Raw genomic sequence first — 57,125 nt, 5'->3', positions numbered from 1 at the left:
GCTTGCGCCGGAACCGGCTCACGATCGGAATCGTCTGCTGCAGGGTCAGTACGTTGTCCGCTTCGGCCGTGCCGCAGGGCGGCGGCGGGCCCTCGTCCCCGGCATAAGCGCAGGACCGGCGCGGGTTGGACAGCGTCTGCATCGGCCGGGTCGTGCTGGAGGCCGCCAGAGCGGTGTGGAACGTGGCGCCCACATAGTCGAACGAATACGGATAGGCGCCGTACTCGACGCTGCCGCCGGCGCTGGCGGTCGCCAGGTCGTGCTGAGCGCCGAGGTTGTGGGCGATCTGGTGCAGGAAATACATGTCCGAGCAACCCGAAGCGTTCTTGACCACCGAGTAGCCGTAGGCCGCGTCGCCGGCCTCGATGCCCTTGAGGTTGGCGCCCAGCAACCAGGAGGCGCCGCAGCCCGGGGTAGCGACGCCGACCATGTCGCGCACCAGCACCGCCAGGTCGCCGCCGAACTGCTCGCGCGTAGCGCGCAGACCGGCGAAGGCCGGATCCGGCGCGACCGTCGGGCTGCCGGTCAGTTTCCGCAACGTGATCTGATCGTTGGCGTCGTTGACGTAGTAATCGACGTAAGTGGCATTGACCATGCGCAGACGCGCCTTGACGCCGCTGCTGCGCAGTATCGAATTGGCGAAGCTCATCATGTCGTTGAGGTGGGTCATGACCACCGAACGCGGCCCCTGCTCTGTGTAGCCCACCACCAGATCGACCAGGCGCATCGCCGGGTCGGTATTGGCCGCGGCCGGCGCATCGGGAAGCTTGTCCGCAGCGACCGTCGGCGGGATCAGATAGTCCGGCGCGGCCGCGGCCGCGGCGGCGGCAGCGGGTTGGGCCGCGGCGGGGTCGGCTTCCACTGCCCAGGCGGCGCCGTCGCGCGTGATCAGGCGCAAGGCGCTCTGGCCGGGTACGGCGAAGGTGCCGAACACTGCGTCGGCGCCGAAGGTGACGGTCGCGCGCTCGCCGGCGTTGCCGTTGGCGGCGCGGCCGACCCAGGTCCAATCGCCGTTGTCGTGCCGGACCTGTTCCTCGTACGCGTAGTCCAGAAGCTGCCCGGAAGGCGTGGTCAGGCGCAGGCGGCCGCCGGCCGTCGCGGCACGCGCATGCGCCTGGCTGATCCCGCCGACCCGATGCCAGACGAATCCGCTTTCGCGTCGCGCCGGCGTGGCGCGCGAGTACGACAGCAGTTCGCCGCGGTCGGCCAGCCCGGCCAAGCGGCTTCGCGCATCGGCGTACGCCGGTGGCGGCACCGATGCGGCCGTAGCGGCAGGCGCGGCGACCAACGACGCGCCTGCCGGCCGAGCCGCCGCGACGGGCGGGTTGGGCGCGGTGCAGGCGCCCGCCGCAAGCCCGAGCAACAGGGCGGCACCCAATTGGATTTTGCTGCGCATTGCTTGCTCCATTTCGTTGTCGCTCGATTGCGGCTGCGCTGGTCGCCGTACGGCGGCAAATTGTCTCAGCGCGGTTCCCAGCCGGACGGGAACGGCAAGCTATGGGTCGCGCCCGGCAAGTACGGGGCGTCAACCACGGTGATCTTCAAATTCGGCGACGACTCGGCGTTGTAGGCCGGCTCCAGCCAGATCAGCTCGGCGGACGGATTGCCACCGACGTGGCGCGCGGCGATGAAGCGCCGATCCGGATAGGTGGTCAGCGACGGGTTGCCGAGAATGCGGGCGCCGTCCATGGTCCAGTAGCTGACCGCGGTACGGGCGCCGTTCTGCCAGATCAGGTCGTCGCGCCTGTCGTTGTTGAGATCGCCGCTGCCCAGGAAGGTCCAGCCTTGCGGCCGTGCGGAGATCCGTTGGCCGGCAAAACCAGCGCCGTTGTTGAGATACAGATTGACCTCGTTCGAATCGGCATAGATCGCGTCGCTGTACCCGTCGCCGTTGTAGTCGCCGATGCTCAGCACCTGGTACCACTGCGGCATCGCGGCGACGAACTGCGAACGGATCTGCGCGCCGTTCATGGTCCAGACCTTGAGCAACTCGGCGCCGTAGCTGCGCCACATCAGGTCCTGCTTCTCGTCGCCGTCGAAGTCGCCGATGCCGACGAAGCTCATGCCCGGCTCAAAGCCGCCGATGCCGCGCTGCTCGTAGCCGTTGTCCTTGGCCACCCACAGCACCAGGTACTTGTAGGCATCGCTCTTCCACAGCACGTCGCTGCGGCCGTCGCCGGTGAAGTCGCCGATGCCCGCCACCTCGTACTCGGCCTGCATGTAGAAGCCGGCAGAGCGTTGACTCGCTATAGGATCGAGCCAGTAGGCGAATTCCTGCGTCCCGGGATTGCGCCAGTAAACATCGCCGGTGCCGCCGGCGTCGAAATCGCCGCTCACCACACCGCCGAGCACCTTGCGCGGACGGAAACTGGCGACGACCGGGATGGTCTGGCGCGCGGTACGCACGTTGTCGGCCTCGTTCGCCACCCCGAGCACGCAGGGCGAGGCGGGGTGACAGGTGATGTCCGGGGTCGAGTAGGTATACGAATAGCTGGCATCGACCTGGAACGGATACGCCATCGCGGTGCGGGTCTGGCCGTAACCCGGGTTGCCATGGACGTAGCCGAACGCGTACGGCGTCGCACCGTATTCCAACACCCCGCGCGGGCTCGCGCTGGCGCGGTCGTGCTGCAGGCCGAAGCTGTGCCCGATCACGTGCGGTGCGGCGAACGGGTGGCAGTAAGGCATCGACTGCGCGCCGGTGTAGTTCCACACCAGATAGCCCAGGCCGGCATCGGAAGCGTCGATGCCTTTCAGGTTGCCGCCGATCAGCCACGACGCGCCGCAGGCCCGATCGGTCTGCAGGCCCTGGTTGCGCACCAGCAGAACCAGGTCGCCGCCGTAAGTGTCGCGCGCCTGGCGCAGCGCCGAGAACGCCGGCGCCACGGCCACGCCGTCGGCGCCGGTCATTTCGCGCAGGACCTGGAAATTGGCGTTGCTGTCCGGATACTCGACCTGCATCGCGTGCACGATGCGCACGCGGGCGTTGATCGTGCTGACGTACAAGGCGTTGTTGATCGTGGCCTGCAGGTTGTACAGGTCCGATTCCGCGCGGGCGCGGTCCTCGAACACGCTCGCGTAGCCCGGGGTGTAGCCGATCACCAGATCGACGATGGCCTGTTGGTCCGCGGGCCCGCCGGCCGCTGTATCGGCCGGCCGGTCGACCGGCGGCATCAAATAGTCGGTTTCGAAGCTGACCGCGTCCGCGAGCGTTGCTGCGGGGCCGAGGGCCTGCGCGCGCCCGACCCAAGTGCGCCCCTCGAACGTGGCCAGTTGCCATGCCGAGCCGTCCGCTTCCGCGACGGTGCCTGTCGCGCCGTAGGGGCCGAACACCAACAGCGCGCGCGCATCCGCCGGACCGCTTTCGGCGTGCCCGATCCAGCTCCAATGATCGCCGTCGCTGCGCTGATGCTCGAAGCGGAACGGCAGGCTGCGCCCGTCCGGCGTCGGCACGCTCAGCCGTCCTTGGGTCTGCGCGGCAGCCAGCGCATGGCGTCGGCTCAGCGTCACCGCATGCCACTGCATGGCCCCGACCCGGCGCGGGGCAACGCTGCGGTCGTAGGCCCACAACTGCCCTTCCGGTACGGCCCGCGACGCGGCCGGCACGGTCGCTACCGCGGTCCTGCCTGCGCGCTCGCCTTCGCGCTCCTGCCCTGCGCGCTGAGCCTGCGGGGGCTGGCACGCTGCCAGCAAGACCACGGACGCCCACATCCACTGTTTCATTTGCTTTCCCCCAAGGTGTCGGTTGGCGCGACCGGCGACGGTCGGCGCGGCGCTTATCTGATTTCCCAGCCGCGCGGATAACTCGCGTAGCGCGAGTCGTCGTTGACCGGCGAATGCATGCGCAGGTAACGCGGCCCCGAGGGCGCGTCCTCGGCCGCATCGTCCCAAAGCAACTCCATCCCGGAGCGACCGAAGAGGTGGCGCATCCCGGCCAGACGTTCGTAGGATTCGGTGCGCAGGCTGGGATTGCCGACGATGCGCGCTCCGTCGAGGCGCCAATAGCTCAGCGTGCCCAGCGCCGGATTGATCCAGGACATGTCGTCGCGACCGTCGGAGTCCAGATCGCCGCTGCCGGCATACGTCCAGCTCCCGGGCCGACCGGCCACTCTGGCGCCCGAGAACGAGACGCCGTCGTTCATGTACAGGTTCACGCTCGCCGAATCGGCATAGACGATATCGCTGCGGCCGTCGCCGGCGAAATCGCCGATGCCGAGGATCTCGTACCAGCCGGGCATCGTCGCGTTGCGCGTGGATGCGATCTGCTCGCCGCGCATCAGCCACAGTTTGAGCTCGCCGGTGGCATGGCTGCGCCAAGCGATGTCGTAACGCTCGTCGCCGTCGAAGTCGCCGACGCCGACGAAGCTCATGCCCGGCTCGAAGCCGCCGATCGCGCGCTGCTCGTACCCATCGCCCTGGGCCGCCCACAGCACCAGGTAATGATCCGGATCGCTCTTCCACAGCACATCGCTGCGGCCGTCGCCGGTGAAGTCGGCCACGGCGGCCACGTCGTAGGGCGCGACCATGAAGAATCCGCGGCCGGCGCTGGGTTCGGCGTACGGCCAGATGGCGAATTCCTGGCTGGCCAGATTGCGCCAGTACAGTTCGGCGCCGCCGCTCATGTCGAAATCGCCGACCACGCTGCCGCCCGGCACGCGCTTGGGACGGAAGCTGCTCAGCACCGGAAAGGTTTGCCGCGCCGCGCGGCGGTTGTCGGCCTGGTCCTGCACGCCGCACACCTGCCCGTAGCATTTACGCTCGGGCGTCGAAAGCATGCTTCGGTGCTGGGGCGTTTCGACCGGATACGCCATGACCGTGCGGATCGCGTTCGGATCGGTCGCCGGCCCGGAAACGTAGCCGAAGGCGTACGGGAAAGCGCCGTATTCCAACGTGCCGTTCGGGCTGGCGCTGACACGGTCGTGCTGCAGCCCCAAGGCATGGCCGAACTGGTGCGCGGCGCTGTATTCGGTACAGAAATAGCGGCCCAGGTCCCAGTCGAACACCGCGTAACCCAACCCCGAGGACGCACGCGCGTACGGCGTCAGCCCGCCGCCGATCATCCAGGACGCGCCGCAACGGCCGCCCTGTGGGCCGTCGTATTTGCGCACCAGGTAGACCATGTCGCCGCCGTAGGCGTCGCGCGCGCGGCGCACCTCGGCGAAGGCCGGGTGCGCCGGCACGCCGTCGGCACCGGTCAGCTCGCGCAGGGCCTGCAGGTCGTCGGTGTCGTCGGGATAATCGACCTGGACCGCATGAACGATGCGCACCCTTGCGTTAATGCCCATGGACAGCGCCGCGTTGATGCCGCCGAACAAGGTGTCCAGGCGCAGGGCCAGACCATAGTCCCCACCGCCGCCGGGCTGATCGAAACGCGCCCGGAAGCCCTTGGTGTAGGCGACCACGATGTCCGCACCGGCGCGCTCGTCCTGCTCGGAGCCAACGCCGGGATCGGCCGGCAGCGCGGCCGGCGGCATCAGGTAGTCGACCTGCGACTGCGCCGCCGAGGTGGCCGCTGCCGCGGCCCGCGGCGGGTCGGGCTCGATCAGCCAGGTGCCGTCGCGTTCGGTCGCCAGGTGCAGGGTCGTGCCGCCGGGACGGTCGACACTGCCGGAGATGCGGCTGCCGTCGAAGGACACCACCGCCCGCCCCGGCTGCCGACCGTCGCTGCGCCCGGTCCAGATCCGCGCCCCGGACAGATCGCCGGTCCATGCGCCGGTGGAGCGGAACGCCAGGACCTCGCCGTCGGGCGTGCGCAGCCGCAGACGGCCCTGCGGCCGGGCCGCGATCGTCAATTGGGCCGAATCCAGGCGAACCGGCCACCAGGTGGCGGCGCCGCGCCGCTGCGGCTTCGCCCCTGGCTCGATCCGGATCGGCTCGGCCTCGGCAGCCGTCAGCGGTACGGGGATCGGCGGCTGTGCCTGCGACGCGACCGCCATCGGCATATCCGCACGAGCACTATAGGAAAAGCCAGCGTCCGAGCTTGGCGGCACGGTCTGCGTGCACGCCGAGGCCAGGGCAGCGGCCCCGACCAATATCCATTTGCGCATGTGCGGCCCCCCTGGGTGCACCAATGGTGCCATGCGTCACGGATTGACTTCAATCTGTGCCAGGTTGCACATAAACAAAATACGAAGGCCGCCCTGCGGCGGCCTTCGAGAACCCTGTTGCGCTTGCGGGCGGGCTCAGCGCCGCATCTGCCAACCGGCCGGATAAGCATTGCTGTAGCGCTGACTGCTCCCGGTCAAATCGATATTGACCTTGAGCTGCGCCGCCGCATTCCAGATCAGGTCGGCGCGCCCATCTCCGTTGACGTCGCGCGCGGCGAAGAAGGTTTCGCCAGCCCGCCCTGCCACAGCGGGATTAGCGACGATCGACGCTCCGTTCATGACCCAATAGCTCAGCACGTTCTGTCCTGGATTGAGCCAGACCATATCGTCGCGACCGTCGCCGTTGATGTCCGCGCTGTCGACATAGCTCCAACCCGCAGGACGTCCGCCGACGCTCTGACCGGCGAAGTAATTGCCTCTGCTGAAGTACAGGCTGGTCTGCGCATCGTCGGCATAGACCACATCGGAGCGGCCGTCTCCATCGAAGTCGCCGACGCCCAGGATCTGGAACCACGACGGCATGGGCGCGTCCCATTTCGACGCGACCTGATTGGCCTGCATCAGCCAAACCCGCAGGCGGCTGCCGGCGAGCGAGCGCCAAATCAGATCGTGCCGTCCATCGCCGTTGACGTCGCCGCTTCCGACCAGCGTCATATCCGGCTCGAACCCGCCGACCACTTGTTGCGTGTAGCCACCGCCCGAACTGAGCCAGAGTACGAGGAACCGCTCAGCCTCGTTCTTCCACAGCACATCGCCGCGGCCGTCGCCGTTGAAGTCGCCGACGGCCCCGACATCGTAGGTAGAGACCATGTCGAAGCCGGCCGCGCTCGCGAAGCCTTGCAAAGCATCGGACGAACCGGCCAGCCAATGCGCGAACTGATGCGCGGAAGCATTGCGCCACAGCAAGTCGGCCCAGCCATCCCCGTTGACGTCGCCGCGGACCACCCGCTGCGGCACGGCGGTCGCCCGGAACGTCGCGATGATCGGCATGGTCTGATTGAGGGTCTGCGCCGTATCGGCCTGGCCGCCGACGCCGCACGCGAAACCGCCGCAGCTGGTGATGCGCGGATTCGAGAAGACCCGATAGGAGGTCTGGCCCGCATCGCCATACGCCATGATGTCGTAGAAATTGCCGCTGCCGGCGCCGGCCTTGTAGCCGAACGAATATGCGTAAGCGCCGTACTGCAGGCTGCCGCCCGAGGAGGCCGTCGCGCGATCGTGCTGCGCGCCCATGTTGTGGCCCAACTCGTGCGCGAAGGTTTCGTCGCGGCAGAAATAGGTCGTGCCGCCATCGTTCTGGCGCCCGTCGCTGACGACCGAATAGCCGTTGGGCGCCGATGAGGTGGTGATCGGCTGCTGGCCGCCGCCGAGCAGCCAGGCGATGCCGCAACCGTCCTGCGCAGTGCGGTCGTACTTGCGCACGAACGAGACCAGATCGGCGCCGTACTGGTCGCGCGCCGCACGCAATGCATTGAAGGCCGGATCGACCGGCGTCGTGCGCGTGCCGGTCAATTTTTCCAGTGCGCTGCCGTTGTCGGAACTGTCCGCATAGTTGACTTGCATGGCATGGACCATGCGGATACGCGCGGTGATCTGGCTGTTGACGTAGGCCTGATTGGTGACTTCGACCAGATAGTTGAGCCGGGTGACGGCCTGGGACGCGCCGCCCAAACCGTTGGCGAACCCGTTGCTGTAGCCGACCAGGACATCGACCAGGACCTGGCCGTCGGCCGCGGTCTCGGCGGCGCCGATAGAAGCGCTGGCCGGCGCGACGCTCGAAGCGTTCGCCGCCGCGCTCGGTATCAGATAGTCGTCGGCATGATCGGGGCCGATCGAATTTTCGAGCAGCGCCAGCTTCGCCGGATCGGTCTCGATCAACCAGGACTTGCCGTCGCGCAAGGTCAACTTCAGCGCGGGCTTGCCGGGCTGGGCGATGCTGCCGAACACGGCGCGTTCGCCAAAAGTGATGATGGCCTCCTGCGCGAGGCCGCCGCGATCGATGCGCCCGACCCAGGTCCAGTCGCCGCTCGGATGTTCGACATGGCGCTCGTAACGGAAGTCGAGTTTTTCGCCCGAGGGCGCGGTGATGCGCAGATGACCGCGGACGGTCGCGGCGAGCGCGTGTTGTTCACTCAGTTCGACGCGATGCCAGGTATAGGCGCCTTCGGAGATGGCGGTTTGCCTGGACGGATAAGCGGCCAGGTCACCGCGATCGGGCAGGCGCGCGAATCCGGCGGCGGCGATGCGACGCGTCGCAAGCCGCACCGATAACGGATCTGCGAATGGAGTCGGCGCCGAACGCATTGCCGGAGCGGACATCGCCGCTCCGCTCGCAAGCCTTTGAGCCACTGAGGAAGAACCGGAGTCGGATGACGTGCAGCCGACCGCAAGCAGGACCAGCATCCCCAGAAAAGCCAAATTGCGCATAGCGACCAGCCAAGTAAAAGCAGCGCCGCATCCTGCATCCGCGGCGCAGATACTTCAATGGCCGCAAAAAACACATGCACCATAAATTGAGAAACACGTCTCAATTTTCCGGAGAGCTTGCTTTTGCCAGCGCTCGCGACGCCGCAGTTACGCTATTCAGGCGCTCAGCAAAGGCACGCCGGTCTTGCTGCGCAGTTCGTCTTCGTTCACGCCCGGCGCGGTCTCGACCAGCACCAGACCGCGCTCGGTGACGTCCATCACCGCAAGCTCGGTGATGATCCGATTGACCACGCCCAGGCCGGTCAGCGGCAGCGTGCATTCGGACAGGATCTTGTGCTCGCCGTTCTTGGCGCTGTGCTCCATCAGCACGACCACGCGCTTGACGCCGGCGACCAGATCCATCGCGCCGCCCATGCCCTTGACCATCTTGCCGGGCACCATCCAGTTGGCCAGGTCGCCCTTGTCGGTGACCTGCATCGCGCCGAGGATCGCCAGATCGATATGACCGCCGCGGATCATCGCGAAGCTGTCGTGGCTGCCGAAATAGCTCGCGCCCTGGCGCGCGGTCACGGTCTGCTTGCCGGCGTTGATGAGGTCGGCGTCGATCTCGCTTTCGGTCGGGAACGGACCGATGCCGAGCAGGCCGTTCTCGGACTGCAGCCACACGTCCATGCCGGCGGGAATGAAGTTGGCGACCAGCGTCGGCAGGCCGATGCCGAGGTTGACGTAGGCGCCATCGGTGAGTTCCTGCGCGGCGCGCTGCGCCATTTCATCGCGGGACCAAGACATTGGTAATTCTTCCTGTATAGGTGGACGCAATTGAAGTGCCGACGGAGAAAGTCGGTTTACGACGACAGGCTCCGGAAGCTTTTCCCGTATAGCTGGATGTATCGAATCGACTACGGAGAAAATCGGTCTGCGACGATCGGCTCCGAGAGTTTTTTCCTTTTAGCTGGACGCATCGAAATCGACGAAGCAGAAAACCGGCGACGCCGATCCGCTCCGACTCGAGAAAACCGGCGTGCGAGCCGCAGCGACCGCTCCAACCTAAGCGCATCGATCGCAAGGATGCGCATAAGATCAGGACGGCCCGCCCACTCACCCAGCCCGCACCGTCCGCTGCTCGATGCGCTTCTCCGGGGTCGCATTGACGACGATCCGGTCGACGTAGATACCCGGCAGGTGCACGTGATCGGGATCGATCGCGCCGACTTCGACCAGTTCCTCGACTTCGGCGATGCAGACCTTGCCGGCCATCGCGCAGGCCGGGTTGAAGTTGCGCGCGGTCTTGCGGAACACCAGGTTGCCGGCCTTGTCGGCCTTCCACGCCTTGACCAGCGACACGTCGGCCTTGAGTGCGGTTTCCATGACGTAATGGTGGCCGTCGAACTCGCGCGTCTCCTTGCCGTCGGCCACCACGGTGCCGTAGCCGGTGCGGGTGAAGAAGGCCGGGATGCCGGCGCCGCCGGCACGCAGGCGCTCGGCCAGGGTGCCCTGCGGATTGAATTCGAGTTCGAGTTCGCCGGACAGGAACTGGCGCTCGAATTCCTTGTTCTCGCCGACGTAGGACGAGATCATTTTCTTGATCTGACGCGTTTCGAGCAGCAGGCCGAGGCCGAAACCGTCGACGCCGGCGTTGTTGGAGATCGCGGTAATGCCCTTGACCCCGCTGTCGCGCAGCGCGCCGATCAGGGCCTCGGGAATGCCGCACAGGCCGAAGCCGCCGACGGCCAGGGTCTGCCCGTCCGCCACCACGTCCTGCAGGGCTTGTTTCGCACTGGGGTACAGCTTGCTCTTCGCGGCGCCGACGGGCGTCGCGGCGATGGCCTCGGCCATGGGACAACTCCTTTGCGGGATGGGCGCAGTTTAGCCTGCGGCCGGGTCCGGACGTAGCGGACTTTCGGGCAATACCGCGACAATGCTCCGATCGTGTGCCGACGCTAGACTTGCGACATGAGCCGACTCGCCCTGGTCACCGCCATCGCCGCCGCCGGGCAGGACGACGACCTGTCGCCCCTGCTTCAGGCCTGCACCGCACGCGGCATCGCCGCCGAGATCCGCGCCTGGGACGACCCCAGCGTGGCCTGGGCACGATACGACGCCGTACTGCTGCGCTCGCCCTGGGACTACACCGAACGCCTCGATGAATTCCTGGCCTGGTGCGAACGCGTCGACGCCCACACGCGCCTGCTCAATCCCTGGCCGGTGGTGCGCTGGAATACCGACAAGCATTATCTGGCCGACCTGGCCGCGCGCGGCGTGCCGGTGGTGCCGAGCGCGTTCGTCGAACCCGACATGGATGCGCTGCCGGCCCTTCAGGAGTTTCTCGCCGCCCATCCGGACGCCGACGAATTCGTGGTCAAGCCCGCGATCAGCGCCGGCTCGCGCGACACCCAGCGTTATGCGCGCGCGCAGGAATTCGCCGCGGCCAATCACCTCGCGCGCCTGCTCGACGAGGGCCGCAGCGCGATGCTGCAGCCCTATCTGGTCTCGGTCGATCGCGACGGCGAGACCGCACTGATGCATTTCAACGGCGTGTTCAGTCATGCCATCCGCAAAGGCGCGATGCTGCAACGCGAGGATGCCTTGAACCTGCGCGCGGTGGAACGCATCGCCGCGCGCGAGGCCGGCGACGACGAACGCAGGGTCGCCCTGCATGCACTGACCGCGATGACGGCGCGGCTCGATCTCGAAGAGCCCTTGCCGTACGCCCGCGTCGACCTGATCCGCGACGGCGAAGGCAAGCCGCAGTTGCTGGAGCTGGAGTTGTGCGAACCCTCGCTGTTTTTCGCTCACGCCGAAGGCAGCGCCGAGCGTTTCGCCGAAGTGCTGGCCGAGCTGCTGGCGACGATGCAGGTCGATTGAGCCGCTCGCGCCCTCACAGGCGGGCGTCGGCACGCCCTCGCCTCGGCGGGGCCATAAAGAAAAAACCGGCCTCGCGGCCGGTTTTTCGTGCGCGGACGCGACGGACCGCTTACGAACGCCCGTACACGTCCTCGAGACGGACGATGTCGTCTTCGCCCAGATACGCGCCCGACTGCACCTCGATCAACTCGACCGGCTCGGTGCCGTTGTTGCGCAGGCGATGGACGCTACCCAGCGGGATGTAGGTGCTCTGGTTCTCGTGCAAGTCGAATACCTTGTCGTCGCAGGTCACTTCGGCCACGCCGGACACCACGATCCAGTGCTCGGCACGCTTGCGGTGCTTCTGCAGGCTCAGGGCCGCGCCCGGCTTGACCACGATGCGCTTGACCTGGAAACGCGGCCCCACATCGATCGAATCGTAATAACCCCAAGGCCGGTAGACCTTGCGATGAAACAGATGCTCCTGGCGCCCGGCCTTTTTAAGGCGATCGACGATGGTCTTGACGTCCTGAACCCGGTCCTTGCGCGCGACCAGGGTCGCGTCGGGCGTATCCACGATGACCAGGTCCTCGACCCCGATCGTGGCGATCAGGCGCCGTTCCGAGGCACGCACCAGGCTGTCGCGCGTATCCAGGGAGATCACGTCGCCTTCGTAACGGTTGCCGTCTTCGTCGCGCTCGGCCACCGACCACAACGACGACCAGGAACCGATGTCGCTCCAGCCGCAACTGACCGGCACCACCGCGGCGCGATCGGTCTTCTCCATGACCGCGTAGTCGATCGAATCGCTGGGGCTGGCGGCGAACTCGTCCTTGCCGACGCGGATGAAATCCAGATCGCTTTGCGCCGCCGCATGAGCCGCGGTCGCGGCGGCATGGATCTGCGGCGCATAACGCGCGAGTTCCTGGAGATAGCGCTCGGCCTTAAACAGGAACATGCCCGAGTTCCACGAATACGTGCCCTCGGCCAGATAAGTTTGCGCCGTCGCCAGGGCCGGCTTCTCGACGAAGCGGGCGACTCGGTAGCCGTCCTCGCCGAGGGCCTCGCCGCGGGCGATGTAGCCGTAGCCGGTTTCCGGATAGTCCGGCTGGATACCGAAGGTGACCAGCCAGCCCTGCTCGGCCAGCACGGCCGCACGCTCCACCGCGGCCCGGAAGGCCGATTCGTCCTCGATCAGGTGATCGGCTGGCAGCACCAGCATCACTGCGTCGGGGTACTGGGCGAGCAAATGCAAGGCGGCCAACGCGATCGCCGGCGCGGTGTTGCGGGCGCTGGGTTCGAGCAGGATGCCGCCGCTGCCCACACCGATCCCCTGCAATTGCTCGCCGACCATGAAGCGATGCCCCTCGGCGCAGACGGTCACCGGCAGACCCGCTTGCGGCAGGGCGCAAGCGCGCAGCACCGTTTCCTGGAACAGCGAACGATCGCCGATCAGCGACAGGAATTGCTTAGGCTGGTTCTCGCGCGACAATGGCCACAGGCGCGAACCACTGCCGCCGCTCAATACGACAGGATGCAGCATCCCGGCTCCGAAAGACTGGGGATGGGCAAGAATAGCCCGGCCGGGCAGTTGGGGGCTTCATGTATCGTGACTGCATGGCCAGTCGGCACGCCGGGCCACGGCTTTAGAATCCTCCCAAACGGCATGCGGGACACGCCGTCGGCGCGCCGACGACGGGCCCCAACCCAACCAAGGACAGGCTCGTGGCTTCCGACTCGAACGGCACCGCCCCCAACGCCCTTCGCCTCCAGGCGCCGGGAGGAGGCGAAATCCAGGCCACCGCGTTCGGTGCCCATGCCCTGTCCTGGCACTGCCGTGGACAGGAACGCCTCTACCTGAGCCCGCGCGCGAGCTTCGGTGCCGGCAAGGCGATCCGCGGCGGCGTCCCGGTGATCTTTCCGCAATTCGGCGAACGCGGCGATGGACCGCGCCACGGCTTCGTGCGAACGTTGGACTGGCAAGTGCTGGATACCACCGGCTCGAAACTGCCGCGACTGGCGTTTCGCCTGAGCGACAGCGAACAGACCCGAATTCGCTGGCCGCATCGCTTTGAAGCCGTGTTGTCGCTGGAACCGGGCGAGAACCGGCTGCGAATCGCCCTGAATGTGCACAATTCGGACAGCACCGCCTTCCAATTCACCGCCGCGCTGCATACCTACCTGCGTGTGGCCGATGTAGCCGGAACGCTCGTGCACGGACTCGAACGGTCGCCGTTCCTGGATTGCGTGCGCGGCAACGAGCCTCAGCCGGCCGCCGACGCGCCGGTACGCTTCGAAGGCGAAGTCGACCGTATCTACGCCGGCACCGTCGGCACCGTGCGCGTCACCGATGGCGTGGATCTGTTGCGCATAGAAGCCGAAGGCTTCGCCGACACGGTGATATGGAATCCCGGGGCAGAACTGGCCGCCGGCATGGGCGACCTGGGTGCCGGCGAGTACGGCCGCTTCGTCTGCATCGAAGCGGCGCAGGTACTCAAACCCGTCCACCTGGACCCGGGCGCCAGTTGGAGCGGCGCCCAGATTCTGACCGTCGAAGATCCGGTGACGTAGCCGGAAAGCAGCGAATTCCCCCTAAGGCGCGCCTCGAACTCAGCTTCGGCGATAGCCCCCAGGTCGCGGTTGGCACTGCAGTGCCGCGGCACATTCATACCTGCAACGCCCTCAGATCGGCACCCGTCGCGATGGCGCCTGATCGAACCTTACGGCTGCAAGCCCCTAAAGCCCGGCGTCCAGCCGGATACGTCGCAAATCCCACCATACGGGATGGCGCTGGCGCTGCAGGTCGTGGAGGGTTCAGATGCCAGGCCGAGCTGGCCCCGACCTGCGTACGTGGGCCGTCTCAGCTAGAATTGGGGGCTCTCGGCCGCTCCTGGCTCAGCACCCCACAAGGAATCCCCGCACGATGAAGATCCTCGTCGGCTACAAGCGCGTGGTGGACTACAACGTCCGCATTCAGGTCAAGCCGGATGGCTCCGGCGTGGTCACCGACGGCGTCAAGCTGTCGGCCAATCCCTTCGACGAAATCGCCCTGGAAGAAGCCCTGCGCCTGCGCGACAAGGGCATCGCCACCGAGGTCGTGGTCGCGACGATCGCCCCGGCCGACGCCCAGGCGCACCTGCGCAACGGCCTGGCCATGGGCGCCAATCGCGCCGTGCACGTGGTCTCGGACCAGCCGATCCAGCCGCTGACCGCCGCGCGCGCCCTGCTCAAGCTGATCGAGAAGGAACAGCCGGACATCGTCATCCTCGGCAAGCAGGCCATCGACGACGACGCCAACCAGACCGGCCAGATGCTGGCCACGCTGTGGGGCCGCCCGCAGGCGACCTTCGCCTCCAAGCTCGAAGTCGAAGGCGGCAAGGCCACGGTGACGCGCGAAGTCGACGCCGGCCTGGAAACGCTGGAAATCGACCTGCCGGCGGTGGTCACCACCGACCTGCGCCTCAACGAGCCGCGCTTCATCAAGTTGCCCGACATCATGAAGGCCAAGAGCAAGCCGCTGGAGACCATCGCCTTCGCCGATCTCGGCGTCGACACCGGCGACACGCTTAAGACCACCCATTACGCACCGCCGCCGAAGCGCAGCAAGGGCGTGATGGTCAAGGACGCGGCCGAACTGGTCGCCGCACTCAAGGCTAAGGGGCTGCTGTAATGAGCAAAGTTCTGATCGTCGCCGAACATCTCAACGGCAAGCTCAACGCGTCGACCGCCAAGTGCGTGTCGGCCGCGCAGGCGCTGAAGCCGGACTCCATCGACATCGTCGTGCTCGCCGCCGACCCGGCCGCGGTCGCCGCCGAAGCCGCGCAGATCGCCGGCGTCGCCAAGGTGCTGACCATCGCCAACGCCGCCAACGCCAACGCGATCGCGCAGGTGCTCGCGCCGCAGGTCGCCGCGTTGGCCAAGGGCTACAGCCACGTGTTCGGCCCCAGCACCACCTTCGGCAAGGACCTCATGCCCTGCGTCGCCGCCCTGCTCGGCGTCGCCCAGGTCTCCGACGTCATGGCCGTCGAAGGCAGCCACACCTTCAAGCGTCCGATCTACGCCGGCAACGCCATCGTCACCGTCGAAGCGCCCGCCGACCACACCGTGGTTGCCACCGTGCGTACCGCGTCCTGGCCGGAAGCGGCGAAGGGCGGCAGCGCCGCGGTCGAAGCCGCCTCGGTCGAGGCGAGCCTGCCGAGCCACACCCGCTACGTCGGCCTGGCCGCCGGCAAGTCCGACCGTCCCGACCTGCAGAGCGCCAAGCGCGTCGTCTCCGGCGGCCGCGGCGTGGGTTCGGCGGACAACTTCAAGATCATCTACGACTTCGCCGACAAGCTCGGCGCCGCCGTGGGCGCTTCGCGCGCCGCGGTCGACGCCGGCTACGTGCCCAACGAGATGCAGGTCGGCCAGACCGGCAAGATCATCTCGCCGGAGCTCTACGTCGCCGTCGGCATCAGCGGCGCGATCCAGCACCTGACCGGCATCAAGGACGCCGGCACCATCGTCGCGATCAACAAGGACGGCGAAGCGCCGATCTTCGAGATCGCCGACATCGGCCTCGTAGGGGATTTGTTCACACTTCTTCCGCAACTATCCGCCGAACTGAACTGAGTTCACTGCGCATGCCAGTGTGCTTTGGCCGGGCATTTCACCCGGCCTTCACGGCAAATTTTCCGCAGTGAGAGTTTTCCCGCATTCTTGTTTCACAGTGCGGTGTCTCTAACGGCCCCCATCGAGAAATCGACGCTCGATGGGTTCGCCTCACATCCAAACGGCATCCGAGACGCAAGCATGGGGCGAGTCAACAATTTTGATGCAGTGCGATTGTTGGCCGCTGCGGCCGTCATTTTCGGACATGCGCATCCCCTGACCAATACGCCCAGCCCGGCGCTGCTCGGCAATTCGGTGCAGGCGCTGGCGGTGAAGATCTTCTTCGTCATCAGCGGCTATCTGATCTTCACCAGTTGGACCCTGGAGCCGGTGCTGACGCGCTACATGCGCAAGCGCTCGCTGCGCATCTTCCCGGCGCTGATCGCGATCATCCTGTTCAGCGCCTTCGTCGTCGGCCCGGCGCTGACTGCGCTGCCGCTGGCCGAGTACGCCGCCAACGGCCGGATGCTGCACTACCTCAAGAACATTTTCCTGTATCCGGTCTACGACCTACCCGGCGTATTCGCGGACAACGCGTATCCGGTTGCGGTGAACGGCTCGCTGTGGAGCCTGCCGGTCGAATTCGCGATGTATCTCACCCTGCCGCTGGTCTGCGTCATCGGCGCCCGCCTGCGCCTGAAATGGCTCCTCGGCGGGTTCGCGCTCGCTCTTTGCGCCGCCAGCATCTATTACGTGCGTTTGGCCCCGCCCGCGGCGCATCCGGTCTTCTACGGTAGCGACCTGATCAGCGCGCTCGATGTGGCCCCCTACTTCATGATCGGCGCCTTCATCGCCCAGGCCAAACTCGAGAAATACCTCGAGCCCAGTCTGGCCCTGTTCCTGATCGGCGTGGTCGCCTTGGTTCCACCCAGCTCGGCCTGGGCCGGCGAGATCGTCCTGTACGCGGTACTACCGATATCCGTGCTTTCACTCAGCCTTGCAGCTCACCCGGTACTTTCCAAAGCCGGCCGCTACGGCGATTTTTCCTACGGTTTATACCTGTACGGCTTCCTGGTCCAGCAAATCGTCAACCATCTGGCCGGCAACAAGCTTAGCGCGCTCGAGAATGCGCTCGTCAGCTTGCCCATCGCCCTGGCCTGCGCGGCGCTGTCGTGGCACTACATCGAGAAGCCGATGCTCGCGCTGAAAAACAAGAAACCCGTAGCGGCACTCGTTCCCAGAACTTCGGAGTAAGCATGACCCAAATTTGTCTCGTCACAGGCGGCGCCGGATTCATCGGCTGTGCCATATCCGAAGCCCTCGTGAAATCGTTCGATCGGGTCGTCGCTGTCGACAACCTGCATCCGCAGATCCATAAGAGCGGAACGAGGCCGGCCGCGCTTCATCCTCAGGTCGAGCTCATCGTCGCCGATGTGACCGAAACCGCGACGTGGAGCGACGTGCTGTCCAAGCACCGTCCGACCACGATCGTCCACTTGGCCGCTGAAACCGGTACGGGACAATCCCTGACCGAAGCCACTCGCCATGCGCAGGTCAACGTCGTTGGCACCACGAGAATGCTCGACGCGCTCGCGGCCAACGAAATCAAACCCGCACGCATGGTGCTGTCGAGCAGCCGCGCCATATACGGCGAAGGCGAATGGCTCGACGCCAGCGGAAACTCGCACTATCCCGGCCAACGCTCGGCCCAGATGCTCGAACAAGGACAGTGGGATTTCCAGGGACTGCGGAGCCAGCCGTTCCGCTGCGCGGCTACCCGCCCCGATCCGACCAGCGTCTATGGAGCCACCAAGCTCGCCCAGGAACACATCCTCTCGGCGTGGTGCCTCGCATTCGGCACCTCCCTCAACGTCCTGCGCCTGCAGAACGTCTACGGACCCGGCCAGTCCTTGACCAACCCCTATACCGGTATCGTCTCGCTGTTCGCCCGGCTGGCCAAGGCCGGCAAGAGCATTCCGCTTTACGAGGACGGCAAGATGCTGCGCGATTTCGTCTTCATCGACGACGTCGCGGACGCGATCGTAGCGGCCGCCACCTCCGACAAGAGCGGAATCCTGGCCGATATCGGCACCGGCGAGTCGCTCTCGATCGAACAGCTGGCCGGTATCATCGCCGAGATCTACGACGCGCCGCCGCCGCATATCACTGCTCAATACCGCAACGGCGACGTTCGCCATGCGGCCTGCAACATCGACGCGTCCCTGGGCACGCTGGGCTGGTCGCCGAAGGTCGATGCCGCTACGGGCGTACGCCGCCTGTGCGCCTGGATCGATCAGCGCGAGGGAGAGTTGGAGCAGCTATGACCGCCAAGATCCATAACATTGGCCACGTGCGCGTGCACTCGGTGCTCTACGGCAACGAGCCCGAACGCATCGTCCAGACCGTGGCCCACCTCAATCGCGCCGCGGATCTTGCGATTGCCGCTGGCGCTATGAGCTCGGTGTCGCTGGTCTACGGCGACAGTTCGCCCGCGCCGGTGCTCGATGAGGCCGCGATCGCGTCGATCGCAGCCTCGTCCGAGGCCCTGCGCAGCGTCGAGAACGTGAATTTCGGCCGCAACATGGGCTCGGCGCGCGGTCACAACACCTTGATCGCCCACGCCGTCGAGGCAATCGAAAAGGGCGGCCAGGTCGACGTCGTGCTGATCATGAACCCCGACGTGATGCTCGCGCCCGATGCGCTGATAGAGCTCGCCAGGCCGTTGCAGAACGCCAAGGTCGGATTGGTCGAAGCCCGCCAACTGCCGGTGGAGCATCCCAAGGAGTACAACGCGAGCAGTGGCGAAACCGGCTGGGCAACGACCGCCTGCGCGCTGATTCCTCTGCCGGTACTGCGCGAGCTCGACGGTTTCGATGCCGAGTCCTTCTTCCTGTACTGCGACGACGTCGATTTCTCGTGGCGTGCCCGTCTGGCCGGCTACAGCATCATCTACCAGCCCTCGGCCGCGGTGTTCCACGACAAGCGCCTCGGCGATAACGGCCAGTGGCAACCGACTTCGTCCGAGCAGTACTACTCCGCCGAAGCGGCGCTGATGATGGCGCATAAATACTCGCGCCCGGAAATAGTCGCCCGATTGCTGGAGGGCTTCGGAAAGTCCCCGTTGGCGCACCTCAAGCGCGCCGCGGACAGTTTCGAGACCCGGCGAACGGAAGGCCGTCTGCCCACCCCCATCGACAAGCAGCGATCCGTCTCGGTGTTCCGCGGCGACCACTACACCGAACACCGGTTCAGCCTCTGATGAATACCTACGACAACCCCTATTTCCACGATAACGTCTACGGGCATGTCATCAGCCTGCTGACCGGTCATGGCGACAGCCGCGAAGGCCTGCACCTCGACATCGGTTGCAGCCTGGGACCGATCGCCGAGCATGTACGCGACGACCTTGGCCGCAAGTACATCGGCCTGGACATCGACACCCAGGCATTGGCCCAACTCGGCGCACGCGGTTTCCAGACCCATGCGCTCGACTTGAGCGACATCGAACGAGCCGAAGCCACGCTTCGGCAGGTGATCGGCGACCAAGCCGTCGCGTCGATGTCGATCATCGACACGCTGGAGCATGTCGCCGAGCCCGAGAAAGTAGTGGCCATGCTGCGCCGCATATCCGAGGCCCATTGCGCCCCGCTGGCGGTTTCGGTGCCGAACGTCGCCCATCGCGATGTAGGCTTCAAGCTCGCCTTCGGCCGATGGGACTACACCAAGACCGGCCTGTTGGATCACACCCATCTTCGCGGCTTCACCCAGGCCAGCCTGCAGACGATGATGCAGACATCGGGCTGGCACTTGGTCGAGTCGAAGGACGTCAAACTCAGCCAAAGCGACCAGTACTTCCCTAGCTATCATCCGGCCTTGGCGACCGGAGCGTTGCTGCAGCGGGTCATGTCCCACGTTCGCGACGGCGTCGACGCCACCGCGACCACCAATCAGTTCGTCGGCCTGTACCTGCCCGGACACGGCCGCGACGCGGTGATCTACACCGACGACCACGGCGACGCCGAGCGTCCCTTCCTGAGCGTAATCACGCGCACCCAGGGCAAGCGGCTGGATACGTTGCGCGACGTCTTCCTTTGCCTCTCCGCGCAGACCGATCAGGACTTCGAAGTCCTGATCATCGGCCACAAGCTTCCTCCGGAAAGCGTGACGGCGGTCGAGCGCGTGATCGAGGACACCAACGCCACGATCCGAAACCGCATCCGCCTCGTCAAGGTGGACGACGGCACTCGTACGCGGCCGCTCAATGTCGGCTTCTCCGAAGCCAAGGGCCAGTACATCGCCATCCTCGACGACGACGACATCGTCATGGGGCACTGGGTCGAAGAGTTCAGAAAGCTGGCCAACCGGACTCCCGGACGAGTGCTCCGCAGCAGAACCGTTGCGCAATCCTGGCAACCGGTACGCACGAACTACGGCAGCCCGTCGGTACGGGCCGTGGGCGGCATGGACTCGCGCTACCCGAAGGAGTTCGATTTCCTCCAGCATTTGGTCGAGAACAACACGCCGCCGGTTTCAATCGCGTTTCCGCACTCGGCCTTCCACGACCTCGGCATCACTTTCGACGAGTCGCTGACCACGACCGAAGACTGGGATTTCATGATGCGCACGGCCAACGTTTGCGACGTGGGCAGCGGCGGCGAGATCACCTCGATCTATCGTCTTTGGAAGCAGGCCGAGTCCTCCTACACCCTGCACTCGGCCGAAGAATGGCAGTCCAACCATCACGCCATCTGGCGCAAGTTCGACGCCATGCCGTTATTGCTGGCGCCCGGCAGCGCGACCCGGATCAGGCAGTTGGTGCAGGATTGGAACCGCGTCCATCGCGGGCAGCATGGCCCGCTTCCGGACCCGCTGCTCGAAGAACAGCGTTACGCGGACGCATTACGCGAACAGATTCACGCGACCATGAACAGCCGCACCTGGGCACTCGGGTGGCCGGTGCGCGCGGTGGCCACGCTGATGGGCCGCAAGCAGGTGTCGCCCATGCTTTGGGCGATGGGGCCGGCCGAGCTCGAGAATTACCAAGCGCGGCTGCAGGCTTCCAAATCCTGGCGCTTCGCCAACAAGCTCAAGCGCTTATTCGGCCAGTAATCGCAACTCGCACCGGCCCATCGCATGGGCCGGTGCGCGATACGGTCGACGCTCAGCCGATTTTTCCGAGAGCGATCGATTTCATCGGAATACCGATCATTCCCGTGCTCACGGCCGAAGAATGGCTGCTGATGATGATCGCATCGTGAACCCAATGGTGCACGACGTGGTCCCGTTGAGTGCCATCGGACACCGCAACCGACACCGCATATTCGCCTGCCGGCAATATGGGCATACGGAAATCGAAACGCGCGAACCACGTCTCGTCCGCGCCGCACTCGGGCTTCTGGTCCAGATACGACAGATACGTGTTCTCGCCGAACAGCGACAAGCCCTGGCGATTGCGCACCAGGAAGCCGACGATCAGGCCGGAGATCGCCTCGGAGCAGTGCAGCGTCACCACTAGCGAAACCGGCTCCCCGCCCACGGCCCACTGCAGTCGGGCGCCGTGCTCGTCGAGCAAGCGCGTATCCAGGATACGGGCCCCGCCCTTTCCGAAGACATCGCCCGTCTCGTCGAAACGGCTGACTTCAAGGTCGTTGCGCAAATTCGAATTCAGGACCAGATCGCGCCTGGCGTCCGCGTAATCGTCGTCGGCTAAATGCTGCAGCAAGGCCTTGCCTTGCTCCTGGATCTGCTGGGCCACTTCGTCGTCGCCCTGCTCTTGCCGATACAGGTCCGCCAGATACGCCTGGGTCACCTGCTTGGGAGCATCGTCCATGCGGACTTTTCCGTCCTGCAGCCAGATAGCCCGATCGCACAGCGAAGTGATCGTCGAGCTGTCGTGGCTTACGAACAGCAACGTGCCGCCGGATGAGCTGAAGGTGTGCAGGAACCTCATGCATTTCTGCACGAAGTAGGCATCGCCCACCGCCAAGGCCTCGTCGATGATGAGGACGTCCGCGTCGACATGGGCGATGACGGCGAACGCCAGACGCATGAACATGCCGCTGGAATAGGTTTTGACGGGCTGGTCGACGTAATCGCCTATGTCGGCGAATCGCAAAATGCTCTCGAAGCGCGCATCCACCTCGTCGTTGCTCAACCCGAGGATCTGCGCGCTCATACGGACGTTTTCCGCACCGGTATATTCGGGGTTGAAACCCGCGCCGAGCTCCAACAGCGCCGCGACCCGGCCGTTGACCCGGTGCTCTCCATCGCTGGCCTCGAGCGTGCCGCAAATGATCTGCAGCAACGTCGACTTTCCCGAGCCGTTGCGGCCGATCAGACCGACGGTTTCGCCGCGCCTGACCTGGAACGAGATCCCCTTGAGGACATGATGCTCGCGGAAGAAATGCTTCTTGCCGCGCAACAGCATCTGCCATAAGCGATGCACCGGGCTATCGAAAATCAGATAGCTCTTGTGCAGCCCCACTACATCGATCGCGATTTCAGATGACATCGGCAAAACCGTTCTTACTGCGCCAGAACCAGGCGAAGCTCAACACCAACAGGACATAAGCCGCCAAGGCGTAGAGCCCGAGCCAGGCCCAATCCGGCCACTGCCCATAGAGAGTCGCGGCGCGCAACTGCGCGACCGGGACGGTCAGGGGATTGAGCTGCAACAAGCCTCTGTACCGCTCGGGCACTGATTCGATCGGAAACAGCACAGGGCTCAGATACATCATGGCGATCGTGACCAGGCCGGTTATCTGGCCGAGATCGCGCAAGAACACGCCGAGCGAAGAGAGCAAGAACACGCACGCAGCCATCATGACCGCCAAGGGCAGGACGATAATGGGCACGCTGATCCAGCTCAACGGGACCGCCCCCTCCAGCACCAACTGTCCCACGAGCAAGATGGCTAGCGAGATGCACAGATTCACCGCCGCGCCGCCGACCACCACGGGCGGCAACAACTCGAGCGGGAAGACCACCTTTTTCACATAATTACTGTTCTGCAGAATGAGCATCGGCGCCCGATTGATGCACTCCGACGCAAACAGGAACAGCACCAGGCCGGAAAACAGCACCAGGGCAAAACTTTTGGTGTCGCCGGCCACGCCCCATCGCGCTTGAAAGACGACCCCGAAGACGAAACCGAAAACGCACAGCAATGCGAGCGGATTCAGCAGCGACCAAAGGATGCCGAATACCGAACCTTTGTAACGCGAACCCACGTCGCGCGAAACGAGACGCGCGAACAGGGAGCGTTCCCTGAAAAGCAGCAAGAACGCCCCGAATGCATACCAGGCGATCCCGCCTGTCGCACGGCGCGCGCTTGTCGTCACTGCAAGGCTCCAGCCAGCGCATTGCGCAGGTCTTCGACGTCCTCCACGCCCACGCTCAGGCGCACCAGGTTGTCGGTGATGCCCAGCGCGGCGCGGCGGTCCGGCGGAATCGAGGCGTGGGTCATCACGGCCGGGTGGTTGACCAGGCTTTCCACGCCGCCGAGCGATTCGGCGATGGTGAACAGTTCGCAGCGCTCCATCATCCGGCGCGCGCCGTCGAGGCCGCCCTTGACGTAAATGCTGACCATGCCGCCGAAACCGTGCATCTGCCGCTTGGCGAGTTCGTGCTGCGGGTGCGACTTGAGGCCCGGATAGATCACCTTCTCGACCGCCGGGTGAGTCTCGAGCCATTCGGCCAGCGCCTGCGCGTTCTCGCAGTGGGCCTTCATGCGCAGGTGCAGGGTCTTGAGGCCGCGCAAGGCGAGGAAACTATCGAACGGCCCCTGCACTGCGCCGACCGCGTTCTGCAGGAAGGTCATGCGCTCGGCGAGGTCGGCGTCGTCGCCGACCACGGCGATGCCGCCGACGATGTCGGAGTGGCCGTTGAGGTACTTGGTCGCCGAGTGCATGACGATGTGCGCGCCGAGTTCGAGCGGGCGCTGCAGGATCGGCGAGGAGAAGGTGTTGTCGACTACCACCACCAGCCCGCGCTTGCGCGCGATCGCGGCGATGGCGGCGATGTCGACCAGCTTCAGCAGCGGGTTGGTCGGGGTCTCGATCCAGACCAGCTTGGTCTCCGGACGGATCGCGGCTTCGAACGCGGCGGGGTCGCTGAGGTCGACCCAGCTGAAGTCCAGGCCGGCGGAGCGGCGGCGGACGCGTTCGAACAGACGGTAGGTGCCGCCGTACACATCGTCCATCGCGATGACGTGGCTGCCGGCATCGAACAGTTCGAGGATGGTCGAGGTCGCGGCCAGGCCTGAAGCGAAGGCGTAGCCGTGGCTGCCGCCTTCGAGGCCGGCGATGCAGCGCTCATAGGCGAAGCGGGTCGGGTTGTGGCTGCGCGAGTACTCGAAGCCCTGGTGCTGGCCGGGACTGCTCTGGGCATAGGTCGAGGTCGCATAGATCGGCGGCATCACCGCGCCCGTGCTCGGGTCGGGCGACTGACCGGCGTGGATCGCGAGGGTACCCAGGCCGAGCTTGCGGGCCCCGTCTTCCGGCTGCTGTTGGCTCATTGAATGCTTCCGATTCCGCTCATTGGCGCAACCGGGAATTCTAACATTGCCTCCGTGTGCGGCCGCCGTGACGACGCCTTACTTCAGGTCGGATGCAGGCGGGGTATGCCGATGACCGAGGGCGGTCCGGAGGCTTGGCTTGGACGGCCGGACGCAAGCTGAATGCGGGTCGGCGTGGCCGCGGAGGCGGAGGTAACGCTTCCGGGCAGGAGCGCAGCAGGCCGCCCTGGATTCGTGCTTCGCAGGCGGCTACGGGTCGCGGCTCGCGCCGCTCCTACCCCTGAAGCCGACGTGGCCTCCGCCCGGCGCGCGGCGGAGGCCCGCGGCGCTTACTGCACGCGGCGGCGCAGGAAGTTGAGCAGGTCGATGCGGGTGATCAGGCCCAGGAAGCGCTCGCCGTCGACGACGATGGCGACATGGCCGCGGTCGAACACCGGCAGCAGCGATTCGATCGGCTGGCCGACCGGGATCTTGTCGAGTTTGCTGACCATGGCGGTCGAGACCGGGTCGCGGAACCGCGACTCGTCGCCGTACACGTGCAACAAGACGTCGCTCTCATCGACTATCCCGACGATGTGCTCGCCGTCCATGACCGGCAGCTGCGAGACGTCGTACAGCTTCATACGCTGGTAGGCGGTGACCAGCAGGTCGCCCGGGCCGACCACCACCGTGTCGCGCTGCGAGTACGGGCGCAGGATCAGATCGCGCAGGTCGCCGTGCTGTTCGCGCTGGATGAAGCCGTTGTCGAGCATCCAGTAGTCGTTGTACATCTTCGACAGGTACTTGTTGCCGGTGTCGCAGACGAACACCAGCACCTTCTTGGGCTCGGTCTGTTCCTGGCAGTACTTCAGCGCCGCCGCCAGCAGGGTGCCGGTCGAGGAACCGCCGAGGATGCCCTCCTTCTCGAGCAGCGAACGCGCGGTCAGGAAGCTTTCCTTGTCGCTGATCGCATAGGCCTTCTTGACCCGGGTGAAGTCGGAGATCGGCGGCAGGAAGTCCTCGCCGATGCCCTCGACCATCCAACTGGCCGACTTGTCCGAGAGGGTGCCGCGGTTGATGTATTCCTCGAGGATCGAACCGACCGGGTCGGCCAGGACCAGTTCGGTCTTGGGCGAGAGCTTGGCGAAGGCGCGCGACAGGCCGGTCATGGTGCCGGAGCTGCCGCAGCCGAAGACGATGGCGTCGAGGTCGCCGCCCATTTGTTCGAGGATCTCCGGGCCGGTGCCGAACTCGTGCGCGGCCGGGTTGTCGGGGTTGCCGAACTGGTTGATGAAATAGGCGCCCGGGGTCTCGCTGGCGATGCGCTCGGCGAGGTCCTGATAGTAGTCCGGGTGGCCCTTGGCCACGTCCGAACGGGTCAGCACGACCTGCGCGCCCATCGCCTTGAGGTTGAAGATCTTTTCGCGGCTCATCTTGTCGGGCACCACCAGCAGCAGCTTGTAGCCCTTCTGCTGGGCGACCAGGGCCAGGCCGATGCCGGTGTTGCCGGCGGTGCCTTCCACCAGGGTGTCGCCGGGCTTGATCTTGCCGGCCTTCTCGGCCGCTTCGATCATCGACAGGCCGATGCGGTCCTTGATCGAACCGCCGGGGTTCTGCGATTCGAGCTTGAAGTACAGCTCGCAGACGCCGGTGTCGAGGCGCTGGGCCTTGACGATCGGGGTCTGGCCGATGAGTTCGAGTACGGAGGAATGAGTGGCCATGCGAATCCTGTAGGCCGCGACCATGCGGCGGACCCGGCCATTCTAGCGAGGCCTCGGCGGACTGCGCTGCGCTACGGGCGCGTTCGCATCGCGCGAGGACGCGAGGCGGCGACGCAGACCACGTTTCGCGGCCGGCGAAGCGCCTCGATCCTGCTGCATGAGAGATTCGGCACTGAGAGATTGGGCACCGAGAGATTCGGTAGCCGCGAGCGGTGGCGACCGACGAGGATGGCCGCCACCGCCCGCGCTAAACCTGGAGCCGTCGGCCGCAGGCGGGCCGGGGTCCATACGATCAACGCCGGGAAACTCCTTCCCGACGGGCGCCGCACCGGCGTCGTAGCGCCGATGCCGCCTGGATCAATGCTGTTGGTCGTACAACTGGATCAAGCGGTCCTTTGCAGCCAGCTTCTCGCGCTTCATCTGCCCCAGGGTGGTGTCGTCGATCGGCAATACGCCGAGCTCGGCGTCCATGACCTTTTTGTCGAGGTCCTTGTGGCGCTGGTAGAGCTGTTTGAATTCCGGATTGCTCTTGATGAGCGCGTCGATTTCAGGCTGCGGTTGTTCTTCGAACATGAAAGCCTCCTTCAGCACGAATGCAAACGCCCCGGCCGTCAGACCAGGGCGTTGCGGGGGACCGTGAGGATCATCAGGCGCGGTGCGGCGTCCACTTCACGCAACCCGGCCGCATGCAGATGTGCGGCGGCGGGGTCCTGCGGAAAGGGCGTATCGGTCATCGGCCTGGCTCTTCGCCAAGCGGTCGGAGAACCGCTTGGGTATTTGACCCTACTCCTGTGCCTGGGATCCGGCAAGGGCGCTCTGCAACCGTTTTCAGGGCCGGGACAGCCGCGGCCACGAGCGCCAAACGCAGAATTAACTCATTGTTTTATCGAATATTTACAGCGAAACCCGAAAATATGAACAGCGGCGCCCCGGGCGCTCACAAAAATGGGCTCCGGGCCCACGCCGTTCGTCGGAAGCGCAGCCGCCCGATACGGCAAGGCGCGGCCCGACAGCGGGCGCCTGCGGCGCGACGGCGAGGACACAGCTTCAAGCCGCCGACCCGGTCTCGCATTGGGCCGAACGGGGCCTGGCTGGGCCAGGCCTAAACCCGGACGGCTTACTTCTTCTTCGGCTTGGGCTTGGATGGCTTCGGCGGGGTCGAGGACTGGCCGAGCAGCTCGGCTTCCTTGCGCGCCAGCTCGGCGTCGCGCTCGCGCGCGGCGCGCAGCTTGGAAGCCTGCTGGTTGGCGACGTTGTCAAGCAGGCCTTCGGCCTCCTGGCGCGCCAGGGCTTCCTGGTCGGCGGCCTGGCGCAGGCGCTCGGCCTCCTCGGCCTGGATCTGGGCCTGCACGCGCAGGCGTTCGGCTTCGGCGCGGGCGCGGTCGGCGTCGCGGCGGCTGGCTTCGACCAGCAGCTCGCTGCGCTCGCGATCGAGGCGGTCGACCTCGCGCTGGGCCAGCTGGGTGCGGGTCACGACCTCGGCGGTCTCGACCCGGCGGTCGGCGATGCGCAGGGCCCAAACGCGGTCGCGGCTGCGGGCCTGGCGGACCGCATCGATCGCCTGGCGCGCACGCAGGCGCTCGAAGGCGCCGTAAGCGGCGGCGTCGGGATGGGCCTCGATCGCGGTCACCCGCTGCGCCAAGCGGGCGACCTCGGGGTCGTCGGCGGGCGCGGCGAAGGCCAGGCCGCAGGCCACGGACAGGGCCGCAAGCGCCGACAGGCGCATAACGCGAAAGCGCGCGCTCATCGGTCGCCTCCCTGCAGGCGATTGCGCAATTCTGCGATCTCGGTCCTGCGCTGGTTGAGTTCGGCCTGGGTCAGGGTCTCGCGGCTGTGGGCGTAGGCCAGGTCGGCCTCGGCCGCCGCGGCCAGCGCCAGACGCCGCGCATCCTCGTCCTTGCCCTGCGACAGCGCGGCCTGGGCCGCGCTCAGCGCGGTGCGCGCGGCATTGAGGTCCTGCGGCGCATATTGGTCGGCGTCGGCGTCGGCCGCGCGCATGACCGCCTGCTGCGCGGAGGACAGTTCTCCGGTCGGCGGAGGCGTGGAGGCGCAGCCGGCCAGCCCGGAAGCGAGAACTGCGGCCAGCAGCGGCAATCGAATTTGTGCGAAGCTTGCGGTCATTGGGGAGCGCCGTACGGAAGGGATGTCGCACGGACATTGTCGGAAGCCGGCAGCGTGCTTGCAACGGCGCGCGCCGTCAACAAGGGGTGTGAATGCATGGACATCGGCTATTTCCTGAAGCTGATGACGGAAAAAAACGCGTCGGATATGTTCCTGACGACTGGCGCGCCGGTGTACATCAAGGTCGAGGGTCGCCTGTACCCGCTCGGCAATACCGGTCTGCCCCCGGGCATGGTCAAGAAGATCGCCTATTCGTTGATGGACGAGGGCCAGGTACCGCTGTTCGAGCGTGACCTGGAGTTGAACATGGCGCTAGCCCTGCCCGACGCCGGCCGTTTCCGCATCAACGTTTTCAAGCAGCGCGGCGAAGTCGGCATGGTCATCCGCGCCATCCGCAGCATCATTCCGAGCATCGAAGAGCTGCAGCTGCCGCAGGTGCTCAAACAGATCATCATGGCGCCGCGCGGCCTGGTCCTGATCGTCGGTTCGACCGGCTCGGGCAAGTCGACCACGCTGGCCTCGATGATCGACCACCGCAACAGCAATACCGCCGGGCACATCCTCACCATCGAGGATCCGATCGAGTATCTGCACAAGCACAAGAAGTCGATCGTGAACCAGCGCGAGGTCGGCCTGGACACCCACGCCTTCCACAACGCGCTCAAGAACGCGATGCGCGAAGCGCCGGACGTGATCCTGATCGGCGAAATCCTCGACGCCACGACCATGGAGGCGGCGATCGCCTTCGCCGAAACCGGTCACCTGTGCCTGGCGACGCTGCACTCGAACAACGCCGACCAGACCCTGGAGCGCATCCTCAACTTCTTCCCCGAGGCCGCGCACAAGAACGTGTTGATGAACCTCGCCCTGAACCTCAAGGCGGTTGTGTCGCAGCGCCTGGTGATCGGCCTCGACGGACGCCGCCTGCCGGCCGCGGAAATCCTCATCAACACCCCGCACGTGCGCGATCTGATGCGCCGCGGCCAGGTCCACGAGATCAAGCAGGCGATGGAAGAGTCGCTCGAAGAAGGCATGGAGTCGTTCGACCAGTGCCTGTTCCGCCTCTACAAAGAGGGCCGGATCGAAATGGAAGAGGCGCTCAAGGCGGCCGACTCGCGCGACGGCCTGGCGCTGAAGTTCCGCCTGTCCGAAGGCGGCACCGGCGAGCACGATCCCTACGCGGACATGTACGACGCGACCGCCGCGCAGCACTGACGCGGACGCAGCACGCAAGACAAAGCCGGCCGTCGCGAGACGGCCGGCTTTTTTGTGGGCCGCGAGGAGCCGCGAACGCTCGGCGCGACGGCCTCAGCCCGGCGGGCAGTCCGGCTGGTTTTCCGGACGTGCGGCGTCGAACTCGGGCAAGGCCAGGCAGGTCGCTTCGATCCGCAGCAGGGTCGGGAAATCCTCGAGCGGCACGCCGAAACGGCGCGCGTTATAGAGTTGCGGCACCAGGCAGCAGTCGGCCAGCCCGGGCAGGTCGCCGACGCAGAAGGTGCCGGTGGCCTCGTCCTCGACCAGCATGGTCTCCAACGCAGCGAAGCCCTCGGAAATCCAGTGTTTGACCCAGCCGTCGCGCTCGGGCTGCGGCACGTTCCAGGTGCCGTCGAGGTACTTCAGTACGCGCAGATTGTTGAGCGGGTGGATTTCGCAGGCGATGGTCTGGGCGATCGCGCGTACCCGATGGCGCTCGCGCGCGGTCGTCGGCAGCAGGTTCGGCCGCGGCCAGGTCTCGTCGAGGTATTCCAGGATCGCGATCGACTGGGTCAGGGTGCGCTGGCCGTGCTGCAGCACCGGCACCAGCCCCTGCGGGTTGAGTTCGCGATAGGCGGCGGCGTGCTGTTCGCCGCCGTCACGGACCAGGTGGACTGGCACGGTCTCGTAGTCCAGGCCCTTGAGGTTCAGGCCGATGCGCACCCGATACGAGGCGCTGGAACGCCAGTACGAATACAACCGTAATTGTTCGCTCACCCGGATGCGCCTCGCTTGCCCTGCCCGATCGGCAGGACGCAAACCTTACCGGTTGCGCCGTGCCGTCAGACGACCTCTCGTCGTACGCGCCGCTGCCGTCAGGCGGAAGGACGTTCCATGCGCTGTTCGATCGCGCCGAAGATGCTGCGGCCTTCGGCGTCGAGCATCTCGATGCGCACGGTGTCGCCGAACTTCATGAAGGGCGTCGACGGCTTGCCGTGCTCCAAGGTCTCCACGGTGCGCTTCTCGGCGAAGCACGACGCGCCCAGGCTGGTGTCTTCGTTGGCCACGGTGCCGGAGCCGACGATGGTGCCGGCCGACAGCGGCCGGGTCTTGGCGGCGTGGGCCACGAGCTGGGCGAAATTGAACTGCATGTCGATGCCGGCCTCGGGCGCGCCGAACCATGCGCCGTTGATGTGGGTCAGCAGCGGGCGGTGGACCTTGCTGTCGATCCAGGCCGGGCCGAGTTCGTCGGGGGTGACGAACACCGGGCTCAGCGCCGAACGCGGCTTGGACTGCAGGAAACCGAAGCCCTTGGCGAGCTCGTTCGGAATCAGATTGCGCAGGGACACGTCGTTGACCAGGCCGATCAGCTGGATGTGCGCGGCCGCCGCCTCGGGCGTCGCCGCCATGGGCACGTCGTCGGTGACGATCACGACCTCGGCTTCCAGGTCGATGCCGTAGTCCTCGCTGACCACGCGCACCGGGTCGCGCGGGCCGTAGAAACCGGCGCTGACCGCCTGGTACATCAGCGGATCCACGTAAAAGCTTTCCGGCACCTCGGCGCCGCGGGCGCGGCGCACGCGCTCGACGTGCGGCAGGTAAGCGCTGCCGTCGACGAACTCGTAGGCGCGCGGCAAGGGTGCGGCCAGGGCGGCGAAATCAACCTCGAAGGCATCCGCGGCGTGGCCCTCGTTGAGTGCGTCCGACAGGGCGTTGAGGCGCGGCGCGGCGTTCGACCAATCCTCCAGCGCGCGCTGCAGGGTGTCGGCGATGCCGGTGGCGCGCACGGCGCGGGTCAGGTCGCGCGAGACGACGATCAGCGTGCCGTCGCGGCCGCCTTCCTTCAGGGATCCGAGTTTCATCCAGGCCTCGATGTCGATGCAGGGCGCCGCAGCGCGATGGTTTCAATTGTAACCACTCGCGCGCCGGTAATCACCGGCCGGCGGCGGCCGGGCCCATTCGGGCCGACCGGATCGCCTGTCGCGAGGGGCGCGCCCCGGGGGCAGCGGGCGCCGTTTCGAGCCCCGGCAGCCTACCCCGAAAAAAAGTTTCGCGGCCGTGATGGGTCCGGCCGCCCTTTGCCGGTTTGTTGAGTTAAGCGCGGCGTGGTCACGCCCGGGTTCGCCGGGGCAGGCCCAGCCAGGTCAACGATCCAAGGATCGGGTTGAGGGCACGTCCCTCTGCGACCGCGTGATTCCTCAATCATGCCTTCGGAGTTCCATCATGAAATCGCAATCCGCTCTCGTCCTGCGCGCCCTGCCCGCCGCCCTCGCCCTGTGGTTCGGGGCCAGCGCCGGCGTCCACGCCCAGGCCCTCACCATCGACGTGGTCAATCCGATCAAGGACGGCCGGGTCGTGTTCGAAGCGATCGGCCCGGCCCAGGTCGGCGGCGCCAAGCAAGGCCGCGTGTCCCTGCGCATGGGCATCCGCAACGACGGTGCCGTGCCGCTGTCGATCACCAAGGTCGAGATCCTCGACCAGCTCGCATCGAACTTCCTCGCCCCGGTGCAGATCGACCCGGGCAAGAGTTACGCCTTCCAGAACTGCAAGTGCAACTACTTCAATCCCGACCCGGACGCGCCGAAGGTGCCGTCGTCCTACCCGATCGTGATCACCGCGCCCTACCCGAGCACGGTCAAGATCGCGGTCTACGTGCAGGGCTACCGCAACCCGGTCATCAAGAACCTGTCGTTCGCGCCCGCCACCAACGACAACGGCCCGCTGCGCTACCCGGGCAAGGTCACCGACCTGCGCGCCAACGAAGCCTGGCAGACCTCGAGCAATCACCCCGGCGACAGCCAGTCCTTCGGCCTCGACACCAGCGTGACCGGTTGGACCGGCACCACCTGGGACGCCAAGCGTCCGGGCGCCGACCCGAACAAAGCCGAAGGCCAGCGCGCCTATGGCCTGCCGCTGTACGCGATGGCCGACGGCATCGTCTGCAGCGCGCTCAACGATTTGCCGGAATGGAAGAACTACCCGCGCGTCAGCAAGGAGATCGAACCCGAGCCGATCGCGCCGAGCACCGGCCAATACTCGGCCGGCGGCAACTTCCTCAAGGTCAAGAGCGGCGACGAGATCGCCTTGTACGCGCACATGCAACCCGGCTCGATCCCGGCCGAACTGCTGGTGCCGGGCGCGACCATCAAGCAAGGCCAGTACCTCGGCAAGGTCGGTTACTCCGGCAAATCCAGCGGCCCGCACGTGCACGTCCACGTCACCCAGGAAAGCACCAGCACGCCCTGCGACGGCAACGACCTGCGTCCGCGCCCGATGACCTTCGCCCAGATCCAGAGCCTGACCTGGGGCGAAGCCAAGGCCATGGCCGGCGCCAACAGCATGGACCCGACCGATTGGACCCCGCTGAGCAACCACTCCGCGCCGCATCCCTACAGCCTGGTCTATCCCTTCAGCACGGCCTATCCCTTCGATGCCGCCGAGACCGACGCCAAGACCTTCCTCGGCGTGTGGAAGGCCAGCAGCGAGATCGAGCTGCGGGTCAATCGTCCTAGCTGGACCGCGTTCACCCAGAAGTGGTCGGAGTTGTCGGCCGACGGTTTCCGCCTCGAACAGGTCGAGAACTACGTCAAGAACGGCGACCGCCACTTCGTCGGCGTGTACAAGCGCGGCAGCGGCGCCGGCGCCCTGTACAACTTCGACAACTGGGACGACTTCACCGCCAAGTGGAAGGAGCTGTCCGACGACGGCCAGCGCCTGCTCGACCTCACCACCTACCTCAGCGGCGGTAAGCGTCACTACGTCGGCGTGTTCCGCGCCGGCAACGGCAACGCCGGCCTTTGGAGCCACACCGGCTTCGCCGCCTTCGCCAATCAGCGCGAGATCGCCAAGGGCCTGGGCCTGCGCCTGATCGACATGGAGAGCTTCGACATCGGCAACGGCCAGCGCCAGTTCATCGGCGTGTACCGCGAAGGCACCGACAACCACGCCCTGTGGCGCTCGAACAGCTGGGCCGCGTTCACCGGCAAGTGGGACGAGCTCAGCGACAACGGCCTGCGCCTGATCGACGTCGACAGCTTCGTCGAAGACGGCGTGCGCAACTATGTCGGCGTGTTCCGCGCCGGCACCGGCGGCTATGCGCTGGAAGCGGTCAAGAGCTATCAGACGCTGTATCAGTCGGCCGAGAAGTACGCGACCAAGGGCCTGCGCCTGGTCGACGTGCAAGCGGTCGAGTGATCGACCCCGACCGCATCGGCGAAATATCGCCGGCGTAACGTTCCTTGCCGTAGCGAACCGACACGCCGCCTTCGGGCGGCGTGTTTTTTGGCGAAGGATCGATGCGTCAGCGATGGCTCGGCGATGCGCGCAGAGCGGGTCGCCGCTTGCGCCGCTCCGCCCCTGAGAATGGCACAAGCCGCGAACCGGCAGGCCGCCTAGCGCGCCGCCACCTGCACCGGCGGCGCGCCCTGCTTCACCGACTGCAGGCGCCGCAACAACGCCGACTCGCTGTACATCTCGCGCCGCAGCACCGCCTCGGCAAGTTGCACCTGCGCCGCCGCGCCGCGCGCGTCGCCGCGCGCGAGCAGGACCTCGGCATAGGGCACGCGCAACCTCGCGGTCTTGACCTGCTGCGCACCGTAGGCGGCTCGGCTGTCTTCGATCGCCTTGGCCCAGCCCCGCTCGGCTTCGTCCCACTGCCCGCGGCGTTGCGCGAGCTCGGCTTGCAAGCTGGGAATCCGCGCCAGCATGAAGGCGTTGTACTCGCCGCGGCTGAGGTCGATCGCCGTCAACTCGGCCTGCGCCTCGTCGAGGCGGTCGCGGCTCAACAGCCATTCGACCCGGGTCAGCGCCACCATCAGCAGCCCGGCATGGTCCTCGCCATAACGACGGCGCCAAACCGAAGCGCTGCGCTCGACCAGCGACCGCGCCTCTTCGTTGCGGCCGCCGCGTGCGAGCACCAGGCCGAGACCGTTCTCGGTGCGCAACACCCGGCGCTCGTCCGGCGCCAGGTGCTCGCGACGGATCGACAAGGCCTGGCGCAGGCGGCGCTCGGACTCGGCCAGGTCGCCGCGCTCCAGCGACAGGGCCGCGTAGTTGTTGAGGATGCGGGCGTAATCGAGGCTGCGCTCGCCGGCGACCACGGCCATGATCTCCAGCGCGGCCCGATAGTGTTCGCCGGCCTGGCGATAATCGCCGAGGTCCTGGGTGGCGTTGGCCAGGTCGACATGGATGTTGGCGACCATGTCGCTCTGCTCGCCGTACAGGTCGCGCGCCAGGCTCAGGTTCTCGACCAGTTCGCGGCGGGTTTCCGCGACCCGCCCGAGGCCGAACAACGTGCTCGCAAGACCGAACTGGTTGAGCTGGGTCGCGACCGGGTCGCTGCCGGTCTCGCGGTTGATCTCCAGCGCATCGCGATAAGTCTGCTCGGCGCGCTTGAGTTCGCCGCGGCGCCGGTACAACTGAGCCAGGCGGGCGAGCATCGCCGCGCGTTCGTCGGGCGACTGGCGCAGGCCGCGTTCGCTGCGCAGTTGCTGCGAGCGCTCGAAGCTGCGTTCGGCCTGCGCGTACCGACTGTCCGCGACCTGGGCCAGGCCGAGCGTATCGTAGGCATCGGCGAGGCCGCGCGGGTCGCCGTCGCGCTCGCGCAGGGCCAGCGAACGGCGCGCGGCGGCGACGGCCTGGGCGCCGTACTGGCGGTCGCTGAGCGAACGCGACAGATCGGCGAGCGCTTGCGCGGCCTGGTCCGGCCGGTCCACCGCCGGGTCGAGGAACTCGCGCGCGGCCTGATCGAGCAGCGCCTCGGCGCGCTGCGGCTGGCCGAGGTTGCGATAGGCACGACCGAGCACCGCGCGCAGGCGGGCGCGGATCGCCGGGGTGTCGTCGAGCCCTTGTTCGATGCGCGCGGCGGAGGCGTCCAGCACCTGCCGCGCACTCAAGTCCTGCCCGGCCTGCGCCCCGCGCATGCGCGGATCGGCGGCGTCGAAAGCCGAGACCAGGAAATCGCTGACCTGACGCGCGACCGAGGCCTCGCGCTCGGCGCGCGCACGCTCGGCGGTGACCCGCCAGACGAAGCCGCCGGCCAGCGCGAGCACCAGCGCCGCCGCCGCGGTCTCGCGCCAATGCCGGCGCAGATAACGGCCGAAGCGGTAGCCCAGTGTCGGCGTGCGCGCCGACACCGGACGCCAGGCGAGATGACGCCCGATGTCCTGGGACAAGGCTTCCACCGAGGAATAGCGCTGCCGCGGATCGAGCGCGCAGGCGCAGGCGGCGATCGCATCCAGGTCGCCGCGCAGGCGCTCGCGCCAGGCGCAGTCCGGCCCGGCCCACTCGCTCGGCAGCGGCACCGCGACATCGCGATCGGCCAGGCCGCGTTCGACCGAACGGCAGGCCAGCAATTCGGTGAGCAACACGCCGAGCGCGAACACGTCGCTGACCACGCTGACCCGCGCGCCGCCGAGCAATTCGGGGCTGGCATAAGCCGGGGTGCAGAAGCTGCCGTAGCAGGCGTTGTCGTCGCCGGCCTGGTGATCGAGCACCTGGGCGATGCCGAAATCGAGCAGTACCGGCTCGCCGTCGTCCTGCACCATCACGTTGCCGGGCTTGAGGTCGCAATGCACGATCAGGCGCTGGTGCGCGCTCTGCACCGCCGCGCAGATGCGCTGGAACAACTGCAGGCGCTGCAGCAGGTCAGGCTGGCGCTGCTCGCAGTATTCGTCGAGATCGCGGCCGAGCACGTACTCCATGACCAGGTACGGCTGCCCGCTCGGCGTGGTGCCGCCGTCGTAGAGGCGGGCGATGTTGGGGTGCTGCAGCTCGGCCAGCAGTTGCCGCTCCACCGCCAGGCGACGGGCGAATTCGGCCTGGTTGAAGCCGCTGCCGCGCAGCAATTTGATCGCCACCTGTTGGCGGAACAAGCCGTCGGCGCGCTCGGCCACAAACACCGTGCCCATGCCGCCGCTCGCCACGCGCTCGATCAGGACCCAGGCGCCGAGGCGGTCGCCGGCCTGCAGTTCGCTGTCGGGCAGGCCCGCGACCAGATCGTTCAGCGGTTGCACGACGCGATCGAACTGCCCGGTCTGCGCACCGAGCAACTCCATGACCTCGGCGATCAGCGCTGGATCGTCGCTGATCGCGTGCAGTTCCTCCAACCAACGCTCGGCCGGCAGGTCGGATACCGCATCGAACAATCGGCGCAGGTCGTGCCAACGCTGGGTTTCCATGTCGCCTCCTGTCGCGTCGGATCGCCGCTCGCTCAGCCCAACTGCTGTCCCAGCCAGGCCCGGGCGAAACGCAGGTCGCGTTCGACGGTCGGCACCGAGACTTCCAGCACGCAGGCGATCTCACTGTGCTCCATGCCGCCGAAGTAGGCCATCTCGACCGCCCGCGCCGAACGTTGATCGCGCTCGGCCAGGCGTTCGAGGGCATCGTGCAGAGCCAGCACGTCGAAGCCGACGGTCTGCCCGCCGTGCAGGTCGGCGTGCGACAAGGTCAGCATCACCGGCCGCGCGCCGCGCTTCGCCGCCGCTTGCGCACGCGCCTGATCGACCAACACCGCACGCATCTTCAGGGCCGCGAGCGCATAGAAGTGAGCGCGGTCCTGCCAATCGACCTCGCCGCCTATCAGGCGGATCAGGGCTTCGTTGACGAGCGAGGTGGGCTGCAGGGTGCGCTGACCGTTGCGCGCGCCCAGGCGCACCGCCGCCATGCCGCGCAAGGTGTCGTAGACCAGTGCGAACAAGCGGTCGCGCGAAGCGACGTCGCCGCCGCGCCAGTCATGCAGTAACCGAGTCAGATCCTCGCTCATGCGCGCTCTCCAACGCCGCTGCGCGGCCCCTGCGCCGCGGATGGTAGCCGAGTAGCGCGAACCGCGGAGACCAGGCGGTCACAGCTGCGACCAGTCGCGACGGCCGCCAGCGTACGGCAGCGCCAGCGCTGCGACGGGTTCGCGCACGAGCTGTGCCCGCTATCGGCCACGATCTACGCCGGCGCCGGCGCTACAGTGTCGCGCTGCGCCCCTTACGCCCGGACGCCATGCCGACAACCCGCGCCATCGAAGCCAGCGACCGCGAACGCATCCGCGCCTTCCTCGACCTGCGCTGGGGCGGCCCGACCATCATGCTCGACGGCCGCGCGATCAACGCCGCCGCCCTGCCGGGCTTCATCGCCCTGGATGCGGACGGCGCCATCGCCGGCCTGGTGACCTTGCTCGACGACGCGGCCCAATCGGAGATCGTCACCCTCGACGCGGTGCGGGCCCAGGCCGGCCTAGGCACGCGCCTGGTCGAACTCGCGGTCGCGCGTGCACGCGCACTGGGCCTGAGCCGGCTGCTGACCCGCACCACCAACGACAACCTCGATGCACTGCGTTTCTACCAGCGCCGCGGCTTCCGCCTGCACCGGCTCGTCGCCGGCGCCATCGATCTGGAACGCGAGGCCGACCCGGCCATCCCGTTGCTGGGGCGGCACGGCATCCCGCTGCGCGATGAGATCAGCCTGGTCAGGGTGTTGAGCGCGGACTGAAGGCAGGCATGGCGACAATGCTTCAGCGGGGCGGCGCCAGGCGCAGAAACAAGAAACCCGCCTGATGGCGGGCTCATCCCACAAAACAAGAAACCTGCCTTGCGGCGGGCTCGTACTTCACAGAAACAAGAAACCCGCCTTGCGGCGGGCTCATATAACAAGAAACCCGCCTTGCGGCGGGTTTCAGGTCGCCGATTCGAGCCGTTGAGCTGGAATCGGGCTTGGGTATGGCAGCCCCGGATGGATTCGAACCACCGAATGCCTGAGTCAGAGTCAGGTGCCTTACCGCTTGGCGACGGGGCTATAAAACCGATATTAACGCAAAAACGCGACGCGAAAAAAGAACTATTAGCGCTTCGAGAACTGCGTTGCGCGGCGAGCCTTGTGCAGACCGACCTTCTTACGCTCGACTTCACGGGCGTCGCGGGTCATGAAGCCTGCCTTACGCAGTTCGCCCTTCAGGGTTTCGTCGTACTCGACCAGTGCGCGGGCGATGCCGAGACGGATCGCGCCGGCCTGACCGGTGATGCCGCCGCCGGCGACCGTCACGTTGACGTCGAACTTGTCGGTCGACTGGGTCAGCTCGAGCGGCTGGCGGACGATCATGCGCGCGGTTTCGCGGCCGAAGAATTCTTCGATCGTACGCTGATTGATGGTGATCTTGCCGTCGCCCTTGCGCAGGAACACGCGAGCGGTGGAAGACTTGCGGCGGCCGGTGCCGTAATTCTGCTGGATAGCCATGGTCTTTACCTTAGATGTCGAGCGGCTGCGGCTGCTGGGCGGTATGCGGATGCTCGGAGCCCTTGTAGACCTTGAGCTTGCGATACATGGCGCGGCCGAGCGGATTCTTCGGCAGCATGCCCTTGACACCGATCTCGATGACGCGTTCCGGGTGGCGCTCGAGCGCCTGGCCCAGCGTCTCGCTCTTCAGGTTGCCGACGTAACCGGTGAACCGGTAGTACATCTTGTCCTGCAGCTTATTGCCGGTGACGGCGATCTTCTCGGCGTTGATCACCACCAGGTAATCGCCGGTATCGACGTGAGGGGTATAGACGGGCTTGTGCTTGCCGCGCAGGCGACGCGCGAGTTCGGAGCACAAGCGGCCGAGCGTTTTGCCCGACGCGTCGACGACGTACCAGTCGCGCTGGACGGTCTCGTTCTTGGCGGTAAAAGTCTTCATGACAACTCTTTATGTGGGCACAGTGGTCGGGCTGGTTCCGCCGTTTCCCGGTGCGGGAAGGGCGTCGGAACGTCGCCTCGCGTTGTGATTGCGGAACGAAAGAGGCGGAATGATAGCGGGCCGCCCGGGATCGTGCAAGCCTGGGTTTTGCCCGTGCTAGCATCGATGGTCATGCCGCACGACCGTCGCCCGCCCTCCGCCGACCCCCTGGTGGCTCTGGCCGACCGCTGCGTGCAATGCGGGCTGTGCCTGCCCTCCTGCCCCACTTACGGCCGCGACCGGCTCGAAGCCGAGTCGCCGCGCGGCCGGATTGCCCTGGCCCGGGCCTGGGCCCTGGACAGCATCGTCCCGACCCCGACCTCGGACGCTCATCTCGACCACTGCCTGGGCTGCCGCAGTTGCGAGTCGGTGTGCCCAGCCGGCGTGGAGTATGGCCGATTGCTGGTCCTGGCCCGCACCCGCCAACGCGATCGCCGGCCGCCGGCCTGGCGCCAACGGCTGATCGAAGGCCTGGCGGCGCGGCCGCGCTGGCTGGCGGCGGCGCTGTCCCTGTACCGGATCGGCCACCCCTGGCTGCCCGAGGCCTGGCGCTCGTTGCCGCGCCCGCCACGACGGCTGCCGATGCCCGCAACACGCCTCCAGACGGCCGGACAGGCCCGCGCCGGACTGTTCGTGGGCTGTGTGGCCGGTGCCTACGAAAGCGCCGTGCGCGCCGCCACGGTGCGGCTGTGCGCCTCGCTCGGCGTCGCACTCGACCCGGTCGCCGGCCAAGGCTGTTGCGGCGCCCTGCACGAGCACGCCGGCAACGCCGCCGCGGCCCAGGACCTGGCCCAGGCCAACCGCAGCGCCTTCACGGCCCACGCCACCGTCCTCAGCCTGGCCAGCGGCTGCCACACCGCGCTGGCGCATTCGCTCGCGCCGCAGACCCAAGTGGTCGACGCCATCGCCTATCTCGATCAGGCCGGCGCCGGCCTGCGCTTGCGCCCCTCCCATCAGCGCATCGCCGTGCACCTGCCCTGCACCCAGCGCAACGTGGTCAAGTCGGTCCCGGCCTTGCGGCGCTTGTTGGCGCGGGTGCCCGGACTGCAGGTGGTCGAACTCGACGCCGGCTACGGCTGCTGCGGCGCTGCCGGCAGCCAGATGCTGACCGACCCGGCGCGTGCGGCCGAATACCGCGCTCCGCTGCTCGAACAATTGGCGCACAGCGGCGCCAGCGTGCTGCTCAGCGCCAACATCGGCTGCCGCCTGCACCTGGGCGGCGGCACCGCGATCCCGGTCCAGCACCCGCTCGAATTCCTGGCCGGCCTGCTCGACGACGGCGCGGCCGGGCCGGCGGCCGATTAACCGACTTCTACGTCGGCCACGCCTTAGAATCGGCGCATGACGACCCGCGAACTCAGCCCTCTGGACCGCGTGCTCAGCGAAGCACAGCGCGCGCTCGATACCATATTCGGCGCCCCGGGCGCCGAACGCCCCAACCCCGCCGGCAACACCGCCGAACTGGTGCTCGAACCCGACGAGCGCCGCCATTCGGCCGGCCTGATGCGGATCAACCACGTCGGCGAGGTCTGCGCCCAGGCCCTGTACTGCGGCCAGGCCGCGGTCGCCCGCGACGAATCCACCCGCGGCCACCTGCTCGAAGCCGCCCAGGAAGAGACCGACCACCTGGCCTGGTGCGCCGACCGCCTGCGCGAACTCGACAGCCGCCCGAGCCTGCTGAACCCGTTGTGGTACGCCGGCAGCTTCGCCATCGGCGCCCTCGCCGGGCTGCGCGGCGACGGTTGGAACCTGGGTTTCGTGGTCGAGACCGAACGCCAGGTCGAGGCTCATATCGACGAGCACCTGCAGTCCCTGCCCGAAGGCGACCAGCGCAGCCGGGCGATCCTGCGGACCATGAAGGCCGACGAGGCGCGCCACGCCGAGAACGCCGAGGCCGCCGGCGCGCGCATCCTGCCGATGCCGGTGCCGGCCCTGATGGCGGCGGCGTCCAAGCTGATGAAGGCCGTGGCTTACCGGGTCTGAGTCGCCCTGGCGACGCCCCCGGACCTCTATGCCCTCACCCCGGCCTTCTCCCGTGAGCGGGAGAGGGGAGACGCGCCCCTGGCTGCAAAGCTTTGAGCCCCCTCTCCCGTTCACGGGAGAGGGTTGGGGTGAGGGTTCGCCCCTCCCGCCGCGCTGGCGACGGTCGCGGGCCTTCGCGCCCTCACCCCGGCCCTCTCCCGCAGGCGGGAGAGGGAGACAAGCGGCGCCGGCTCGGGGGCCGCGCCCGCCCAGCAACGAAAAAGGCCGGCTTTCGCCGGCCTTTTCGCATGCATCGCGCAGGGCTCAATCGACCAGGTTGCGGCCGTGGTAGAGCTCTTCGATCTCGCGGCGCAGGCGCGCCTCGATCTTCATGCGCTCCTTGAACGAGAGGTTCTTGGCCTTTTCCTCGAACAGGTAGGTGTCGAGGTCGAATTCCTTCAGGTGCATCTTCGTGTGGAAGATATTTTCCTGGTAGACGTTGACGTCGATCATCTCGTAGCGCGACTTGATGTTCTTCGCCAGGTAGTCCTGGATCGAGTTGATCTTGTGGTCGATGTAATGCTTCTTGCCCTTGATGTCGCGGGTGAAGCCGCGCACCCGGTAGTCCATCACCACGATGTCGGACTGGAAGCTTTCGATCAGGTAATTCAAGGCCTTAAGCGGCGAAATCACGCCGCAGGTGGCCACGTCGATATCGGCCCGGAAGGTCGCGATGCCGCTGTCCGGGTGAGTCTCGGGATAGGTGTGGACGGTGATGTGGGACTTGTCCATGTGGGCGACCACGGCGTCGGAGATGATCTCCTTGCCGGCCGCCTTCTTGTCGATCACCGGTTCCTCGGAGATCAGAATCGTCACCGAGGCGCCCTGGGGGTCGTAGTCCTGGCGGGCGATATTGAGGATGTTGGCGCCGATGATTTCCGCCACATCCGTGAGGATCTGGGTGAGGCGGTCGGCGTTGTACGCCTCGTCGATGTATTCGATATAGCGCCCGCGCTCGTCTTCCGAGGCGGCAAAGCAAACATCGTAGATATTGAACGAGAGGGCCTTGGTGAGGTTGTTAAAACCCTGCAACCGCAGGCGCGGCAACGGCTTGACCACTGTAGGAATATCCGGACGGACGGCGAGGGCCGCGATTATGAGGCAATTGGCCCCGGGGGGAAACGCAGCTAGGTTTTGGACTGCGTCGATTACAAAAGCGTGACCGTCTCTGCGCTTCCATCATCGCTCTCTATCGGACCGGGAGTTTCAGCGGCAGGATTTGCTCATGCGGCCGTATCGCCCTAAGCTCGGCCGAAAGCCAAAAGCCCATTCCCAATGTCCGCCAACCCGGTAGCCCCCTTGACTGCATTACGCAGAACCAATAGCCCGTTGTTGCCGGACGGCGCAACGATCGAACGCTTCCTGGCCCATTGCCACCGTCGTCGTTACCCGTCCCGCACGGACGTGTTTCGCCCCGGGGATCCGGCCAGCACGCTGTATTACGTCGTCTCAGGCTCGGTGAGCATCATCACCGAGGAAGAGGACGGCCGTGAACTGGTCCTGGGCTATTTCGGCCCCGGCGAGTTCGTCGGCGAGCTCGGCCTGTTCATCGAGAGCGACCATCGCGAGGTGATCCTGCGAACGCGCAGCACCTGCGAACTGGCCGAAATCGGACACGAGCGCCTCTACGACCTGCTGCTGACCCGGCTCTCGCTGGACGCGCCCAAGCTGCTGTATGCGATCGGCGCGCAGATTTCCCGGCGCCTGCTCGACACCAGCCGCAAGGCCGGCCGCCTGGCCTTCCTCGACGTCACCGACCGCATCGTCCGTGCCCTGCACGACCTTGCCAAGGAACCCGAGGCCATGAGCCATCCGCAGGGCACCCAGCTGCGGGTGTCGCGCCAGGAGCTTTCGCGCCTGGTCGGCTGCTCCCGCGAGATGGCCGGTCGCGTGCTCAAGAAGCTGCAGGCCGACGGCAAGCTGCACGCCCGAGGCAAGACCGTCGTCCTCTACGGGACCCGTTAAGGGCCCCGGTGGGACGCATCGCGCCCTCCTCCGGGACCGCACCGACGGTGCGGCTCGCGGAGCTGGGCGATGCCAGCGACGTCGCCGAGCTGCTCAGCCAGCTCGGCTATCCCTGCACCCGCGATGAGGCCATCGAGCGCATCGCCGTGCTGCGCGAAGACCCACGCCACGACCTGTTGTTGGCCGAACTCGACGGCCACGCCTGTGGCCTGATCGCCAGCCATACCCGCTATTCGCTGACCCGCGGCAACCTGCTGACCCGCATCACCGCCCTGGTGGTGGCCACGTCCTGCTATCGCCAGGGTATCGGCCGCCTGCTGCTGCGCGAGGTCGAGCGCCGCGCCCGCCGCGACGGGGTCGGCCGGGTCGAGGTCGCCAGCAACATCCGCCGCACCGACGCCCACGACTTCTACCGCGCCTGCGGCTATTCCGACGGCTCGTCGGTCAAGTTCGTGAAGACACTGGGCGATTGAAGCTCTGGGCCGCGGCCTGGGCGCATTCGTCTCAAGATCGAAACCCCGCAGCATCGGCTGGATGGCGGTCGCGGCTTGCGCCGCTCCTGCCCCAGAGCCGCGCAGCAAAGGGTAGGAGCGGCGCAAGCCGCGACCACGCTCTACCCCGTGTCGGCGAAAGCCGAATTCCAGCCGCCTACTTCGCCGCCGACGACACCGCGTCCCCGCCCCGCCCCGGGCAACCCCAGTTCAGGATGGGCGTGCCGGCCGGCAGCACACGCCGGAACATCTCCACGCGCGCGACCTTGGGATTGACCACCACCGGCTTGCGCGCGGCCTTGAGCAGCGGCAGGTCGGCGCTGCTGTCGGAGTAAGCGGCCTCGACCGGCCCGGTGAAGCCGGACTCGCGCAGCATCCGCATCTTCATTTCGGAATGGCAATGGCGGCTGGCGCCGAGCGCGCCCAGGCGCGGGCCGACCAGGGTGCCGACCACCGGCACGTCCTCGTGGGCGACGAAGGCCAGGATGGCGCGGGCGAGTTCCGGCGGCGCGCCCGTCGCGATCACCACGTGATCGCCCTGTTCGCGGTGGTGATGCAACACGTCGAGCGCGATCGGCAGCAACCGCTCGCGAATCTGCGCGGTGTGCAGGGCGACGTAGCGGTCGATCATCGCGTCGAGCGAGCCGACCCGGTGCATGCCGATGGTGCCGACCCAGACGAAGGCCGAGATGCCGAGGCGGCGCGTCTTCAGCCAGGCCACCATCGGCCCGGCGACCGGCGCGATCGCAAGCGCCAGCAGCATGCGCCACCACGAGCGCCTGATCAGCCAGGCGAACAGATGGCTGCCGGAGTCGCCGTCGTACAGGGTGTGATCGAAATCGAACACGATCAGCGGCGCGTCCGCGCGCACCGGCGGGAAACGCGCGGGACGGACCGCGCTCACGCCGCGAACAACCGCCGCAGCGCCGCGCCCGGGTCGCGTTCGCGCATGAAGCTTTCGCCGACCAAAAAGGTTTCGACGCCGGCGCCGCGCATTCGCTCCACGTCGGCCAAGGTGGCGATGCCGCTTTCGGTGACCAGGGTGCGGTCGCGCGGCACCGCGGCGCGCAAGGCGATGGTGGTGTCCAGCGAGACCTCGAACGTGCGCAGATTGCGGTTGTTGACGCCGATCAGCTCGCAATCGGTCTGCAACGCGCGTTCGAGCTCGTCGATGTCGTGGACCTCGACCAGCACGTCCATGCCCAGCTCCATCGCCAGGCCGGCCATCTCGATCATCGGCCCGTCCTCGAGCGCAGCGACGATCAGCAGGATCGCGTCGGCGCCGATCATGCGCGCTTCGTAGATCTGGTACGGATCGACGGTGAAGTCCTTGCGCAGTACTGGCAGTGAGCAGGCACCGCGGGCTTCGCCGAGGTAGGCGTTGCTGCCCTGGAAGAAGTCGACATCGGTCAGCACCGACAGACAGGCCGCACCGCCGGCCTCGTAGCTGCGGGCGATCTCGGCCGGCTTGAAATCGGCGCGGATCAGGCCCTTGGACGGGCTGGCCTTCTTGACCTCGGCGATGACCGCGGCTTCGTCGGCGGCGTGCTTGCGCTTGATCGCGTCGACGAAGCCGCGCGCCGGCGCCTGCGAGGCGGCGCGCGCGCGCAGGTCGGCGAGCGAACGCACCCGGCTGCGCTGTTCGATCTCCTCGTGCTTGCGCGCGAGAATGGTGTTGAGGATGTCGCTCATGCCTTGCCCTTGCTCCCGTACGCGCGCTCGACCTTGGCCACGCGCAACTCGAAATGTCGATACCAATGTTCGCGCCCGTAGGCGCGGGTGGCGGCGTGTTCGGCCTGCCGTTTCCAGGCGGCGATCGCCGCCTCGTCGGACCAATAGCTTACGGTGATGCCGAAGCCGTCGCTGCCGCGGGTCGACTCGACCCCGAGGAAGCCCGGCTGCTGCGCGGCCAGCTCGACCATGCGCTCGGCTGCCTCGCCGTAGCCGGCGTCGTCCCCGTCGCTGCGCTGCGAGCTGAAGATGACCGCGTAATACGGAGGTTTCGGTAGTTCGGCGAAGCTGGCGGACATGCTGGCTCCTGGGCTTGGTTCAAAAGGCGAAAGTCAAAGGCCAATCCCCCCTACCCCCCTTTTCAAAGGGGGGAACGGCAACAGCAGGAATTGGAAGGAACACGGCGACGCCGGAACATAGGCCCACGCCGCCACGTAAGCATTCCCCCCTGTTCAAAGGGGGAGTTAGGGGGGATTTGCTCGTCCCGCGCCCCATCACGCCCCCGCCAACTCCCGCGTCAGCGCGACGAACTCGTCGAGCTTGGCCCGCGCCGCGCCGGAGGCCAGCGCCGTACGCGCGCGCTCGATGCCGTCGGCGATGCTCTCGGCCACGCCCGCGGCGTACAGCGCGGCACCGGAATTCAGGGCAACGATCTCGCGCGGCAGGCCGTCGCGGTTCTCCAGCGCCTGCAGCAGCATGGTCTTCGACTCCGCCGCGTCGGCGACGCGCAGATTGCGGCTGGCCGCCATCGCGATGCCGTAGTCCTCCGGGTGCACCTCGTACTCGCGCACCACCCCATCGCGCAATTCGCCGACCAAGGTGCCGGCGCCGAGCGACAACTCGTCCATGCCGTCGCGCCCCCACACCACCAGCGCGCGTTGCGCGCCCATTTCCTGCAGCACGCGTACCTGGATGCCGACCAGGTCGGGATGGAACACGCCCATCAGGATGCTCGGCGCGTCGGCCGGGTTGGTCAGCGGGCCGAGGATGTTGAACAGGGTGCGTACGCCCATCTCGCGCCGCACCGGCGCGACCACCTTCATCGCCGGGTGATGCACCGGCGCGAACATGAAGCCGATCCCGGCGCGGTCGATGCACTGGCTGACCTGCTCGGGCTGCAGCTCGATCGCCGCGCCGAGGGCTTCCAGCACGTCGGCGCTGCCCGACTTCGACGACACGCTGCGATTGCCGTGCTTGGCCACCTTGGCCCCGGCGGCGGCGACCACGAACATGCTCGCGGTGGAAATATTGAAGGTGTGGGCGCCGTCGCCGCCGGTGCCGACGATGTCGACCAGATGGGCACGGTCGCTGACCTGCACCGGCCGCGCGAATTCGCGCAACACCGTCGCCGCGCCGGCGATTTCGCCGACGGTTTCTTTCTTGACCCGCAGACCGGTGAGGATGGCCGCGGTCATGGTCGGCGAGATCTCGCCGCGCATGATCATGCGCATCAGGTCGACCATCTCGTCGTGGAAGATCTCGCGGTGCTCGATCGTGCGTTGCAGGGCTTCTTGGGCGGTGAGAGGCATCGTGATTCGTGTCCTGGCAGGCGCGGGTCGCGCCACGGCGGTTTATCGGGTCAGGAAGTTCTTCAACAGCGCGTGGCCGTGCTCGGTCAGGATCGACTCGGGGTGGAACTGCACCCCCTCGACCGGATGCTCGCGATGGCGCAGGCCCATGATCTCTTCGAAGCTGCCGTCCTCGTTCTCGGTCCAGGCGGTGATCTCGAGCGAGTCGGGCAGGCTGTCGCGCGACACCACCAGCGAGTGATAGCGCGTGGCCTGGTAGGCGTCCGGCAGGCCGGCGAACACGCCGCGGCCTTCATGGCGGATGCGCGAGGTCTTGCCGTGCATGATGGTCTGGGCGCGAATCACGTCGCCGCCGTAGGCCTGGCCGAGGCTCTGGTGACCGAGGCAGACACCGAGAATCGGCACGCGCGGGCCGAGCTCGCGGATCACGTCCAACGACACGCCGGCATCGTTCGGCGTGCCCGGCCCGGGCGAAATCATGATGCGTTCCGGCGCCAGCCGGTCGATCTCGGCCACGCTCAGGTCGTCGTTGCGGATCACCTTCACTTCCGCCCCGAGCGCCTGCAGGTACTGCACGAGGTTGTAAGTGAAGCTGTCGTAGTTGTCGATCATCAGAACGGACATGACGCGCCTCGAATGCGGGGAATACCGGAAAGCTGCGCGATCGCGGGCCATGGGCCCGCCATCGTGCCGGTGACGTGTTGCGGGAGATGCAGCGCACTCGCCTGCGGCCGTGCGCAGCGGTACGGCCCGGCCGCGCTCACAGGCGACAGCCCGCGATTATCCCGCCTCGATGAGGCCGCAGACAGGGGTCGGGGCTGGAAAAGCGCTCCCGCGTCGGGGAGGCCTCGGCCACGCTGGGCGGCCGAAGGGTATTTGCCGCGATTGGCGGCCGAAAGGTACTTGCCGCGCTCAGCGGCCGGAAAGCATCGAATCGTAGGCGGGGTCACGCAGGGAGTCCTCGTAGGGCGGCAGGAAACGGACGACGGCGGCACGCCACCATCGCCAAGCCTGGCCGGCTTTCGGGGAGTTCTGCGGGATTGCGCGAACGATCATGCGGCTACTGTAACCGCTGGACGCCGGTCTGTGCGAGGGCGCCCGGATCGGCCCCATCGACGGGCAGCGGCCGGGCCCGGGCCGCCGTCGAGGCAAGGGCCGCGGCCCCTGGCGATGGCCACATCGGCCCGGAGCCCGCTTACTCGCGTCCGCAGGGAATCGGCTTGAATCCGAAGTATTCGGCCGCGCCGGTATCGTCCTGCCTGACGAAGTGGCAGCCGGTTTCGGCGTCGCATTCGCCGGCATGGATCGCCAACCGCCAGCGCACCGCCGGCGACTCGCCGCAGTACACGCCGGTACCGATGCGCACGAAGACGATCGTCCACAGGCCGGCCGCCAATGCGGTCGCGATCGCGATGCCGGTTGCCCATCGCCACCGGCTTCGCGGCGCGCCGGGCCGATTGAGTGTGGATGCCGACATGCCTGGGCTTCGATAGCGCGGCGAAAGGCACGCGAGCGCGCAGCATAGCCCGAGCACCGCCATCGCACCGCGCATCGGTCTGCGCGACTCGCGACCACAGATGCGCGGCCCCTGCCCCGAGTGTGTGCCAGTTGGCAATAGCAAGAAACGACGCAGTCTCGGACCGGGCCGACCGATAGCGTGAGTTCCGCCGGCCGCTCTGCGCGGCATCGCTCCGGCAGTTCCGTTGCGCTCCGCAACCCGATCCCTACTGAAGGATGGACGTCATGCACGCTCCACGTTCCTCGTTACTTCGCTGCGCGATTCTGCTGGCGGCCTTGGCCATCGTCCCCGCCGCGATCGCGCGCGGCCCGGACCGGATCCGCTCGCCGCTACTGGCGCCCGGCGATGCCGCCGCCTCGGCGCTGTGTTATCCCTTCGTACAACCGAGCCCGCAAGCCCTGCGCGCGTCGGGCAAGAAAGTGTTCGCCTGGTACTTCCCGCCGTTCCAGCTCTCGACCCACAACGAGCTCGACAGCAAGAACTGGTACGAACGCTGGCTCAGCCCGACCGGCGCCAGCAGCGGCAACCTGGAGTACCTCAGCACCGGCGGACTGCTGCGCGATCGCCCGCTGCCGATGCCGAAACGTCCGGAGCCGAACTGGAAACAGCTCAACTTCGAGGTCGAGATCCGCCAGGCCATCGCCATGGGGTTGGACGGTTTCATCCTGGAAATGTCGTACCGGCAGGCCCATTCCGACGACCGCTTCAACCGCGTGCGCGACATGCTGGCCGCGGCCAAGGCGGTCGACCCGGAGTTCCGCATCCTGCTCGCGCCCGGCTTCCCGAAGGGCGCGCAGGACACGCCGGAGGAACTGGCGCAGACCCTGCTGGCGGTGATCGACCATCCCTCGGTGTTTCGCTTGCCCGACGGCCGCGTGCCGCTGGCGACGTTCTCGCCGGAGCGGCCGGCCAAGGACGGCGGCAAGCCGATCCTGTGGTGGCAACAATTGCTCGACCTGCTGCGCGCGCAAGGCGTCGAGCCGGCCTGGTATCCGATGTTCCTGTCGCGCACGGCGATGAACTCGATCCCGAACCTGGCCGAGTGGCGCGCGACCATGGCCGGCTATTCGATCTTCGAAGGCAAGACCGCCAGCCAGGCCGCCTCCAACGTCAGCGAAGCGGTGGATGCGCGCAAATACGGGCTGGACTGGATGGCGCGGGTCGCGTTCCAGGACATGCGCGTGCGCAAGAGCGCCGAGAAGGTCGAACTGCGCCATTGGGAGTCGTCCAACAGCGTCACCCTGCGTGCGCTGTTCGAGAAGGCCATCGAGAGCGATGTGCAGATGGTCAATATCCTCACCTGGAACGACTACGGCGAAACCCAGGTCGCCCCCTCGCGCGATCGCGGCTACGCGGTCACCGACTTGCTCGCCTACTACACGACCTGGTTCAAGACCGGCCAAGCACCGCCGATCGCCCGCGATGCCTTGTACTACTTCCATCGCAAACACCGGACCGACGCGCCCTACGACACCGCCAAACAGACCGCCGGCCCTTTCACGATTCCGTTCGGGCCGGTCGCCGAGAACCAGGTCGAATTGCTTGCGTTCCTGACCGAACCCGGCCTGCTCAGCATCCGCCAGGGCAGCGATCTACGGACCTTGCCGGCCGCGGCCGGGATGACCTCGTTCAAGGTGCCGCTGGTCGCAGGCACGACGCCGCAGTTCGAGCTGAGCCGCGGCAATCAAGTGGTCGAGTCGTTGACCAGCGCAACGCCGGTGCACGCCTCGGTCGACTACCAGGACATGACCTACTACGCCGGCGGCAGCATCGAGTGCGCGCGTCCGCTGTAAGCCCGGCGACGGCCGCTTAGCTGCATGATCGTCTCCAGCGCGATGCGGACATCGCGCTGGAGACGCTATCGGCGGCAGTCAGCGAGCACTCGGCTCGGTCGGCAGCACCAGCGTGACCCGCAATCCCGGCGTGTTGTCGCCAAGACCGACCTGGCCGCCGTGGCGCTGCACGATCGCGCGCACCAGGCTCAGCCCCAGGCCGGTGCCGGGCGAGCCGCGATGCGATTCCATGCGCTGGAACCGGTCGAACACTCGCTCGCGGTCGGCTTCGGGAATGCCGGGGCCGCGGTCGTCGATCCGCACGACCAGAGCCTGGCGCTCGCGCTGCAGGCTCAACGCAACCTCGCTGGCAGCGGGCGCGTACTTGACCGCGTTGTCGAGCAGGTTGACCAACATCTGGAACAACTGATCGGCATCGCCGCGCATGCGCGACTCGCCCGAACCGGCCAGGTTCGCGCTGAGCGCGATGCCACGTTCGGCCGCGATCGGCGTGTACAGCTCGACCGCATCGCGCACCAGTTCCGACAAATCCAATACCGGCTCGTCGTGCACCGGCGGCTGTGCTTCGATCCGCGCCAGACGCAGCAAGGCGCCGAACGAGTGCAGCAGTTGGTCGGTTTCGCCGATCGCCGCGTCGAGCTGAGTACCGGCTTCGCCCGCGTCCTGGCGCCGGCGCAGCTCTTCGAGACGGTTGCGCAGGCGCGTCAACGGCGTGCGCAGGTCGTGGGCGATATGGTCGGTCGCATGGCGCACGCCGCCGAGCAATTCCTCGATGCGGTCGAGCATGCCGTTGAAGCGGCGCGCGAGCCGGTCGAAAGCGTCGTCGCTGCCGTCGAGCCCCGCGCGCAGGCCCAGCTCGCCACTGCCCACGCGCACCGCGGTATCGTCGAGGTGACGCAGCCGGCGCGAGACCCAACGCGAGGTCAGCCAGCCGATCAGAGCGCCCAGGGTGGCCGCCACCAGCAAGGCCGCCAACGCGGTGCGCAGCATCAGGGCGAGAAAACGATCCTGGCTGCGGGTGCGGGTGCCGGTCAGCAAAGTGGTGCCGTCGGGCAAGCGTTGCAGTTGCGCGACCACCCGCAGGTCGCCGTCCGCGCCGTGTTCGGTGAACTCGATCCAGCGCGCGCCTTGGCGATGCCTGGGCAGGTCGCGGTAGTCGCCGGCGACGACACGGCCGTCTGTGGCCGTCAGCGCATACACCGCATCCGGGTCTTCATCGGTGGCGATGCGTTCGCGCAACTCGCCGAGCAAGGCGGCGCGGCCTTCGTCGCGATACACCTCGACCAGGCCGGCGGCGTCCACCCGCACCAGCTCGCGCGCATCCTGGGTCAGCATCGCCGAGACCGCGTAATGCACGCCGATGCCGAGCAGCACGAAGGCGAGCAGGAACGAGGCGGTCACCGCCAATGCCAGGCGCGCGCTGGTCGAGCGCGGGCTCATGCGCATGTGTCGTGCCCGCACGAAGCGTAAATCCCCCCAGCTCCCCTTTTGCAAAGGGGGGAGTTCAGGGCGCCAGGATTCGGCGCGAATGTATGCAATGCGCTCATGCGCCGAGCCGATAGCCCGCACCGCGCACGGTGTGCAGCAGCGGCCGCGCGTGGCCCTGGTCGATCTTCTGGCGCAGGCGGCTGATGTGCACGTCGATGACGTTGGTCTGCGGGTCGAAGTGATAGTCCCAGACCGCTTCCAGCAACATGGTCCGCGTCACCACCCGCTCGGCCTGGCGCATCAGGTACTCGAGCAGGCGGAATTCGCGCGGCTGCAGCTCGATGCGTTTGCCGCCGCGACGCGCCTCGCGGCTGAGCAGGTCGAGTTCGAGATCGGCCACGCGCAGCCGGGTGGGTTCGCTGCCGCCGGCCTGGCCGCGGCGCAGGATGCTGTCCAGGCGCGCGCTGAGCTCGGCATAGGCGAAGGGTTTGACCAAGTAGTCGTCGGCGCCGGCGCGCAGGCCTTCGACACGGTGGTCGACCTCGCCCAGCGCGGTCAGCAATAACACCGGCGTGCGGTTGCCGGCGCCGCGCAAGGTTTGCAGCACGACCAGGCCGTCGAGCCCGGGCAGCATGCGGTCGAGCACGATGCTGTCGTAGCGCTCGGTAGTGGCCAGGAACAGGCCGTCCTTGCCGTTGCCGGCGTGGTCGACGGCATGACCGTCCTCGCGCAGCCCCTTGGCGATGAAGCCGGCGGTGTGGGGATCGTCTTCGACGAGCAGGACGCGCATGCCGACTCCGGGATCGCGGGCGGTGCCTGGGGCGGGAGAGAAAAAGGATACCCCGCCGGCGCGAGCCGGCGGGGCATGGAACCCACGCCGACGATGCGTGGGGCTCGGGGGAGCGGGCGAAGGATCAGTTGGCGGCGGGCGCCGCGGCGGAAGCGGTCTTCGCCGCCTTCTTGGCCTGGTGATGCTTGTGCTTGACGGTCTTGGCGGCGGGGGCGGCGCTCGAAGCGGACGTCGCCGGCGCGGCGGCGAACGCGGAACCGGCGAACGCGGTGAGAGCGACGGCGATCAGGGCATTGCGGACGTTCATGAGTGGGCTCCTGGAAACGATTCGGTTGGGATTCCTGCCGGTGGGGGCGTCCCCATCGCGAAGACAGGTTGCGCCGCCGGGCCTCGCCGCGAGCTTTCCGCCGCATGAACTTTTTTTAATGTGGCGCGGCCGATGCATTCGGCCGTCATCGGCGGCATCGCTGCGGCTGTCGTCGGATGCGCCGCGGACGGATGCCGAAACCACACGAGAGAGGCTGTGACCGGCGGCTCGCCCACGCTAGGATCGAGACGAACGCCGAAGCGTGACGTCCCGCCGCGCCGTTACCGGCGAAAGCCACGGACCTTAGGAGCCGCCCCATGATCTGTCGCATCTGGCATGGCCGTACCCACGCCTCGCAGGCCGATGCCTACGCCGCCTTCCTACAGCAGCGCGCAGTGGCGGATTACCGTTCGGTGCCCGGCAATCTGCAGGTGCAGATCCTGCGGCGCGAAGACGGCGAGGTGACTCATTTCCTGACCGTCACCCACTGGGAATCGGAAGCCGCGATCCGCGCCTTCGCTGGCGAGCACCTGCTGCAAGCCAAGTACTACGACGAAGACCTGGATTTCCTGCTCGAATTCGAGCCGCTGGTGCAGCATTACAGCGTGGTGTGAGCCCGCTCGATCAGTCGGGCCTGCGAAAGCGCCAGCGCAGCTCTTTGTAGGAGCTGCGTAAGCTGCGACCGCGACATGTCGCCGACCGGCGCGGGTCGCGGCTTGCGCCGCTCCTACCCCAAAGCGGATTCGCGCGACCGGGCGTTAACGACGACAACGGCAGCGCAGCTTCTTGTAAGAGCTACGCAAGCTGCGACCACGACATCTCGCCGACCGGCGCGGTCGCGGCTTGCGCCGCTCCTACCCCAAAGCGGATTCGGGCGACCGGGCATGAACGACGACGACAGCAGCGCAGCCCTTTGTAGGAGCTGCGCAAGCTGCGACCGCGACATCTCGCCAACCGGCGCAGCTCGCGGCTTGCGCCGCTCCTACCCCAAAGCGGTTTCGGGCGACCGGGCATAAACGACGAAAGCGCCAGCGCAGCTCTTTGTAGGAGCTGCGCAAGCTGCGACCGCGCCATCTCGCCGACCGGCGCAGGTCGCGGCTTGTGCCGCTCCCACCCCAAAGCGGTTTCGGGCGACCCGGCATGAACGACGACAACGGCAGCGCAGCTCTTTGTAGGAGCTGCGTAAGCTGCGACCGCGACATCTCGCCAACCGGCGCAGCTCGCGGCTTGCGCCGCTCCTACCCCAAGGCGGATTCGGGCAACCGGGCATTAACCGACGAAAGCGCCAGCGCAGCTCTTTGTAGGAGCTGCGCAAGCTGCGACCCTGGCACCCCTCCGACCGGCGCAGGTCGCGGCTTGCGCCGCTCCTACCCCAAGGCGGGTTCGCGCGGTTCCTACAACCCGCGCGCAGCCTCGCCCACGGCACGGAACAGGGCGCGGCCCTTGTTCATCGTCTCTTCCCATTCCTTCTGCGGGTCGGAGTCGTAGACGATGCCGGCGCCGGCCTGCACGTGCAGGCGGCCGTCCTGGATCACGGCGGTGCGGATCGCGATGGCAGTGTCGGCGTCGCCGTGCCAGCCGATGTAGCCGACCGCGCCGGAATAGACATTGCGCTTGATGGGTTCGAGCTCGCGGATCACTTCCAGCGCGCGGATTTTCGGCGCGCCGCTGACGGTGCCGGCCGGGAAGGTCGCGCGCAGCACGTCCATGTAGCTCATGCCCGCCTTCAGACGGCCGGTGACTTCGCTGACGATGTGCATGACGTGGCTGTAGCGCTCGATCACGAACTGTTCGCCGACTTCGACCGTGCCCGGTTCGGACACGCGGCCGACGTCGTTGCGGCCGAGGTCGATCAGCATCAGGTGCTCGGCACGTTCCTTCGGGTCGGCCAGCAATTCGGCTTCGAGCGCATTGTCTTCCTCGACCGTCTTGCCGCGCGGACGGGTACCGGCGATCGGTCGCACCGTCACCTCGCCGTCCTGCAGGCGCACCAGGATTTCCGGCGACGAGCCGACCACCTGGGTGCCGCCGACATCGAGGAAATACATGTACGGCGACGGATTCAAGGCCCGCAGCGCGCGGTAAACGTCGACCGGCCGCGCCTTGAACGGCACGCTCAGGCGCTGCGACAGCACCACTTGGAAGATGTCGCCGGCGCGGATCAGTTCCTTGGATTTCTCGACCGCGTCGATGAAACCTTCGCGGGTGAAACCGGATACGAAATCGCCTTCGTCGAGCCCGGCCGGGTCGAGCGTCTCCGGATAACTCGCGCCGCCGATACGCAGCCGGTGCACGAGCTGGTCGAGTCGGCGGTTGGCGCGGGCGAAGGCCTGCGGCTCGCGCGGGTCGGCGTGGACGATCAGGTACAGACGACCCTTGAGGTTGTCGAATACCGCGATCTCCTCGCTCTGCATCAACAGGATGTCGGGGGTGCCGAGCTCGTCCGGCTTGTTGTCTCCGGTCAAACGATGCTCGATGTACTGGATGCACTCGAAACCGAACCAGCCGACCAGGCCGCCGGTGAACCCCGGCAGGCCGTCGATCTTGGGTACTTGGTATTCGGTGCGCAGGCGTTCGACCTCGGCCAAGGGGTCGTCGACGACGCGGCTGTCGACCAGCTCGCCGTGCTCGGTGACGAACAAGGTGTGGCCGGCGAAGGCGTACACGCGCTGCGCGGGCAGGCCGATGATCGAGTAACGGCCGAAACGTTCGCCGCCCTCGACCGACTCGAACAGGTAAGTGTGCGGGCCGTCGGCGAGCTTGAGATAGACCGAGAGGGGGGTGTCGAGGTCGGACAGGACCTCGCGAACGACCGGAATACGGGTGTAGCCGTTAGCGGCCTGTTGCTGGAAGAGTTCGTGCGAAATCACGCGGCAGTTCCTTCATGGACGAGTGGGCAGGAGCGACGATGGCCGACGGCCACCATCGCCAACCCACGTCGGCACAAAGGAAATGCGGGTTCGCCCAGGCTTTCATGGCCGCTACTGTAGCCGCTTCATCGGCGCGGCGCGACGGCCTCAGCCGGCGGCCGCCCGCGACGATCCTTGTAAGGTCGGCGCCATGGCCGACAGCAGCGGGCAGGCGACCGGCAGGTGCATGCGCACCCGCCCGGCCACGCAGTCGATGCGGAAGTGATGCGAGCACACCGGTTCGCCGTCCAGGTTGAGGGTCAACGCCCGCGCCGATTCGATCTCGACCCAGCGCAACTGCACCCGGGTGGCGACGCGGTCGAGCGCGGCATGCTTGCCTTCGGTCAACAGGGTGCGCACGGTCGCCCCGACTTCGCCGGACAGGTCGGGCACGACGGTGACATCGAGCAGGCCGTCGTCGATCAGCGCGTCCGGGCACAGGGCCTGGCCGCCGCCGGCCTGCTTGCCGTTGCCGATACCCAGGGCGATGAAGTCGCCCTCCCACTCGAATCCCTCGCCGTGGATACGTGCGCGCATCGTTTCGATACGGCCGAGCTTGGAAATGCCGGTGACCAGATAGGCCAGGCCGCCGAGCATCTTCTTGAGGCCGGCGTCGGTCTCGATGGTGACCTGGGTGCCGAAACCGCCGCTGGCGAGATTGGCGGCCCAGTGCACGCCGTCGGGCGCTTCCAGACGGATCAGGTCGATCGGCTGCGGCGGCCGGCGTGCGATCAGATCCAGCGCCTGCGCCGGATCGGCCGGGATCAGCGCGGCGCTGGCGAAATCGTTGGCGGTGCCGAGCGGCACCAGCCCGAGCGAGGGCAGCGCGTCGGCAGCTTCGTCGCGATGGGCCAAGGTGGTCGCGACCTCGCTGAGGGTGCCGTCGCCGCCGGCCGCGATGAGGGTATCGACGCCGTCGGCGATGGCTTCGGCCACGTAGCGCTCGGCGTCGCCGCCCTCCCAGGTGACGCGGACGTCCAGGTCGATGCCGCGCTCGCGTATCGCGACCACGGCCTCGCGCAAGTCATCGTCGCCGGCCGATTTGCCGTTGAGAATCAAGCGCCAACGAGGCTTGGGCATGGAGAAGTGAGTCCCGGACGGAGCTCGCGAGGCTAACAGCCTTAGGGGAACTACCGGTGAACACCGGCGTGGCGGCGGATATCGGACCGTCGACGCCCGTTCCACGGACATCCGAATCCGCCACTTTTGTCACACACCGGTCACGGTTGATCCGGAGTATAGGAGGCCATATCAGGGACGACGGGCGGAGGCTGGATTGCCTCCAATTATTCCTGGACGCGGGCCGCAAGGCCCGCGTCCTTTTGCTTTGGGCGGCTGTGTCGGGGTTGAACACCCTGCACCAATCGCTGTCGCCCCGCATCGTCGGCTATTGCCGTTGCCGTTGCCGTTGCCGTTGCCGTTGCCGTTGCCGTTGCCGTTGCCGTA

50 protein-coding genes and 1 tRNA gene (1 of these 51 running past the window's edge) are annotated in these 57,125 nt (G+C 67.0%); 17 read left to right on the top strand and 34 right to left on the bottom strand.

The features are described 5' to 3' along the window. The 6 genes from EX88_RS0108265 to EX88_RS0108240 form a co-directional block, all read right to left on the bottom strand. Nucleotides 1-1,396 carry the 5' portion of an FG-GAP-like repeat-containing protein gene (locus EX88_RS0108265; protein WP_031371525.1) on the bottom strand. The gene continues 899 nt to the left of window position 1, outside the view, so only the first 1,396 of its 2,295 coding nucleotides appear in the window; the start codon lies at nt 1,394-1,396; the stop codon falls past the left edge of the window. Between the two features lie 65 nt (nt 1,397-1,461). Continuing rightward, the gene (locus EX88_RS25845) at nt 1,462-3,723 is read right to left on the bottom strand and encodes a reprolysin-like metallopeptidase (RefSeq protein WP_161786090.1); all 2,262 of its coding nucleotides are present in this window, start codon (nt 3,721-3,723) and stop codon (nt 1,462-1,464) included. A 53-nt stretch (nt 3,724-3,776) separates the two neighbouring features. Continuing rightward, the gene (locus tag EX88_RS0108255) at nt 3,777-5,936 is read right to left on the bottom strand and encodes an FG-GAP-like repeat-containing protein (RefSeq protein WP_161786089.1); all 2,160 of its coding nucleotides are present in this window, start codon (nt 5,934-5,936) and stop codon (nt 3,777-3,779) included. Nucleotides 5,937-6,182: 246 nt separating this feature from the next. Beyond that, on the bottom strand, nt 6,183-8,426 hold the full coding sequence (locus tag EX88_RS24410; protein WP_161786088.1) for a reprolysin-like metallopeptidase: 2,244 nt from the start codon (nt 8,424-8,426) through the stop codon (nt 6,183-6,185). A 264-nt stretch (nt 8,427-8,690) separates the two neighbouring features. Then, nucleotides 8,691-9,323, bottom strand: a complete 633-nt coding sequence (locus tag EX88_RS0108245; protein ID WP_031371521.1) for a CoA transferase subunit B — start codon at nt 9,321-9,323, stop codon at nt 8,691-8,693. A gap of 309 nt (nt 9,324-9,632) precedes the next feature. Next, nucleotides 9,633-10,370 (bottom strand): CoA transferase subunit A, encoded by a 738-nt coding sequence (locus tag EX88_RS0108240; RefSeq protein WP_031371520.1) that lies wholly within the window; start codon nt 10,368-10,370, stop codon nt 9,633-9,635. 117 nt (nt 10,371-10,487) lie between these two features. Between EX88_RS0108240 and EX88_RS0108235 the strand changes: the two genes are divergently transcribed. Next, the gene (locus tag EX88_RS0108235) at nt 10,488-11,399 is read left to right on the top strand and encodes an ATP-grasp domain-containing protein (RefSeq protein ID WP_031371519.1); all 912 of its coding nucleotides are present in this window, start codon (nt 10,488-10,490) and stop codon (nt 11,397-11,399) included. 109 nt (nt 11,400-11,508) lie between these two features. Here the strand turns inward: EX88_RS0108235 and EX88_RS0108230 are convergent, their stop codons facing one another. Then, entirely contained in the window at nt 11,509-12,921 is a 1,413-nt protein-coding gene (locus EX88_RS0108230) for a mannose-1-phosphate guanylyltransferase/mannose-6-phosphate isomerase (RefSeq protein WP_031371518.1), read from the bottom strand. Between the two features lie 182 nt (nt 12,922-13,103). Between EX88_RS0108230 and EX88_RS0108225 the strand changes: the two genes are divergently transcribed. The 7 genes from EX88_RS0108225 (at nt 13,104) to EX88_RS0108195 (ending at nt 21,077) form a co-directional block, all read left to right on the top strand. Beyond that, nucleotides 13,104-13,949, top strand: a complete 846-nt coding sequence (locus EX88_RS0108225; RefSeq protein WP_051884743.1) for a D-hexose-6-phosphate mutarotase — start codon at nt 13,104-13,106, stop codon at nt 13,947-13,949. Nucleotides 13,950-14,301: 352 nt separating this feature from the next. Next, nucleotides 14,302-15,048 (top strand): electron transfer flavoprotein subunit beta/FixA family protein, encoded by a 747-nt coding sequence (locus tag EX88_RS0108220; RefSeq protein WP_031371516.1) that lies wholly within the window; start codon nt 14,302-14,304, stop codon nt 15,046-15,048. Continuing rightward, complete coding sequence (locus tag EX88_RS0108215) at nt 15,048-15,989, top strand: electron transfer flavoprotein subunit alpha/FixB family protein (protein ID WP_031371515.1); 942 nt, start codon at nt 15,048-15,050, stop codon at nt 15,987-15,989. The genes EX88_RS0108220 and EX88_RS0108215 overlap by 1 nt, the downstream gene beginning before the upstream one ends. A 180-nt stretch (nt 15,990-16,169) precedes the next feature. Beyond that, nucleotides 16,170-17,222 carry an acyltransferase family protein gene (locus EX88_RS0108210; protein WP_081930731.1) on the top strand — a complete coding sequence of 351 codons (1,053 nt, stop codon included), beginning with the start codon at nt 16,170-16,172 and terminating at the stop codon, nt 17,220-17,222. Further along, on the top strand, nt 17,141-18,292 hold the full coding sequence (locus EX88_RS0108205; RefSeq protein WP_318025834.1) for an NAD-dependent epimerase/dehydratase family protein: 1,152 nt from the start codon (nt 17,141-17,143) through the stop codon (nt 18,290-18,292). The genes EX88_RS0108210 and EX88_RS0108205 overlap by 82 nt, the downstream gene beginning before the upstream one ends. Then, entirely contained in the window at nt 18,289-19,227 is a 939-nt protein-coding gene (locus tag EX88_RS0108200; protein WP_051884739.1) for a glycosyltransferase, read from the top strand. The genes EX88_RS0108205 and EX88_RS0108200 overlap by 4 nt, the downstream gene beginning before the upstream one ends. Then, nucleotides 19,227-21,077: a glycosyltransferase gene (locus tag EX88_RS0108195; protein ID WP_051884737.1), complete on the top strand. Its 1,851-nt coding sequence runs from the start codon at nt 19,227-19,229 to the stop codon at nt 21,075-21,077. The genes EX88_RS0108200 and EX88_RS0108195 overlap by 1 nt, the downstream gene beginning before the upstream one ends. A gap of 52 nt (nt 21,078-21,129) precedes the next feature. Here the strand turns inward: EX88_RS0108195 and EX88_RS0108190 are convergent, their stop codons facing one another. The 8 genes from EX88_RS0108190 to EX88_RS23610 form a co-directional block, all read right to left on the bottom strand. Further along, nucleotides 21,130-22,479, bottom strand: a complete 1,350-nt coding sequence (locus EX88_RS0108190; protein ID WP_031371510.1) for an ABC transporter ATP-binding protein — start codon at nt 22,477-22,479, stop codon at nt 21,130-21,132. Next, nucleotides 22,469-23,308, bottom strand: a complete 840-nt coding sequence (locus EX88_RS0108185) for an ABC transporter permease (RefSeq protein ID WP_081930729.1) — start codon at nt 23,306-23,308, stop codon at nt 22,469-22,471. Before EX88_RS0108185 ends, EX88_RS0108190 begins: the two co-directional genes overlap by 11 nt. Further along, nucleotides 23,305-24,483: a cystathionine gamma-synthase gene (locus EX88_RS0108180; RefSeq protein WP_031371508.1), complete on the bottom strand. Its 1,179-nt coding sequence runs from the start codon at nt 24,481-24,483 to the stop codon at nt 23,305-23,307. Before EX88_RS0108180 ends, EX88_RS0108185 begins: the two co-directional genes overlap by 4 nt. 329 nt (nt 24,484-24,812) lie before the next feature. After that, nucleotides 24,813-26,183 (bottom strand): pyridoxal-phosphate dependent enzyme, encoded by a 1,371-nt coding sequence (locus tag EX88_RS0108175; protein WP_031371507.1) that lies wholly within the window; start codon nt 26,181-26,183, stop codon nt 24,813-24,815. Nucleotides 26,184-26,540: 357 nt separating this feature from the next. Then, nucleotides 26,541-26,756 carry a YdcH family protein gene (locus EX88_RS0108170; RefSeq protein ID WP_031371506.1) on the bottom strand — a complete coding sequence of 72 codons (216 nt, stop codon included), beginning with the start codon at nt 26,754-26,756 and terminating at the stop codon, nt 26,541-26,543. Nucleotides 26,757-26,794: 38 nt separating this feature from the next. Further along, complete coding sequence (locus tag EX88_RS27320) at nt 26,795-26,917, bottom strand: hypothetical protein (RefSeq protein ID WP_255610692.1); 123 nt, start codon at nt 26,915-26,917, stop codon at nt 26,795-26,797. A 383-nt stretch (nt 26,918-27,300) separates the two neighbouring features. Further along, the gene (locus tag EX88_RS0108160; RefSeq protein WP_152566166.1) at nt 27,301-27,930 is read right to left on the bottom strand and encodes a hypothetical protein; all 630 of its coding nucleotides are present in this window, start codon (nt 27,928-27,930) and stop codon (nt 27,301-27,303) included. Beyond that, on the bottom strand, nt 27,927-28,304 hold the full coding sequence (locus EX88_RS23610) for a DUF4398 domain-containing protein (protein WP_036148343.1): 378 nt from the start codon (nt 28,302-28,304) through the stop codon (nt 27,927-27,929). The genes EX88_RS0108160 and EX88_RS23610 overlap by 4 nt, the downstream gene beginning before the upstream one ends. 96 nt (nt 28,305-28,400) lie before the next feature. Between EX88_RS23610 and EX88_RS0108145 the strand changes: the two genes are divergently transcribed. After that, on the top strand, nt 28,401-29,519 hold the full coding sequence (locus EX88_RS0108145; RefSeq protein WP_031371504.1) for a PilT/PilU family type 4a pilus ATPase: 1,119 nt from the start codon (nt 28,401-28,403) through the stop codon (nt 29,517-29,519). A gap of 93 nt (nt 29,520-29,612) precedes the next feature. Here the strand turns inward: EX88_RS0108145 and maiA are convergent, their stop codons facing one another. Then, complete coding sequence (maiA, locus tag EX88_RS0108140; protein WP_031371503.1) at nt 29,613-30,275, bottom strand: maleylacetoacetate isomerase; 663 nt, start codon at nt 30,273-30,275, stop codon at nt 29,613-29,615. A 98-nt stretch (nt 30,276-30,373) separates the two neighbouring features. After that, the gene (locus tag EX88_RS0108135) at nt 30,374-31,360 is read right to left on the bottom strand and encodes a fumarylacetoacetate hydrolase family protein (RefSeq protein WP_031371502.1); all 987 of its coding nucleotides are present in this window, start codon (nt 31,358-31,360) and stop codon (nt 30,374-30,376) included. 361 nt (nt 31,361-31,721) lie between these two features. On the opposite strand from EX88_RS0108135, the gene EX88_RS0108130 reads away from it, so the two are divergent. Next, nucleotides 31,722-33,692, top strand: a complete 1,971-nt coding sequence (locus EX88_RS0108130; protein ID WP_031371501.1) for a M23 family metallopeptidase — start codon at nt 31,722-31,724, stop codon at nt 33,690-33,692. A 197-nt stretch (nt 33,693-33,889) separates the two neighbouring features. Here EX88_RS0108130 and EX88_RS0108125 read toward each other — a convergent pair whose 3' ends face one another. Together EX88_RS0108125 and EX88_RS0108120 are read right to left on the bottom strand one after the other, a co-directional pair. After that, on the bottom strand, nt 33,890-36,676 hold the full coding sequence (locus EX88_RS0108125; RefSeq protein WP_031371500.1) for a serine/threonine-protein kinase: 2,787 nt from the start codon (nt 36,674-36,676) through the stop codon (nt 33,890-33,892). Between the two features lie 32 nt (nt 36,677-36,708). Then, nucleotides 36,709-37,260, bottom strand: coding sequence for an ECF-type sigma factor (locus EX88_RS0108120; RefSeq protein WP_031371499.1), 552 nt, complete (start codon nt 37,258-37,260; stop codon nt 36,709-36,711). Between the two features lie 227 nt (nt 37,261-37,487). Here EX88_RS0108120 and EX88_RS0108115 point away from each other — a divergent pair, with 227 nt between their 5' ends. Further along, nucleotides 37,488-37,976 carry a GNAT family N-acetyltransferase gene (locus EX88_RS0108115; RefSeq protein WP_031371498.1) on the top strand — a complete coding sequence of 163 codons (489 nt, stop codon included), beginning with the start codon at nt 37,488-37,490 and terminating at the stop codon, nt 37,974-37,976. A 228-nt stretch (nt 37,977-38,204) separates the two neighbouring features. Here the strand turns inward: EX88_RS0108115 and EX88_RS0108110 are convergent. From EX88_RS0108110 to rplM, 3 genes are all read right to left on the bottom strand, one after another. After that, nucleotides 38,205-38,279 (bottom strand) — tRNA-Gln (locus tag EX88_RS0108110). 45 nt (nt 38,280-38,324) lie between these two features. Beyond that, nucleotides 38,325-38,717: a 30S ribosomal protein S9 gene (gene rpsI, locus EX88_RS0108105; RefSeq protein WP_031371497.1), complete on the bottom strand. Its 393-nt coding sequence runs from the start codon at nt 38,715-38,717 to the stop codon at nt 38,325-38,327. Nucleotides 38,718-38,727: 10 nt separating this feature from the next. Further along, a complete protein-coding gene (gene rplM, locus EX88_RS0108100; RefSeq protein ID WP_031371496.1) occupies nt 38,728-39,156 on the bottom strand; it encodes a 50S ribosomal protein L13 in 429 nt (142 codons plus the stop codon). Nucleotides 39,157-39,327: 171 nt separating this feature from the next. Here rplM and EX88_RS0108095 point away from each other — a divergent pair, with 171 nt between their 5' ends. Then, the gene (locus EX88_RS0108095; protein WP_161786087.1) at nt 39,328-40,500 is read left to right on the top strand and encodes a (Fe-S)-binding protein; all 1,173 of its coding nucleotides are present in this window, start codon (nt 39,328-39,330) and stop codon (nt 40,498-40,500) included. A 36-nt stretch (nt 40,501-40,536) separates the two neighbouring features. Then, the gene (gene coq7 / locus EX88_RS0108090) at nt 40,537-41,178 is read left to right on the top strand and encodes a 2-polyprenyl-3-methyl-6-methoxy-1,4-benzoquinone monooxygenase (protein WP_031371494.1); all 642 of its coding nucleotides are present in this window, start codon (nt 40,537-40,539) and stop codon (nt 41,176-41,178) included. Nucleotides 41,179-41,481: 303 nt separating this feature from the next. On the opposite strand, the gene speD is transcribed toward coq7, so the two are convergent. Next, nucleotides 41,482-42,276, bottom strand: coding sequence for an adenosylmethionine decarboxylase (speD, locus tag EX88_RS0108085; protein ID WP_031371493.1), 795 nt, complete (start codon nt 42,274-42,276; stop codon nt 41,482-41,484). Nucleotides 42,277-42,492: 216 nt separating this feature from the next. Here speD and crp point away from each other — a divergent pair, with 216 nt between their 5' ends. Further along, nucleotides 42,493-43,182 carry a cAMP-activated global transcriptional regulator CRP gene (gene crp, locus EX88_RS0108080; RefSeq protein ID WP_031371492.1) on the top strand — a complete coding sequence of 230 codons (690 nt, stop codon included), beginning with the start codon at nt 42,493-42,495 and terminating at the stop codon, nt 43,180-43,182. 47 nt (nt 43,183-43,229) lie between these two features. Next, entirely contained in the window at nt 43,230-43,655 is a 426-nt protein-coding gene (locus tag EX88_RS0108075; RefSeq protein ID WP_031371491.1) for a global regulator CLP-associated N-acetyltransferase, read from the top strand. A gap of 175 nt (nt 43,656-43,830) precedes the next feature. Here the strand turns inward: EX88_RS0108075 and EX88_RS0108070 are convergent, their stop codons facing one another. From EX88_RS0108070 to EX88_RS25840, 6 genes are all read right to left on the bottom strand, one after another. Next, nucleotides 43,831-44,577, bottom strand: a complete 747-nt coding sequence (locus EX88_RS0108070) for a haloacid dehalogenase-like hydrolase (protein ID WP_031371490.1) — start codon at nt 44,575-44,577, stop codon at nt 43,831-43,833. Next, nucleotides 44,574-45,365 (bottom strand): indole-3-glycerol phosphate synthase TrpC, encoded by a 792-nt coding sequence (gene trpC, locus EX88_RS0108065; RefSeq protein ID WP_031371489.1) that lies wholly within the window; start codon nt 45,363-45,365, stop codon nt 44,574-44,576. The genes EX88_RS0108070 and trpC overlap by 4 nt, the downstream gene beginning before the upstream one ends. Next, entirely contained in the window at nt 45,362-45,703 is a 342-nt protein-coding gene (locus tag EX88_RS0108060; protein WP_031371488.1) for an antibiotic biosynthesis monooxygenase family protein, read from the bottom strand. Before EX88_RS0108060 ends, trpC begins: the two co-directional genes overlap by 4 nt. A 195-nt stretch (nt 45,704-45,898) precedes the next feature. Next, entirely contained in the window at nt 45,899-46,933 is a 1,035-nt protein-coding gene (trpD, locus tag EX88_RS0108055) for an anthranilate phosphoribosyltransferase (RefSeq protein WP_031371487.1), read from the bottom strand. Nucleotides 46,934-46,975: 42 nt separating this feature from the next. Next, a complete protein-coding gene (locus EX88_RS0108050; RefSeq protein ID WP_031371486.1) occupies nt 46,976-47,557 on the bottom strand; it encodes an anthranilate synthase component II in 582 nt (193 codons plus the stop codon). Nucleotides 47,558-48,128: 571 nt separating this feature from the next. After that, a complete protein-coding gene (locus tag EX88_RS25840; protein WP_152566163.1) occupies nt 48,129-48,485 on the bottom strand; it encodes a hypothetical protein in 357 nt (118 codons plus the stop codon). A gap of 191 nt (nt 48,486-48,676) precedes the next feature. Here EX88_RS25840 and EX88_RS0108040 point away from each other — a divergent pair, with 191 nt between their 5' ends. After that, complete coding sequence (locus EX88_RS0108040) at nt 48,677-50,245, top strand: endo-1,3-alpha-glucanase family glycosylhydrolase (protein ID WP_161786085.1); 1,569 nt, start codon at nt 48,677-48,679, stop codon at nt 50,243-50,245. A gap of 78 nt (nt 50,246-50,323) precedes the next feature. Here EX88_RS0108040 and EX88_RS23605 read toward each other — a convergent pair whose 3' ends face one another. The 3 genes from EX88_RS23605 to EX88_RS25835 form a co-directional block, all read right to left on the bottom strand. Continuing rightward, nucleotides 50,324-51,685, bottom strand: a complete 1,362-nt coding sequence (locus EX88_RS23605; RefSeq protein WP_161786084.1) for a sensor histidine kinase — start codon at nt 51,683-51,685, stop codon at nt 50,324-50,326. Nucleotides 51,686-51,788: 103 nt separating this feature from the next. Next, nucleotides 51,789-52,463: a response regulator transcription factor gene (locus EX88_RS0108030; RefSeq protein WP_031371482.1), complete on the bottom strand. Its 675-nt coding sequence runs from the start codon at nt 52,461-52,463 to the stop codon at nt 51,789-51,791. A gap of 124 nt (nt 52,464-52,587) precedes the next feature. Next, complete coding sequence (locus EX88_RS25835; protein ID WP_031371481.1) at nt 52,588-52,770, bottom strand: hypothetical protein; 183 nt, start codon at nt 52,768-52,770, stop codon at nt 52,588-52,590. 317 nt (nt 52,771-53,087) lie between these two features. Between EX88_RS25835 and EX88_RS0108020 the strand changes: the two genes are divergently transcribed. After that, entirely contained in the window at nt 53,088-53,384 is a 297-nt protein-coding gene (locus EX88_RS0108020) for an antibiotic biosynthesis monooxygenase family protein (RefSeq protein WP_031371480.1), read from the top strand. Between the two features lie 780 nt (nt 53,385-54,164). Here EX88_RS0108020 and trpE read toward each other — a convergent pair. Both trpE and yegS read right to left on the bottom strand, forming a co-directional pair. Further along, nucleotides 54,165-55,640 carry an anthranilate synthase component I gene (trpE, locus tag EX88_RS0108015; protein WP_031371479.1) on the bottom strand — a complete coding sequence of 492 codons (1,476 nt, stop codon included), beginning with the start codon at nt 55,638-55,640 and terminating at the stop codon, nt 54,165-54,167. 147 nt (nt 55,641-55,787) lie between these two features. Continuing rightward, nucleotides 55,788-56,759, bottom strand: coding sequence for a lipid kinase YegS (yegS, locus tag EX88_RS0108010; protein ID WP_051884728.1), 972 nt, complete (start codon nt 56,757-56,759; stop codon nt 55,788-55,790). Nucleotides 56,760-57,125: the final 366 nt, after the last annotated feature.

This window comes from Lysobacter antibioticus, assembly GCF_000731095.1.
In the GTDB taxonomy this organism is placed as follows: Bacteria; Pseudomonadota; Gammaproteobacteria; order Xanthomonadales; family Xanthomonadaceae; genus Lysobacter; species Lysobacter antibioticus_B.
The sequence above is the reverse complement of the archived record's forward strand: the minus strand, read 5'-3'. Positions and strand labels throughout refer to the sequence as shown.

Excerpts from the sequence above, each read along its gene's own strand:
- EX88_RS25840 (WP_152566163.1), bottom strand. The coding sequence starts at position 48,485 with ATGCGCGGTGCGATGGCGGTGCTCGGGCTATGCTGCGCGCTCGCGTGC.
- yegS (WP_051884728.1), bottom strand. The coding sequence starts at position 56,759 with ATGCCCAAGCCTCGTTGGCGCTTGATTCTCAACGGCAAATCGGCCGGC.
- EX88_RS0108255 (WP_161786089.1), bottom strand. The coding sequence starts at position 5,936 with ATGGCGGTCGCGTCGCAGGCACAGCCGCCGATCCCCGTACCGCTGACG.
- EX88_RS0108160 (WP_152566166.1), bottom strand. The coding sequence starts at position 27,930 with ATGAGCGCGCGCTTTCGCGTTATGCGCCTGTCGGCGCTTGCGGCCCTG.
- EX88_RS25845 (WP_161786090.1), bottom strand. The coding sequence starts at position 3,723 with ATGAAACAGTGGATGTGGGCGTCCGTGGTCTTGCTGGCAGCGTGCCAG.
- coq7 (WP_031371494.1), top strand. The coding sequence starts at position 40,537 with ATGACGACCCGCGAACTCAGCCCTCTGGACCGCGTGCTCAGCGAAGCA.
- rplM (WP_031371496.1), bottom strand. The coding sequence starts at position 39,156 with ATGAAGACTTTTACCGCCAAGAACGAGACCGTCCAGCGCGACTGGTAC.
- EX88_RS0108200 (WP_051884739.1), top strand. The coding sequence starts at position 18,289 with ATGACCGCCAAGATCCATAACATTGGCCACGTGCGCGTGCACTCGGTG.
- EX88_RS0108175 (WP_031371507.1), bottom strand. The coding sequence starts at position 26,183 with ATGGCCACTCATTCCTCCGTACTCGAACTCATCGGCCAGACCCCGATC.
- EX88_RS0108060 (WP_031371488.1), bottom strand. The coding sequence starts at position 45,703 with ATGTCCGCCAGCTTCGCCGAACTACCGAAACCTCCGTATTACGCGGTC.
- EX88_RS0108020 (WP_031371480.1), top strand. The coding sequence starts at position 53,088 with ATGATCTGTCGCATCTGGCATGGCCGTACCCACGCCTCGCAGGCCGAT.
- EX88_RS0108050 (WP_031371486.1), bottom strand. The coding sequence starts at position 47,557 with ATGTCCGTTCTGATGATCGACAACTACGACAGCTTCACTTACAACCTC.
- trpD (WP_031371487.1), bottom strand. The coding sequence starts at position 46,933 with ATGCCTCTCACCGCCCAAGAAGCCCTGCAACGCACGATCGAGCACCGC.
- EX88_RS0108095 (WP_161786087.1), top strand. The coding sequence starts at position 39,328 with ATGCCGCACGACCGTCGCCCGCCCTCCGCCGACCCCCTGGTGGCTCTG.
- EX88_RS27320 (WP_255610692.1), bottom strand. The coding sequence starts at position 26,917 with ATGACCGATACGCCCTTTCCGCAGGACCCCGCCGCCGCACATCTGCAT.
- EX88_RS0108210 (WP_081930731.1), top strand. The coding sequence starts at position 16,170 with ATGGGGCGAGTCAACAATTTTGATGCAGTGCGATTGTTGGCCGCTGCG.
- EX88_RS0108235 (WP_031371519.1), top strand. The coding sequence starts at position 10,488 with ATGAGCCGACTCGCCCTGGTCACCGCCATCGCCGCCGCCGGGCAGGAC.
- EX88_RS0108220 (WP_031371516.1), top strand. The coding sequence starts at position 14,302 with ATGAAGATCCTCGTCGGCTACAAGCGCGTGGTGGACTACAACGTCCGC.
- EX88_RS0108040 (WP_161786085.1), top strand. The coding sequence starts at position 48,677 with ATGCACGCTCCACGTTCCTCGTTACTTCGCTGCGCGATTCTGCTGGCG.
- EX88_RS0108245 (WP_031371521.1), bottom strand. The coding sequence starts at position 9,323 with ATGTCTTGGTCCCGCGATGAAATGGCGCAGCGCGCCGCGCAGGAACTC.
- EX88_RS0108215 (WP_031371515.1), top strand. The coding sequence starts at position 15,048 with ATGAGCAAAGTTCTGATCGTCGCCGAACATCTCAACGGCAAGCTCAAC.
- EX88_RS0108170 (WP_031371506.1), bottom strand. The coding sequence starts at position 26,756 with ATGTTCGAAGAACAACCGCAGCCTGAAATCGACGCGCTCATCAAGAGC.
- EX88_RS23605 (WP_161786084.1), bottom strand. The coding sequence starts at position 51,685 with ATGAGCCCGCGCTCGACCAGCGCGCGCCTGGCATTGGCGGTGACCGCC.
- EX88_RS25835 (WP_031371481.1), bottom strand. The coding sequence starts at position 52,770 with ATGAACGTCCGCAATGCCCTGATCGCCGTCGCTCTCACCGCGTTCGCC.
- EX88_RS23610 (WP_036148343.1), bottom strand. The coding sequence starts at position 28,304 with ATGACCGCAAGCTTCGCACAAATTCGATTGCCGCTGCTGGCCGCAGTT.
- EX88_RS0108230 (WP_031371518.1), bottom strand. The coding sequence starts at position 12,921 with ATGCTGCATCCTGTCGTATTGAGCGGCGGCAGTGGTTCGCGCCTGTGG.
- EX88_RS0108180 (WP_031371508.1), bottom strand. The coding sequence starts at position 24,483 with ATGAGCCAACAGCAGCCGGAAGACGGGGCCCGCAAGCTCGGCCTGGGT.
- rpsI (WP_031371497.1), bottom strand. The coding sequence starts at position 38,717 with ATGGCTATCCAGCAGAATTACGGCACCGGCCGCCGCAAGTCTTCCACC.
- EX88_RS0108120 (WP_031371499.1), bottom strand. The coding sequence starts at position 37,260 with ATGAGCGAGGATCTGACTCGGTTACTGCATGACTGGCGCGGCGGCGAC.
- trpC (WP_031371489.1), bottom strand. The coding sequence starts at position 45,365 with ATGAGCGACATCCTCAACACCATTCTCGCGCGCAAGCACGAGGAGATC.
- EX88_RS0108030 (WP_031371482.1), bottom strand. The coding sequence starts at position 52,463 with ATGCGCGTCCTGCTCGTCGAAGACGATCCCCACACCGCCGGCTTCATC.
- EX88_RS0108240 (WP_031371520.1), bottom strand. The coding sequence starts at position 10,370 with ATGGCCGAGGCCATCGCCGCGACGCCCGTCGGCGCCGCGAAGAGCAAG.
- EX88_RS0108195 (WP_051884737.1), top strand. The coding sequence starts at position 19,227 with ATGAATACCTACGACAACCCCTATTTCCACGATAACGTCTACGGGCAT.
- EX88_RS0108190 (WP_031371510.1), bottom strand. The coding sequence starts at position 22,479 with ATGTCATCTGAAATCGCGATCGATGTAGTGGGGCTGCACAAGAGCTAT.
- EX88_RS24410 (WP_161786088.1), bottom strand. The coding sequence starts at position 8,426 with ATGTCCGCTCCGGCAATGCGTTCGGCGCCGACTCCATTCGCAGATCCG.
- crp (WP_031371492.1), top strand. The coding sequence starts at position 42,493 with ATGTCCGCCAACCCGGTAGCCCCCTTGACTGCATTACGCAGAACCAAT.
- EX88_RS0108125 (WP_031371500.1), bottom strand. The coding sequence starts at position 36,676 with ATGGAAACCCAGCGTTGGCACGACCTGCGCCGATTGTTCGATGCGGTA.
- EX88_RS0108130 (WP_031371501.1), top strand. The coding sequence starts at position 31,722 with ATGAAATCGCAATCCGCTCTCGTCCTGCGCGCCCTGCCCGCCGCCCTC.
- EX88_RS0108115 (WP_031371498.1), top strand. The coding sequence starts at position 37,488 with ATGCCGACAACCCGCGCCATCGAAGCCAGCGACCGCGAACGCATCCGC.
- EX88_RS0108145 (WP_031371504.1), top strand. The coding sequence starts at position 28,401 with ATGGACATCGGCTATTTCCTGAAGCTGATGACGGAAAAAAACGCGTCG.
- EX88_RS0108135 (WP_031371502.1), bottom strand. The coding sequence starts at position 31,360 with ATGAAACTCGGATCCCTGAAGGAAGGCGGCCGCGACGGCACGCTGATC.